49 protein-coding genes (2 of these 49 cut by a window edge) are annotated in these 57671 nt (G+C 70.9%); 25 read left to right on the forward strand and 24 right to left on the reverse strand.

Going from position 1 to position 57671, the window contains the following annotated elements; all coding sequences use genetic code 11:
• Positions 1-699: the 5' portion of a nuclease-related domain-containing protein gene (locus JEQ17_RS15940; protein ID WP_200395875.1), read on the reverse strand. Its footprint begins 105 nt before the window's first position; the window shows 699 of its 804 coding nt (coding positions 1-699); the start codon lies at positions 697-699; its stop codon lies beyond the left edge, outside the window.
• Between the two features lie 89 nt (positions 700-788).
• Here JEQ17_RS15940 and JEQ17_RS15945 point away from each other — a divergent pair, with 89 nt between their 5' ends.
• The 7 genes from JEQ17_RS15945 (at position 789) to JEQ17_RS15975 (ending at position 7737) form a co-directional block, all read left to right on the forward strand.
• On the forward strand, positions 789-1295 hold the full coding sequence (locus tag JEQ17_RS15945) for a protein-tyrosine phosphatase family protein (RefSeq protein ID WP_200395876.1): 507 nt from the start codon (positions 789-791) through the stop codon (positions 1293-1295).
• Positions 1296-1444: 149 nt separating this feature from the next.
• A complete protein-coding gene (locus JEQ17_RS15950) occupies positions 1445-2185 on the forward strand; it encodes a hypothetical protein (RefSeq protein WP_200395877.1) in 741 nt (246 codons plus the stop codon).
• Positions 2186-2217: 32 nt separating this feature from the next.
• The gene (locus JEQ17_RS15955) at positions 2218-3450 is read left to right on the forward strand and encodes a sensor histidine kinase (RefSeq protein WP_200401510.1); all 1233 of its coding nucleotides are present in this window, start codon (positions 2218-2220) and stop codon (positions 3448-3450) included.
• Positions 3451-3663: 213 nt separating this feature from the next.
• Entirely contained in the window at positions 3664-4026 is a 363-nt protein-coding gene (locus JEQ17_RS15960) for an SH3 domain-containing protein (RefSeq protein WP_200395878.1), read from the forward strand.
• Between the two features lie 99 nt (positions 4027-4125).
• Positions 4126-5562 (forward strand): FtsW/RodA/SpoVE family cell cycle protein, encoded by a 1437-nt coding sequence (locus tag JEQ17_RS15965; protein WP_200395879.1) that lies wholly within the window; start codon positions 4126-4128, stop codon positions 5560-5562.
• A 17-nt stretch (positions 5563-5579) separates the two neighbouring features.
• Positions 5580-7037, forward strand: a complete 1458-nt coding sequence (locus JEQ17_RS15970; RefSeq protein WP_200401511.1) for a peptidoglycan D,D-transpeptidase FtsI family protein — start codon at positions 5580-5582, stop codon at positions 7035-7037.
• Positions 7038-7221: 184 nt separating this feature from the next.
• Positions 7222-7737: a DUF3291 domain-containing protein gene (locus JEQ17_RS15975; RefSeq protein ID WP_200395880.1), complete on the forward strand. Its 516-nt coding sequence runs from the start codon at positions 7222-7224 to the stop codon at positions 7735-7737.
• A 21-nt stretch (positions 7738-7758) separates the two neighbouring features.
• On the opposite strand, the gene JEQ17_RS15980 is transcribed toward JEQ17_RS15975, so the two are convergent.
• Positions 7759-8865 carry a ferritin-like domain-containing protein gene (locus JEQ17_RS15980; RefSeq protein WP_200395881.1) on the reverse strand — a complete coding sequence of 369 codons (1107 nt, stop codon included), beginning with the start codon at positions 8863-8865 and terminating at the stop codon, positions 7759-7761.
• A 141-nt stretch (positions 8866-9006) separates the two neighbouring features.
• Here JEQ17_RS15980 and JEQ17_RS15985 point away from each other — a divergent pair, with 141 nt between their 5' ends.
• A complete protein-coding gene (locus tag JEQ17_RS15985) occupies positions 9007-9936 on the forward strand; it encodes an AurF N-oxygenase family protein (protein WP_200395882.1) in 930 nt (309 codons plus the stop codon).
• Positions 9937-10243: 307 nt separating this feature from the next.
• On the opposite strand, the gene JEQ17_RS15990 is transcribed toward JEQ17_RS15985, so the two are convergent.
• Positions 10244-10903 (reverse strand): response regulator transcription factor, encoded by a 660-nt coding sequence (locus tag JEQ17_RS15990; protein ID WP_200395883.1) that lies wholly within the window; start codon positions 10901-10903, stop codon positions 10244-10246.
• Entirely contained in the window at positions 10900-12078 is a 1179-nt protein-coding gene (locus tag JEQ17_RS15995; protein WP_200395884.1) for a sensor histidine kinase, read from the reverse strand. The genes JEQ17_RS15990 and JEQ17_RS15995 overlap by 4 nt, the downstream gene beginning before the upstream one ends.
• Before the next feature lie 210 nt (positions 12079-12288).
• Between JEQ17_RS15995 and JEQ17_RS16000 the strand changes: the two genes are divergently transcribed.
• The 4 genes from JEQ17_RS16000 (at position 12289) to JEQ17_RS16015 (ending at position 15584) form a co-directional block, all read left to right on the forward strand.
• Positions 12289-12879: a hypothetical protein gene (locus tag JEQ17_RS16000; protein WP_200395885.1), complete on the forward strand. Its 591-nt coding sequence runs from the start codon at positions 12289-12291 to the stop codon at positions 12877-12879.
• A gap of 310 nt (positions 12880-13189) precedes the next feature.
• On the forward strand, positions 13190-13915 hold the full coding sequence (locus JEQ17_RS16005; protein WP_200395886.1) for a TetR/AcrR family transcriptional regulator: 726 nt from the start codon (positions 13190-13192) through the stop codon (positions 13913-13915).
• A gap of 10 nt (positions 13916-13925) precedes the next feature.
• Complete coding sequence (locus tag JEQ17_RS16010; RefSeq protein WP_200395887.1) at positions 13926-14240, forward strand: hypothetical protein; 315 nt, start codon at positions 13926-13928, stop codon at positions 14238-14240.
• 108 nt (positions 14241-14348) lie between these two features.
• Positions 14349-15584 (forward strand): C40 family peptidase, encoded by a 1236-nt coding sequence (locus tag JEQ17_RS16015; protein WP_200395888.1) that lies wholly within the window; start codon positions 14349-14351, stop codon positions 15582-15584.
• Between the two features lie 14 nt (positions 15585-15598).
• Here JEQ17_RS16015 and JEQ17_RS16020 read toward each other — a convergent pair whose 3' ends face one another.
• Positions 15599-16207: a TetR/AcrR family transcriptional regulator gene (locus JEQ17_RS16020; protein WP_200395889.1), complete on the reverse strand. Its 609-nt coding sequence runs from the start codon at positions 16205-16207 to the stop codon at positions 15599-15601.
• Positions 16208-16301: 94 nt separating this feature from the next.
• Here JEQ17_RS16020 and JEQ17_RS16025 point away from each other — a divergent pair, with 94 nt between their 5' ends.
• Positions 16302-16694, forward strand: coding sequence for an ester cyclase (locus JEQ17_RS16025; RefSeq protein ID WP_200395890.1), 393 nt, complete (start codon positions 16302-16304; stop codon positions 16692-16694).
• A 98-nt stretch (positions 16695-16792) separates the two neighbouring features.
• The gene (locus JEQ17_RS16030) at positions 16793-17479 is read left to right on the forward strand and encodes an SDR family NAD(P)-dependent oxidoreductase (RefSeq protein ID WP_200395891.1); all 687 of its coding nucleotides are present in this window, start codon (positions 16793-16795) and stop codon (positions 17477-17479) included.
• A 43-nt stretch (positions 17480-17522) separates the two neighbouring features.
• On the opposite strand, the gene JEQ17_RS16035 is transcribed toward JEQ17_RS16030, so the two are convergent.
• The 5 genes from JEQ17_RS16035 to JEQ17_RS16055 all read right to left on the reverse strand — a co-directional run bounded on the left by JEQ17_RS16035 (position 17523) and on the right by JEQ17_RS16055 (position 23313).
• Positions 17523-18776 (reverse strand): styrene monooxygenase/indole monooxygenase family protein, encoded by a 1254-nt coding sequence (locus JEQ17_RS16035; protein ID WP_200395892.1) that lies wholly within the window; start codon positions 18774-18776, stop codon positions 17523-17525.
• A 68-nt stretch (positions 18777-18844) separates the two neighbouring features.
• Positions 18845-19507: a GTP-binding protein gene (locus tag JEQ17_RS16040; protein WP_383386094.1), complete on the reverse strand. Its 663-nt coding sequence runs from the start codon at positions 19505-19507 to the stop codon at positions 18845-18847.
• Positions 19488-19889: a DUF742 domain-containing protein gene (locus tag JEQ17_RS16045; RefSeq protein WP_189838446.1), complete on the reverse strand. Its 402-nt coding sequence runs from the start codon at positions 19887-19889 to the stop codon at positions 19488-19490. The genes JEQ17_RS16040 and JEQ17_RS16045 overlap by 20 nt, the downstream gene beginning before the upstream one ends.
• 5 nt (positions 19890-19894) lie before the next feature.
• Positions 19895-20395 carry a roadblock/LC7 domain-containing protein gene (locus JEQ17_RS16050; RefSeq protein WP_200395893.1) on the reverse strand — a complete coding sequence of 167 codons (501 nt, stop codon included), beginning with the start codon at positions 20393-20395 and terminating at the stop codon, positions 19895-19897.
• A complete protein-coding gene (locus tag JEQ17_RS16055) occupies positions 20392-23313 on the reverse strand; it encodes a sensor histidine kinase (RefSeq protein ID WP_407700054.1) in 2922 nt (973 codons plus the stop codon). Before JEQ17_RS16055 ends, JEQ17_RS16050 begins: the two co-directional genes overlap by 4 nt.
• A 377-nt stretch (positions 23314-23690) precedes the next feature.
• Between JEQ17_RS16055 and JEQ17_RS16060 the strand changes: the two genes are divergently transcribed.
• Positions 23691-24476, forward strand: coding sequence for a protein phosphatase 2C domain-containing protein (locus JEQ17_RS16060; protein ID WP_200395895.1), 786 nt, complete (start codon positions 23691-23693; stop codon positions 24474-24476).
• A 141-nt stretch (positions 24477-24617) separates the two neighbouring features.
• Here the strand turns inward: JEQ17_RS16060 and JEQ17_RS16065 are convergent, their stop codons facing one another.
• Entirely contained in the window at positions 24618-25124 is a 507-nt protein-coding gene (locus tag JEQ17_RS16065) for a MarR family winged helix-turn-helix transcriptional regulator (protein ID WP_200401513.1), read from the reverse strand.
• A gap of 285 nt (positions 25125-25409) precedes the next feature.
• On the opposite strand from JEQ17_RS16065, the gene JEQ17_RS16070 reads away from it, so the two are divergent.
• On the forward strand, positions 25410-26219 hold the full coding sequence (locus JEQ17_RS16070; RefSeq protein ID WP_200395896.1) for a lysozyme: 810 nt from the start codon (positions 25410-25412) through the stop codon (positions 26217-26219).
• 142 nt (positions 26220-26361) lie between these two features.
• Here JEQ17_RS16070 and lon read toward each other — a convergent pair whose 3' ends face one another.
• A complete protein-coding gene (lon, locus tag JEQ17_RS16075; RefSeq protein WP_200395897.1) occupies positions 26362-28779 on the reverse strand; it encodes an endopeptidase La in 2418 nt (805 codons plus the stop codon).
• Between the two features lie 155 nt (positions 28780-28934).
• Here lon and JEQ17_RS16080 point away from each other — a divergent pair, with 155 nt between their 5' ends.
• On the forward strand, positions 28935-29870 hold the full coding sequence (locus JEQ17_RS16080) for a hypothetical protein (protein WP_234048218.1): 936 nt from the start codon (positions 28935-28937) through the stop codon (positions 29868-29870).
• Here JEQ17_RS16080 and JEQ17_RS16085 read toward each other — a convergent pair.
• Positions 29809-30720, reverse strand: coding sequence for a rhomboid-like protein (locus tag JEQ17_RS16085; protein ID WP_234048219.1), 912 nt, complete (start codon positions 30718-30720; stop codon positions 29809-29811). The genes JEQ17_RS16080 and JEQ17_RS16085 overlap by 62 nt on opposite strands.
• Positions 30721-30879: 159 nt before the next feature.
• Between JEQ17_RS16085 and JEQ17_RS16090 the strand changes: the two genes are divergently transcribed.
• The 4 genes from JEQ17_RS16090 (at position 30880) to JEQ17_RS16105 (ending at position 37997) form a co-directional block, all read left to right on the forward strand.
• On the forward strand, positions 30880-31581 hold the full coding sequence (locus tag JEQ17_RS16090) for a spermidine synthase family protein (RefSeq protein ID WP_200395898.1): 702 nt from the start codon (positions 30880-30882) through the stop codon (positions 31579-31581).
• A gap of 112 nt (positions 31582-31693) precedes the next feature.
• Positions 31694-32431, forward strand: coding sequence for a response regulator transcription factor (locus JEQ17_RS16095; protein WP_055617694.1), 738 nt, complete (start codon positions 31694-31696; stop codon positions 32429-32431).
• Between the two features lie 404 nt (positions 32432-32835).
• Complete coding sequence (locus JEQ17_RS16100) at positions 32836-33900, forward strand: HAMP domain-containing sensor histidine kinase (RefSeq protein ID WP_200401516.1); 1065 nt, start codon at positions 32836-32838, stop codon at positions 33898-33900.
• A gap of 296 nt (positions 33901-34196) precedes the next feature.
• Positions 34197-37997 carry a multifunctional oxoglutarate decarboxylase/oxoglutarate dehydrogenase thiamine pyrophosphate-binding subunit/dihydrolipoyllysine-residue succinyltransferase subunit gene (locus JEQ17_RS16105; RefSeq protein ID WP_200395899.1) on the forward strand — a complete coding sequence of 1267 codons (3801 nt, stop codon included), beginning with the start codon at positions 34197-34199 and terminating at the stop codon, positions 37995-37997.
• Positions 37998-38112: 115 nt separating this feature from the next.
• Here the strand turns inward: JEQ17_RS16105 and fxsT are convergent, their stop codons facing one another.
• The 7 genes from fxsT to JEQ17_RS16140 all read right to left on the reverse strand — a co-directional run bounded on the left by fxsT (position 38113) and on the right by JEQ17_RS16140 (position 49629).
• Positions 38113-41115, reverse strand: a complete 3003-nt coding sequence (gene fxsT / locus JEQ17_RS16110; RefSeq protein ID WP_200395900.1) for an FxSxx-COOH system tetratricopeptide repeat protein — start codon at positions 41113-41115, stop codon at positions 38113-38115.
• A gap of 93 nt (positions 41116-41208) precedes the next feature.
• Positions 41209-42501 (reverse strand): aKG-HExxH-type peptide beta-hydroxylase, encoded by a 1293-nt coding sequence (locus JEQ17_RS16115; RefSeq protein WP_200395901.1) that lies wholly within the window; start codon positions 42499-42501, stop codon positions 41209-41211.
• Positions 42498-42692: a hypothetical protein gene (locus JEQ17_RS16120; RefSeq protein WP_200402114.1), complete on the reverse strand. Its 195-nt coding sequence runs from the start codon at positions 42690-42692 to the stop codon at positions 42498-42500. The genes JEQ17_RS16115 and JEQ17_RS16120 overlap by 4 nt, the downstream gene beginning before the upstream one ends.
• Positions 42693-42836: 144 nt before the next feature.
• Entirely contained in the window at positions 42837-45971 is a 3135-nt protein-coding gene (locus tag JEQ17_RS16125; RefSeq protein WP_200395902.1) for an SAV_2336 N-terminal domain-related protein, read from the reverse strand.
• 5 nt (positions 45972-45976) lie between these two features.
• On the reverse strand, positions 45977-46996 hold the full coding sequence (locus tag JEQ17_RS16130) for an AAA family ATPase (RefSeq protein ID WP_200401517.1): 1020 nt from the start codon (positions 46994-46996) through the stop codon (positions 45977-45979).
• 156 nt (positions 46997-47152) lie between these two features.
• A complete protein-coding gene (locus tag JEQ17_RS16135; RefSeq protein WP_234048220.1) occupies positions 47153-49222 on the reverse strand; it encodes a VMAP-C domain-containing protein in 2070 nt (689 codons plus the stop codon).
• On the reverse strand, positions 49219-49629 hold the full coding sequence (locus tag JEQ17_RS16140) for a CU044_2847 family protein (RefSeq protein ID WP_234048221.1): 411 nt from the start codon (positions 49627-49629) through the stop codon (positions 49219-49221). The genes JEQ17_RS16135 and JEQ17_RS16140 overlap by 4 nt, the downstream gene beginning before the upstream one ends.
• Positions 49630-49847: 218 nt before the next feature.
• Between JEQ17_RS16140 and JEQ17_RS16145 the strand changes: the two genes are divergently transcribed.
• The 3 genes from JEQ17_RS16145 to JEQ17_RS16155 all read left to right on the forward strand — a co-directional run bounded on the left by JEQ17_RS16145 (position 49848) and on the right by JEQ17_RS16155 (position 52746).
• Positions 49848-50027 (forward strand): DUF6104 family protein, encoded by a 180-nt coding sequence (locus JEQ17_RS16145; RefSeq protein ID WP_010476542.1) that lies wholly within the window; start codon positions 49848-49850, stop codon positions 50025-50027.
• Between the two features lie 492 nt (positions 50028-50519).
• Complete coding sequence (locus JEQ17_RS16150; RefSeq protein ID WP_200395903.1) at positions 50520-51626, forward strand: DUF4097 family beta strand repeat-containing protein; 1107 nt, start codon at positions 50520-50522, stop codon at positions 51624-51626.
• A gap of 1 nt (position 51627) precedes the next feature.
• Entirely contained in the window at positions 51628-52746 is a 1119-nt protein-coding gene (locus JEQ17_RS16155) for a PadR family transcriptional regulator (RefSeq protein ID WP_200395904.1), read from the forward strand.
• Between the two features lie 237 nt (positions 52747-52983).
• On the opposite strand, the gene JEQ17_RS16160 is transcribed toward JEQ17_RS16155, so the two are convergent.
• The 4 genes from JEQ17_RS16160 to JEQ17_RS16175 all read right to left on the reverse strand — a co-directional run bounded on the left by JEQ17_RS16160 (position 52984) and on the right by JEQ17_RS16175 (position 56391).
• Complete coding sequence (locus tag JEQ17_RS16160; RefSeq protein WP_200395905.1) at positions 52984-53574, reverse strand: Clp protease N-terminal domain-containing protein; 591 nt, start codon at positions 53572-53574, stop codon at positions 52984-52986.
• A complete protein-coding gene (locus tag JEQ17_RS16165; protein WP_010984411.1) occupies positions 53574-53783 on the reverse strand; it encodes a helix-turn-helix domain-containing protein in 210 nt (69 codons plus the stop codon). The genes JEQ17_RS16160 and JEQ17_RS16165 overlap by 1 nt, the downstream gene beginning before the upstream one ends.
• A gap of 89 nt (positions 53784-53872) precedes the next feature.
• On the reverse strand, positions 53873-54838 hold the full coding sequence (locus tag JEQ17_RS16170) for a zinc-binding dehydrogenase (protein ID WP_200395906.1): 966 nt from the start codon (positions 54836-54838) through the stop codon (positions 53873-53875).
• A 329-nt stretch (positions 54839-55167) separates the two neighbouring features.
• Entirely contained in the window at positions 55168-56391 is a 1224-nt protein-coding gene (locus JEQ17_RS16175; protein WP_200395907.1) for an NAD(P)-dependent malic enzyme, read from the reverse strand.
• Positions 56392-57060: 669 nt separating this feature from the next.
• Between JEQ17_RS16175 and JEQ17_RS16180 the strand changes: the two genes are divergently transcribed.
• On the forward strand, positions 57061-57671 hold the 5' portion of the coding sequence (locus JEQ17_RS16180) for an ABC transporter substrate-binding protein (protein WP_200395908.1). It continues 352 nt past the right edge of the window; 611 of the gene's 963 nt are visible here — the first part of the coding sequence; it begins with the start codon at positions 57061-57063; its stop codon lies off the right edge, out of view.

Here is a 57671-nt window from a genome sequence, read left to right on the forward strand (position 1 = left end):
GTCGGTGAGGACGCGGGCCTCCCGCAGAGGTGCGGTGATGTCGAGGGAGGACGGGGCGAAGACGACCAGGACCGGGCGGACCTCCGCCGTGAGGGCGTACGAGGCGCGGTCGGCGTCGGCTCGTACGGCCCGGAGCAGTGGGTGCGGCTCGCGGCGGCCCACCGTGACCATCGGATCGGCGACCAGGACCCGCTGTTTGCGGGCGTGGAGCGAGCGGACGGCGAAGAGACCGCCCGGGCCGATGACGAGGTGGTGGATACGGTCGCCGCCCGGGAGCGGGACCGAGTGCAGGGTGTGCCAGCCCGCCCCGTCCAGGCGGTCCAGGGCCTCCCCCACCGCCTGCTCCGCCATGAGCGCGCGCCGGCGTGGATCGGGGCGCATCCGGCGCGGGGCGGCCGGTTCGCGGTCGAGGGCGATCTGGAGCGCCTCGCCGGGCCGGTTCGGCGCGAGGTCGTCGTCCGGGTGGAGGGACAGCCGCGCGAGTTCCACGGGCGTGGGCACGGGGGGCGGACCCACCGTCACCTCGCCGGTCAGGAACGGCCCGAGCACGTCGAGCACGTCCTCGCGCCGCTCCTCGCTGAGCAGGTTGACCCTGGCCGCCTCCCTGTCGTACCAAGCGACGTTCCTGCCGTCGGTGAGACACACGTAGAGCCGCTCCTGGCCGTGGCGCCAGGTCGGTATGACGCGCAGTCCGCTCATGCACCATCACCCCACGACCATGGGAACAGGCGGGGTGCTCCAGGGGCAAGAAGCCGGTTACCTTTGGAGCAGTCGAGGGGGAGGCGCCGTTGCGGGATCGCGGGAAGCAGTCCAACGCACCGGCCCCGGACAGCCCGTGGAGCGAGATCGTGCCCGGCCTGTGGATGGGCGGGCACGAGTACGCGGGCCGGTCGGGACAACCGGAGTTCGCCGTCGTACGAGACGAGTTCGACCTGGTCCTGACCCTGCTGCGACTACCCGGCCACGGCCCCGACCCGGGCGTGGAGCACCATGTGTGGCCGATCCCCGACGGTCCGCTGGACGGCACCCAGCTGGCCGGTGTGATGCGGCTCGCGCGGACCGCGGACGAGGCGCGGGACGCCGGCCGGCGCGTCCTGGTGCGCTGCTACCACGGCTACAACCGCTCGGGCCTGGTCGTCGCCCACGCCCTGATCCGCGCGGGGAGCACCGCCGAGGACGCGATCCGCCTGATCCGCGCACGCCGTTCCCCGTGGGCGCTGCACAACGAGTTGTTCGTGGACTACCTGCACACCGGGCTCGACACGGCCCGGCTCCTCGAAGAGCTCGCCGAGTAGCTTGTTCCCACCGATGACCTGTGAACAAAAAGGACTTCCGTACGAATAGGGTGTACGGGCGGCGGTAATCGGCCACGGCCGGTGACCGCGGCACCATCCCGGTCCACGCCGATCTCGCACCGGGCGAGCGGCCCTGACGCAGGAGCGCAGTGATCCACAACCGCCCCGCGGGCTCCCGCCGCCTCGCGCGCGCGGCGCTCGCGCTGCCCGTCGCCGGCCTGTTGCTCGCGGGCTGCGGCGACCCGGGCGATCTGCGCGGATCGGGCCCGACGTCCACCGCCGTGGGCCCGACCCGGCTGTGGCCGGAGGTGCCGCCCGCCGCCTCGCCCGCCCTCGACTACGGCGAGGCGGACACCGAGACCGTCCAGGGCGTCACCGCGCCGGGCGACGACATCCACAAGGTGGACCCGGTCGCCGTCTTCCGCGCCGAGATCGCCCGCCACCCGGATCTCTACACCGACGACGGTGCCTCGTACGCGCAGACGGCCCAGCGGACCAAGGAGTGCGGCAAGAAGGGCGAGAGTGGCCGGAAATGCCCGGTGCTGCGCCCGTACTACCGCGACATCACCGGTGACGGCCGGGACGACATGGTGCTCGGCGTGCGGATGCCCGAGAACCAGCTGGGCGTGCGCGCGTACACCTTCATCGGCCACCGGCTGGTCGAGGTCATGGCCACGACGGACAGCACGCTCAGCGTCCAGATCGCGGGCCATGACGTGATCATCCGCTCGCCGTCGACGCTGGCGGGCTACGAGTACCGCACGGTGTGGTCCTGGGACCGCCGCCAGAAGGCGATGCTCGCGGCGAAGGACGAGATCCTGCGGGTGGGGTCGAGCGCCACGCCCAGCGGCCCCGCCCCCTCGCGTTCCCCGGCCGCGGACTCCCGGTGAGGCGCCCGCGGCCGACCGGGCCGCCCACCGGGATGCGGCGCCTGCGGCACTGGACCGCCACCCTCACCTGGAAGGCCGCCGCCTTCATCACCGTGATGTGCTGCGGCCTGGCCGCGCTCCTCGGCACCCTCGTGCATGTCTCGGTGACCAACCAGACCGTCGGCGAGGCCCGCGACCGCGCGCTCGACCGGCTCACGGAGGCGACGGAGGCGTTCGAGGCGGGCGACCGGCTGCCGCCCGGCGCGGGCGTCGACCTGGCGGGCCTGCCCGTCGAGTTGCGTACGCTCGCCGAGAGCGGGGACCGCGGCACGATGGTCGGCAGCGACGACCCGCACCCCACGATGTGGGCGGCCGGCCCCGCGAGCGGCGGACGCGCGCTCGCCGTGCGGGTCGACTACTCGCAGGGCGTCCGTACGATCGACGGCCTCGACCGGGCGATCCTCGGCTCCTCGGCGCTGGCGATCGGCGTGACGCTGCTCGGGGGCGCGTTCGCGGTGACCCGTGTGACGCGGCGGCTGCACGGAACGGCCCAGGTGGCACGGCGGATCAGCGCGGGCGACCTGGACGCGCGGGTGAACGACCCGCGGGCCGAGGACCCGACGCGCCCCCAGGACGAGGTGGCCGCGGTCGCGGGCGCGCTGGACACGATGGCGTCCTCGCTGCAGGGCAAGCTGCTGAGCGAGCAGCGCTTCACGGCGGACGTCGCCCACGAGCTGCGGACCCCGCTGACCGGGCTGCACGCGGCGGCCGAACTGCTGCCGCCCGGCCGCCCGACCGAGCTGGTCCGCGACCGGGTCGCCGCCCTGCGCACGCTCACCGAGGACCTGCTGGAGATCTCCCGGCTCGACACACGCAGCGAGCGGCTGGACGTGGACGCGGTGCGGCTCGCGGAAGTGGCCGAGCGGGTGGTCCGGGCGTCCGGCACGGACACCGAGGTCCTGGTCGTACGGGACGTGGTCGTGGAGACCGACCGGCGGCGCCTGGAGCGGGTGTTGGGCAATCTCGTCGCCAACGCGCACAGGCACGGGCGGGCGCCGGTGTCGCTGACGGTCGACGGGCCGCTCGTCACCGTGCGGGACCACGGTGACGGCTTTCCGGCGTACCTCGTCGAGCACGGGCCGCAGCGGTTCCGGACGGAGGGGGGCTCCAAGGGGCATGGGCTGGGGCTGACCATCGCGCTGGGGCAGGCGGGGGTGTTGGGGGCGCGGCTGGGGTTCGCGAACGCGGTGGACGGTGGGGCTGTCGCGTCGCTCTCGCTCCGCTGAGCCCCGGGGCGGGGACGGCGACGGAGCTCGGGTGGCGTGGGTGAGCCGGCCTCCGCGGGTGCGTTGTGGCTGGTCGCGCCGTTCCCCGCGCCTCTGACGGGGCTTGGGCTGAGCGGTTGCTTGTCTCTGATGGCTCAGTGTGACGGGCGCGTCGCGCGGGGCGCTCATAATGTGGCGATTAGTCAGCTCTGCCCCCTTCTGGAGGAGCCAGCAATGTCACTCCGTACCGCTCTCACCCGCATAGGCATAGCCGCCGCCGGCGGCGCCCTCGTCGTCGGAGCCGCAAGCCCCGCTCTCGCGAACGACGACTGGGGCCACCACAACAACGGCAGCCACCACAAGCTCTACAAGGGCGTCGTCACCGCGCCCGGCGGACTGAACCTCCGCGACAGGCCGACCCGCGGCAGCGCCGTCGTCGGCTTCGTCGGCTACAACCAGAAGGTCTCCATCTTCTGCAAGACGAGCGGCGAGAACGTCCAGGGCAACCACCTCTGGTACCTCCTGGCGGACGGCACCTGGGCCTGGGCGACGGCCCGCTTCATCGAGAACATCGGTCCGGCGCCCCGCTGGTGCTGAGCACCCCGCGCCCCTGAGGGGGCGGCCGAGGTGCACCCAAGAAGCCCGTTTGACCCTCTATAGCGGGACATGGACTGTTTCGCTTGCTACGTTCCGGACATGCTCTCGCCCGGAACGACAGCGCAGGCGGACCCGCCCGCTCCCGTTGTCCCCCTCCCCCGGCGCCGTGGCATCGAGTTCACCCTCATCGTCGTGGCCGTCCTGCTCTCCGTGTACGGCTACTGCGACGTGGGCATCGCCCGCACCGGATCGGTTCCGCCCGGCGCCGTCGGCTATGGCGCCGGGCTCGGCGTGCTCGCGCTCCTCGCGCATCTCGCGGTGCGCCTGCGGGCCCCGAACGCCGATCCGCTGCTGCTGCCGATCGGCGTCCTGCTCAACGGACTGGGCCTGGTGCTCATCTACCGGCTCGACCTGGAGACCCCGGACGACCCGGCCGCCCCGACACAGCTCGTCTGGTCGACGCTGGGCATGGGCCTGTTCATCGCGGTCGTGGTGCTGCTGCGCGACCACCGGGTGCTCCAGCGCTACACCTACGTGTCCGTCGTGAGCGCACTCGTCCTGCTCGTCCTGCCGATCTTCTTCCCCTCCGTGAACGGCGCCCGCATCTGGGTCAGGGTCGCCGGATTCTCCATCCAGCCGGGCGAGTTCGCGAAGGTCCTGCTCGCGGTGTTCTTCGCCGGCTACCTCGCCGCGAACCGCAACGCCCTCGCGTACACCGGCCGTCGGGTCTGGCGGCTCCAACTGCCCACCGGGCGCGTCCTCGGCCCGATCGTCGCGATCTGGCTGCTGAGCGTCGGGGTGCTGGTCCTGGAGCGGGACCTCGGCACCTCGCTGCTCTTCTTCGGCCTGTTCGTGATCCTGCTGTACGTCGCCACGGGCCGCACCGGCTGGATCGCGGTGGGCCTGCTGCTCGCGGCGTGCGGAGCCGTCGCCGTCGGCTGGCTCGAACCGCATGTGCACAGCAGGGTCGAGGACTGGCTGCACCCGTTCGCGTCGATCGAGGCGGGCCTGGGTCCGAACCAACTCGCCCAGTCGCTCTTCTCGTTCGCCGCGGGCGGGATGCTGGGCACGGGCCTCGGCCTCGGCCACTCCGTCCTCATCGGCTTCGCCGCCAAGTCGGACTTCATCCTGGCCACCGCGGGCGAGGAACTGGGCCTGGCCGGCCTCTCCGCGATCTTCCTCCTGTACGGGCTGCTGGTCGAGCGCGGCTACCGGGCGGGCCTCGCCCTGCGCGACCCCTTCGGCCGGCTGCTGGCCGTCGGACTCGCCTCGATCGTCGCCCTCCAGGTCTTCGTCATCGCGGGCGGCGTGACGGGGCTGATCCCGCTGACCGGAATGGCGATGCCCTTCCTCGCGCAGGGCGGTTCGTCGGTCGTCACCAACTGGATCATCGTGGCCCTGCTGATGCGCCTCAGCGACTCGGCACGCGGCCGGTCCGGGACGGCACAGGCCGAGGAGGCCGGAGGAAGCGAGAGAGCCAAGGGAATCGAGGGAATCGAGGGAATCCAGGGAGCCGAAGGAGGGGTCGCGCCATGACCGGGAACGGCCGCCCCATGACCCGGTACATCCGGCACGCCGCCGCCTTCTGCGCCCTGCTCCTGCTCGCCCTCCTCGTCAACGCCACCCGCATCCAGCTCGTCCAGGCCCGCTCGTACGACGAGAACCCGGCCAACCGCCGCCACACGATCGCCCGTTACGGCCAGCCGCGCGGCGACATCCTCGTCGGCGGCAAGCCCGTCACCGGCTCCAAGGACTCCGGCCAGCAGTTCCGCTACGAACGGACCTACAAGAACGGCCCGTTGTACGCGCCCGTCACCGGCTTCGCCTCGCAGGTGTACGGGACGAATCTGCTGGAGGGCGCCGAGGACGACATCCTGGCGGGCACCGACCCGCTGCTGTCGCCGCTCCCCCTGTGGAACGACCTCACCCGGGCCCGCAACCCCGGCGGTCACGTCGTCACGACCCTCGACCCGGCCGCGCAGCGGGCGGCGTACGAGGGACTCGGCGACCGGCGGGGCGCGGTGGCCGCGCTCGAACCGTCCACGGGACGGATCCTGGCGCTGGTCTCCACCCCCTCCTACAACCCCGAGGAGCTCTCCGGGACGGACTCGGCGGTGGCCCAGGCGTGGACGCGGCTGAACCAGGCGGCCGACAAGCCGATGCTCAACCGGGCCGTGCGGCAGACGTATCCGCCCGGCTCCACCTTCAAGGTGGTCACCGCGGCGGCGGCCCTCGACGCGGGCGTGGTGGAGGACGTCGACGAGCCCACGAAGTCCCCGGACCCGTACCGGCTGCCGGGCAGTTCGGTCCGGCTGACGAACGAGGTCGAGGGGTGCGCGGACGCGTCCCTGCGGTACGCCTTCGCGTGGTCGTGCAACACCGTGTTCGCCAAGCTGGGCGTGAACGTGGGGGTGGCCGGCATGCGGGCCGCGGCGGCCGGATTCGGCTTCAACGAGCGGCAGTTGAGGGTCCCCTTCCGGGTCTCCCCCAGCACCTTCGACACCCGGGTGGACCAGGCGCAGCTCGCGCTCTCCTCCATCGGCCAGTACAACACCCGGGCCACGCCGCTGCAGATGGCGATGGTCGCCGGGGCCGTCGCGAACAACGGCTCGGTGCGTACGCCGCATCTGGTCGAGCGGACGACCACCGACGACGGCGACACCGTGTCGGCCACCGGGCAGCGCACCCTCCGCCAGGCCATGAACCCCGCCACCGCCGTCCAGCTGCGCGGGCTGATGACGGACGTGGTGGAGCGGGGCACCGGCAAGAACGCCGCCATCCCGGGCGCCACGGTCGGTGGCAAGTCCGGCACCGCCCAGCACGGCGTCCACAACTCCGGTACGCCGTACGCCTGGTTCATCTCCTGGGCGAAGGCGGACGACGCGGTGGAGCCGGGCGTGGCCGTCGCGGTCGTCGTCGAGGACGCGGAGGCCGATCGGGGGGACATCAGCGGGGGCGGGGATGCGGCGCCGATCGCCCGGGATGTGATGGGGGCGGTGCTTGGGCGGTGAGGTTCGGCTTTGGGGGCGTGCGTTGCGGCTTGGGCCGTGAGGTTCGGCTTTGAGGGGGGAGTGCGTTGCGGCTTGGCTTTGGCGCTTGGCATTGGGGAGCGTGCGTTGTCGGGCTCGTGTTGGGGCGCGCTCGCGTTGTGAGACGGGGGTGTTGTCCGGTTCCGTACCGACCTACCGTTCGGTCATGACTCAGTCCGCGTACGAACTCGCCCAGGTCAATATCGCCCGGCTCAAAGCCCCTCTGGACTCCCCGCAGTTGAAGGACTTCGTCGACGCCCTCGACCCGGTGAACGCGGTCGCCGACGACTCCGACGGTTTCGTCTGGCGTCTGCAGAGCGACTCCGGCAACGCGACGGACGTGGCCGTCTTCGGCGACGAGTGGCTGATCGTCAACATGTCGGTGTGGCGTGACACCAACGCCCTCACCGCGTTCATGTACCAGGGACAGCACCGCGAGCTGCTCGCCCGGCGCCGGGAGTGGTTCGAGCGGATCCAGGAGGCCATGACCGTCCTGTGGTGGGTGCCGGCGGGGCACCGGCCGACGGTCGCCGAGGCGGAGGAGCGGCTGCTGCATCTGCGGGCGCAGGGGGCGACCGCTTACGCGTTCACGCTTCGGACTTCGTTTCCGGCCGGGGAGGCAGCGCCGACGGCCCTGTCGGAGGAAACTCGGGCCCTTCCCGATGTGGAGTGCCCTGTGTAGTCCCGACGTGGAGTGCCCGGTCTAGGTTTCCGCTCCGGCCTCGATGGCCTCTTCGACCTCCGCGACCCTCGCCTTTTCCTCCGCCGCGAACCGTTCCGCGTCCAGTTGTTCGGCCAGTTCCTCGTCCTGGGCCATGAGGAGGTCGAGGTTGGAGTTGCCCATGTCGAAGACACCCATGTCGACGTAGGCCTGCTGGAGGCGTTTGCCCCACAGGCCGATGTCCTTGACGCACGGGACGATCCGGGAGAACAGCAACTGGCGGAACAGCGCGAGGAATTCGGAGCGCTCGCTGTACTCCTCCGCCTCCGCCCTGGGGATGCCGAAGTTCTCCAGGACCTCCACGCCGCGCAGCCGGTCGCGCATCAGGTAGCAGCCCTCGATGACGAACTCCTCGCGTTCGCGGAGCTCGGCGTCTGTGAGCTGCTTGTAGTAGTCGCGCAGCGCCATGCGGCCGAACGCGACGTGGCGGGCCTCGTCCTGCATGACGTACGCGAGGATCTGCTTCGGCAGCGGCTTGTCCGTGGTGTCCCTGATCATGCCGAACGCGGCCAGCGCCAGGCCCTCGATGAGCACCTGCATGCCGAGGTAGGGCATGTCCCAGCGGGAGTCCCGGAGGGTGTCCCCCAGCAGCGACTGGAGGTTGTCGTTGACCGGGTACAGCATCCCGATCTTCTCGTGGAGGAACCGGGCGTAGATCTCCGCGTGACGGGCCTCGTCCATGGTCTGGGTGGCGGAGTAGAGCTTGGCGTCCAGGTCGGGGACCGATTCGACGATGCGGGCCGCGCAGACCATGGCTCCCTGCTCGCCGTGCAGGAACTGGCTGAACTGCCATGAGGCGAAGTGCTTGCGGAGTTCGCCCTTGTCGCGGTCGTTCATCCTCGCCCAGTAGGGCGTGCCGTAGATCGAGATCGACTCGTCGGGGGTGCCGAGCGGGTCGTACGGGTCCACCTCCAGGTCCCAGTCGATCCGTTTCTGGCCGTCCCACTGCTTGTCCTTGCCCTTCTGATAGAGGGCCAGCAGACGGTCGCGCCCTTCGTCGTACTCCCAGCTGAACCGTGCCGCGCCGGTTGCGGGCACCTGCCAGAGGGGGGCTCCGGGGTCCTTGGCGTACAGGTCGTAAGTGGGCATGTCTCGCAGGCTCCTCCTTGGTAGACGACGGGTCAACAAGTTGCGCGCGAGGGATTGACGGGCTTGCTGACAAGCAGTCTCATAAGGAGTGACCGGCGGTAACCCTGAGGTTTCTTCCCGTACGACGAGGTGGGCACAGCCATGACGACCGTGACGGAGGCCGAGGTGCTGCGCGATGCGCTCGGTCTGCTCAAGGACCGGGAGCAGGTGGCCGAGCGGCTGCTCGACTCCTCCGCGAAGCACTCCTTCGACCCGGACAAGGAGCTGGACTGGGACGCGCCCTTCGAGGACGGGAAGTGGTTCTGGCCGCCGGAGTTGGTGTCGTTGTACGACACGCCGCTGTGGAAGCGGATGAGTGAGGAGCAGCGGATTCTGCTCTCGCGGCACGAGGCCGCCGCGCTGGCCTCGCTGGGGATCTGGTTCGAGATCATCCTGATGCAGCTGCTGGTGCGGCACATCTATGACAAGGCGGCGACGAGTGCGCATGTGCGCTATGCGCTGACCGAGATCGAGGACGAGTGCCGGCACTCGAAGATGTTCGCGCGGCTGATCGCGTCGGGCGGGACGCCTTGGTACCCGGTGAGCCGGGCCCATCAGAACCTCGGGCGCTTCTTCAAGACGGTGTCGACTACGCCCGGGTCGTTCACGGCGACGTTGCTGGGTGAGGAGGTGCTCGACTGGATGCAGCGGCTTACGTTTCCGGACGAGCGGGTGCAGACGTTGGTCCGGGGGGTGACTCGGATCCACGTGGTGGAGGAGGCGCGGCATGTCCGGTACGCGCGGGAGGAACTGCGTCGGCAGATGGTGACCGCGCCGCGGTGGTCGCAGGAGTTCACGCGGGTGACGTCCGGGGAGTTCGCGCGGGTGTTCTCGGTGGCCTTCGTCAATCCGGATGTGTACGAGAACGTGGGGCTCGATCGGCGTGAGGCGATGGCTCAGGTGAAGGCGAGTGGGCATCGGCGGGAGGTCATGCAGACGGGGTCCAAGCGGTTGACCGACTTCCTGGACGACATTGGGGTGTTGCGGGGGGTTGGGCGGCGGCTTTGGAGGTCTTCGGGGTTGCTGGCGTGAGGTGTCGGGTGCGGGTTGTGTGGGGCTGATCGCGCCGTTCCCCGCGCCCCTGGGTGGGTGGGGGTGTGGTTCGGTTGCAGGCTGCGGGTTGTCGTTTTGCGTCCGTTGTCGAGGGGGCGGGGACGGGGCGGGGGTATCCGTCCTCGGTCTGGCGCGGAATCGGTCGCCTTCCAGGGCACCCGAGTCGACACGCCATCCGCTGCGGGCGGACACCCCCGCCCCGTCCCCTCCGGTACGACGGCGACCGCGGGCACGACCGGCCTCTCCCTGGTACGTGTCCACGGCGGCCACCCTCGTGGGGTTCCGCTCAGGGGTAGAGGCCGGCTCGGAAGGCGAACGAGACCAGTTGGGCTCGGTCGCGGGCGCCGACCTTTGTCATGGCCCGCACGGCATGGGTCTTCACGGTGAACGGCGACACGGACAGCTGGGCCGCGATCTCGTCATTGCCGAGGCCGCTCGCGACAAGGACGACCACGTCCCGTTCCCTGGGTGTCAGGGCGTCGAAGCGTCGCAGCAGTTCCTGGTCGATCAGCGGAGGCGGGCTGTCGGTCATGTGACCGATGAGCGCGGCTGTCGCGGCTGCCGACAGTGCGCCCCCACCGCCTACGACCTCGGTGATTCCGGCGACGAGTTCGGCGGGGCTCACGGTCTTGCTCAGGAAACCGTTGGCGCCCGCGCGGAGGGCGGCGAGAACGATGTCGTCCTGGTCGAAAGTGGTCAGCACGATCACCCGCAGCTTTTCGGGCGGGTGCTCCTTGCGGATCCGGCGGGTGGCCTCGACTCCGTCGATGCCGGGCATCCGGATGTCCATCAGGACGAGGTCGACGGGGTGGTCCCGGAGGTAGGGGACGACCTGGAGTCCGTCGGAGAGGTCGCCGATGACTACAAGACTCGGGTCGAGCCGGAGCATCGCCCTGATGCCGTCCCTGATCTCTTCCTGGTCGTCGACGATCAAAATCCGTGTCATCGGACGGTGGCTCCCAAGGGGCTGAACTCCGCGTGGACCCGGAATCGGCCGTCGTCACTGTCGATCGTCAGGCGCCCGCTGGAGGACTCGACGCGTTCGCGCATGCCGACGAGTCCGAGTCCGCCGCCCGGGCCGCTCGGTGAGTGGCCGACGTGGTTCTCCACGGTGACGCAGATTCTTCCGTCGCGCTCCCGCACCTCCACCGTTGCCGCTCCCTCTCCGTGCCGGTAGGCATTCGTGAGCGCTTCCTGGACGACCCGGTAGACCGTCACGCCGACGCTGGGCTCCACGAAACCGGTGGGAAGGTCGAGGGAGGGACGGACGTCGAGGCCGATGCTCTCGAACGAGGCGATGAGGCCTTCCAGGCCGCTGAGCGCCGGGGTCGGCCGGAGCGCCTCGTCGTCGGGGATGTCGTCGCCGAGGCGCAGCAGCGCGAGGATCCGTTGCGTTTCGACGACGACGGTACGGGCGCTGGACCTGGCCGAGACGAGGGACTGCCGGGCGGACTCGGCCTCTTCGGGCAGCCCGATCTCCGCGGCACCGAGATGCATGCTCAGCATCGCGACCTGGTGGCCGATGACGTCGTGGAGGTCCCGGGCGATACGGAGTCGTTCCTCGGTCACCCGTCGGGTGGCTTCGATCTCGCGGGTGGCGATGGCGCTCTCGGCCCGTTCCTCCAGGGTGAGCCAGTGCTCGCGATGGATGCGCAGCGCGGCCCCTGTCGCGCCTCCCGCGATGGCCGAGAAGAGTGCGGCGGCTCCCACGATCGCGCCGCCGCGGAATCCTCCCAGCGTCATGAACGCCCCCAGGAAGAACGCCGCCACGATGCCGGTCCCGACCAGCGGCTGCTTTCCCCTGACGGTGACCGAGAACAGTACGAGCACCGCCATCATCCACACCGACAGGGGGTCGTGGCCCACCGCTGTGACGGCGAAGGAGGCCGCGCTCGTCACGACCAGTCCTGCCCACGGCCACCGCCATGAGAGGGCGACACCGCCACCGGCGAGGAGCACGGAGAGGGCCGTCGGCCAGTCCGACCCTCGAAGGATCACTGCCACGATCTGGCCGGTGAAGACCAGCGCGGCCATTGCGTAGGCGATGAGGTGCGGCGCATCGGGGCGGCGGACCCACAGGGGTGCCACGGGCCCGTCCTGGTTGCTCTGCGCCTTGGCCATGACCTGATTCTCGTCCACGTGTGCGGCGGCCGCGTACTTCGAACGAAGTAGACGGCGGGCCAGGTCCGGGCGATGGGACGGCAGAACTCATTCGCTTGGAAGCGGATGGCGGAACTACTTCGTTCGAAGTACGCGGTCCTGCCCGAGGCCGCTGAGACTCCTCGTCGAGGCGACCGTCTCACACCGTCACGATCACAAACGGGACACCTGATGACTCAGACCGCAGTGACTCCGAGCACGACCACGACGACGCATTCCGGGCTCCGATCGCTCTACCTGATCCGAGTCGCCTTCTCCCTGGTCTGGGTGGCACTCGTCGTCGCGACCTCCGCCTCGCTCGTTTCGACGGACAAGCCCACGGTGATCGCGGCCGTGCTGCTGGTGGTCTACCCCCTGTGGGACGCCGTCGCCACGCTCCTGGAGCGCCGCATGACAGGCACCGGCTCCGCGGACCGCGTAGGTACGACCAACATGGCTCTCGGCCTGGCCGCCGGCGCGGGGATGGCCATCGCCGTCTTCTCCACCATCGGGAAGGCCCTGCTCGTGTTCGGCATCTGGGCCCTCCTCTCCGGAGCGATCCAGCTCTTCGTGGCGATCCGGCGCCGGCGCACCGTCGGTGCCCAGTGGCCCATGGTCATCAGCGGCGGCCTGTCCGTCCTCGCCGGCACCTCCTTCGCCGCCATGTCCTCCTCGCCGACGAGCGACCTGTCCACCATCTCCGGCTACTCGGCCTTCGGCGCCTTCTGGTACCTCGTCTCCGCCATCACCCTGACCATCCGCACGCGACGCGAACTCCGCTGACCACCACCATCGAACCCACCTCAGGGGCAGCACCGCTCCCAGCCACTTGTCACAGCCGACTGCCCCGCCCACCCCCGGTCACCCATGCACCCCCGCCAGCCCTCACCCAGCCCGTCCGGCGTTTGAGGACGAGGCCGTTCAGGCCGACTCCCCACCCACCCCGGTCACCCACCCACCCCCGCCAGCCCCCACCCAGCCCGTCCGGCGTGTGAGGACGAGCGCGGCAGCGCGATGCGGGGGTCTGGGGGCGGAGCCCCCAGGGATGGGACGGGTAGGGGCGGCGGGGGCGAGAAAGGTTACGCTGCGGAGCATGACCTCGGAGGTTCCCACACGCGCGTATCGGCGGCTCAGTGTCGAGGAGCGGCGGAGCCAACTACTGGACGCGGCGTTGTCGTTGTTCGCGGCCCGGGCCCCCGAAGAGGTCTCCCTGGACGACGTGGCGGAGGCGGCCGGCGTCTCACGCCCACTGGTGTACCGCTACTTCCCCGGCGGCAAGCAGCAACTGTACGAAGCCGCACTGAGATCCGCCGCCGAAGAGCTGGAGCACTGCTTCGCCGAACCCCCGCAGGGCCCCCTCACCCAGCGTCTCTCCAACGCCCTCGACCGCTACCTGGCCTTCGTGGACGAGCACGACGCCGGATTCAGCGCCCTGCTGCAGGGCGGAAGCGTCGTCGAGACGTCACGGACCACGGCCATCGTGGACGGGGTGCGGCGCGCAGCCGCCGAGCACATCCTGGTTCATCTGGAGGTCGAGGAACCGGCACCCCGGCTGCGGATGACCGTCCGGATGTGGATCACGGCGGTCGAGGCCGCCTCCCTGATCTGGCTGGACGAGGAGAAGGAACCCCCGCTGGACGAACTGCGGGACTGGCTCGTGGAGCAGTTCGTCGCGTGCCTGGTGGCGACCGCGACACGCGACGCCCAGACGGCCGGAGCCGTACGGGCCGCGCTGGCGATGGAGCCCGCGGACGGCCCGATGGGCACGTTCGCACGGGCGGTGCTGCCCGTGGTGGGCGACGCGGCCCACCTGCTGTGACACTGGCTGCGTGAAGAGCGAAGACACCCCCTTCGAAGGCGGCCCCCTGGACGGCCGGGTGCTGCCGGTCCTGCTCGGTCCGACCGGACACCCGCCGAAGGTGTACCGGGTCCCGGTCCCGGACAACGCCGGTGGCCCGCCGACCGTGCTCGTCTACCGGCGGGTGCAGGCGGGCACCAGCAGGCGGCTCGCGCTGCATCAGGGGTGGAAGTACGAGTACGACCCCACGGACACGAGCGGCGGCAGGCTCAGGTGGCCGTGGTCGAAGCCGGTCATCAAGCCAGACGCCACGCCGGACGGCAAGTCGGACGACACCGACGAGTGACCTCGTTGGGCCGGATCGCCCACGCTCGCCGCGCGGAGCTCGCGCGCGCGTCTGACGCTCGTGGTGCGGAGGAGCGGAAGGGCCGCGCCCCGCACCGGAGGTGATGACGTGTCAGGAAGGCTTCTGCGGCTGGTCTGTACGGCGGCGATCACGGCCGGCGCCGTCCTCGCACCCGGCCCGGCGGCAGCGGTGCCCGAGCCCGGTGAGAGTCCGGTGGCCGAGCCCGGCGAGAGCTTCGCACCGGATTCCGTACCGGAGGGCGAGCCGTCCGTCGCCGAGTTGCTGACCGACCTCCAGCGGCTGTACCGGGAGGCCGAGGCGGCGACGGAGACGTACAACGCGACCGAGGAGAAGCTGAAGCGGCAGCGGACCGAGGTCGCGAAGCTCAACGGGCGCCTCTCCGCGGCCCGGCTCTCGCTCCAGGGCAGTCGCGGCGCCGCGGGACGGCTCGCCCGGCAGCAGTACCAGGGCACGAGCGAGATCTCCTCGTACGTACGGCTGCTGCTCGCCCGGGATCCTCAGCACGCGCTCGACCAGGGCCAGGTGATCCGGCAGGTCTCGCTGGAGCGCGCCGGAACGGTCGACCGGCTGGCGGTGGACGAGCGGAGGGCCGACGGGCTGGCGCGGGAGGCGCGGCGCGCGCTCGACGAGCAACTCACCCTCGCCGAACGGCAGAAGAAGGACCGTGACCTCGTCGGGGAGCGGCTGAAGGACGTCGAGGAGCTGCTCGTCTCGCTGTCCGCCGAACAGCTGGCCCGGGTGGCCGAGTTGGAGAAGTCGGGCGTGGCCGAGGCTCAGGACGAGCTCGTCGCCTCGGGAGCGCTGAGCAGTGCGCGGCCGCCCTCCCTCGAAGGGGACCGGGCACTGCGCCATGCCGTGGACCAGATCGGCAAGCCGTACGAGTGGGGCGCCGAGGGACCGGACACGTACGACTGCTCCGGTCTCACCTCGGAGGCCTGGGGCAGCGCGGGCCGCGCCATCCCCCGTACCAGCCAGGAGCAGTGGGCCCAACTGCCTCGCGTGGAGCTGAACGAGCTGCGCCCGGGGGACCTGGTCGTCTACTTCCCCGAGGCCACCCACGTCGCCATGTACCTCGGCGACGGCATGGTCGTCCAGGCCCCGAGGCCGGGGGCGACGGTCAAGGTCTCCCCCATCGCCGCCAATCCCGTACTGGGTGCCGTACGGCCGGACCCGGGAGGAGAACCCCTGCAGAGCTATGTCCCGCCGGAGCTCCCCGAGGGCGCGACGGACGGTTCGGACGACGGCTACAGCGCGCCTGCGAGCGACCCCGAAGGGGTGCCGGGAACTGCGCGATCAGCCACGACCGACCCGCACCCGGGGTGAAGGCCCAGGCGTTCTCAGGAGAGCGGCCAGTTGCGCAGCGCGGCGTCGGCCATCTCCTGGAGTTCGTCGCGGCCCACACCGCTCGCGGCCTGCACGGCGATGCCGTACCCCAGGGCGGTGAGGTGGCGGGCCAGTAGCCCCGGATCGGTCTCCGGGGGCAGGTCGCCTTCGTCGACGGCCTGCTGGAACCGCTCTCGGATGAGGGTGTAGCCGTTGTCGCGCCAGACGACGAGAAGGTCACGGACCTCCTGCCCGGAGTCGCTGACGCTCAGGGCGCTCTGGACGCCCAGGCAGCCGTTGGGCTGGGCCGGGCGGGTGGTGGTTCGAACGGTTCCGGCCAGGATCGCGGTGGCGACGCCGAGGGCGGTCGGCTCCTCCAGGGCCCGGGGCAGATAGGCGCTCGGGCCTTCGGTGTAGCGCTCCAGGGCCCTGCGGAACAGCGCCTCCTTGTTGCCGAAGGCCGCGTACATGCTGGTGGTGGAGATGCCCATCGCGTTCGTCAGGGAGGCCAGGCTGGCGCCCTCGTAGCCGTGCTCCCAGAAGACCAGCATGGCCCGTTCGAGAGCCTCGTCGGCGTCGAACCCTCGCGGTCGGCCGATGGGGCCGCTCTGTTTCGTCTCCACCCCCGCAGTCTACCTCTTCCGCATCGATCGATGCGGAAGTGCTATCGTTCGACTTCTGCATCGACCGATGCAGAAGTCGAAGGAGGCTGTTCACGTGTCCGACAGCGATCTGCGCGCTTTCTACCGCCGCTATGTCGAGCAGCTCAACGCCCACAAGTTCGACGGCATGGACGAGTTCATCAACGACCGGACCACGCTGAACGGTGAGCCGGCCACCCGGGACGACCTTCTCGCGGTTCAGAGGCGAGACGTGGAGGCGGTTCCGGACCTCCACTGGGAGCTCAAGGAACTGCTCTTCGACGGAGACCGTCTGGCCGCGCGCCTGATCAACACGGGCACTCCGGTGAAGGAGTGGCTCGGCGTGGCCCCCACCGGCGCCTCGTTCGAAATCGTCGAATACGCCATCTACCAAGTCCGCGACGGGCGGTTCGTGCATATGACGGCCCTGCACGACGCCGGCGAGATGCGCCGTCAGCTGACCGGCTGACCTGTCCGATCAGCAACGGCAACAGCGACAGCGACAGCAAGAAATAGGCCGGATACCGCCAACCGCCCACTCGGGGCACCTAGTTCTGGAGGAAAGGCATGACCGTCACACTGATCACCGGAGCCAACAAGGGCATCGGTTTCGAGACAGCCAAGCAGCTTCTGGAGTTGGGCCACACGGTTTACATCGGTGCGCGTGACGTCGAGCGAGGCGAGAAGGCCGCGGCAGAGCTCGACGCGCGGTTTGTACAGCTCGACGTCACCGATGACGCATCTGTGAGCAGCGCGCTTGCGACGATCGGTTCGGCCGAGGGCCGGCTCGACGTCCTCGTGCACAACGCGGGCATCCTCGGGAGCCAAGTCAGCGACGGTCCCACGGCTCTGCGAATGTTCGACACCAACGCGGTGGGAATCGTGCGCGTCACGGAGGCGGCACTTCCGCTGTTGCACAAGTCCTCGAACCCGACCGTGGTCACCGTTTCGAGCAGCCTCGGGTCGTTCTGGGCAGTGAACAACCCGGACCGGCCGGAGTTCAACGTGCCGTTCGCGCTCTACTCCGCGTCCAAGTCGGCGGCGACCATGCTCACGGTCCAGTACGCCAAGTCCCAGCCGGGCATCAAGTTCAACGCTCTTGAGCCCGGCACCACGGCCACCGACATGACCGCGTCCCTCGGAATCGGAAGGCCGGTGGAGGAGAGCGCCAGAACTGTCGTACGCCTGGCGACCCTCGACGCGGACGGCCCTACCGGAACCCTCCAGGACGAGAACGGGGAGTTGCGCTGGTGAGTGGGCGGGGACGAGTGCGTCGAGGGGCTGCGCGACCGGCCCGTCAGGCTCCGGCGACCGAAGCCAGGTACGCGCCCGTCTTCTCCGGCTCATAGAAGAAGTTCTCGAAGTCCGACGGGTCGTTGAAGCCGTTTGCGAAGCGGTTGGCCACCGGGGGGAGTTGGCCGGCCGCGCCGATCAGGTTGAGGACGTGCTCCGGCGGGGCGCCGAGCATCGCGTTCGTCCACTTGGTCACGTGCTGGGCCGTGTCCCAGTACCGCTCGAAGGTGTCCCGCATCCACGTCTCGTCGAACTCCTTCTCGCCGTGCGAGAGGATCGAGTCGAGGTATGAAGCGGCGCACTTCGAGGCCGAGTTGGAGCCCTGTCCGGTGATCGGGTCGTTGGCGACGACCACGTCGGCGACGCCGAGGACCAGGCCGCCGCCGGGCAGCCGGCCGATGGGGTTGCGGACCATGGGCGCGTAGCGTCCGGACAACGTGCCGCCTGCGTCGGTGAGTTCGACCTTGGTGGCCCGCGCGTACTCCCACGGCGTGAACCGCTCCATGAGTTCCAGGGTCAGGGAGAGGTGTTCGGCCGGGTCCTTGACGCCCTGGAAGGCGTCCAGCGGGCCGCCGGGTATGCCCTCCCAGAAGAGGATGTCCGCCCGGCCGGAGGTGGTGAAGGTGGGCATGACGAAGAGTTCGCCCACGCCGGGCACGAGGTTGCAGCGCACCGCGTCGTAGTCCGGGTGCTCCGGGCGCGGGCCCAGGCCGTGGACGTACGCGACGGCCAGCGCGCGCTGCGGCTCCGTGTACGGGGAGCGGGAGGCGTCGCGCCCGAACATCGACACCAGCTCGCCCTTGCCGGCCGAGACGAGGACCAGGTCGTACGTACGGGAGAAGTAGTCGAGGTCGCCGACCGCCGCGCCGTGGATGACCAGTTGGCCGCCGCGCTGGGCGAACGTCTCCATCCAGCCGGCCATCTTGACGCGCTGGTCGACGGACTGGGCGTAGCCGTCGAGCCTGCCGACCCAGTCGATCGCGCGCTGGGTCGGGCCCGGGTCGTGCGAGCCGGGGGCGGCGACCGAGACGCCGAGTCCTTCGATCTTCGGGGCCTGGGACTCCCAGAAGTTCACCTGGAGATCGCGCTCGTGCTGCAACGCCGTGTGGAACATGCACTGCGTCGACATGACGCGGCCCGTACGGATCTCGTCCGCCGTGCGGTTGGACATCAGGGTGACCTCGTACCCGTTCGACTGGAGTCCGAGGGCGAGCTGGAGTCCGGACTGGCCGGCTCCGACGACGAGTATCTTCCGCATGCCTGTCCTTCTCTGCGTACGACTTGTTCCGGTGTCTGGATCCGGTTGGCTCCGGCGTCCGATTCCGGTTATTCCGGGCTGACTTCGAGTGCGTGGCCGACGAGGGCCAGGAGGGTCTCGATCGCCGAGAACCTGCTGCGCGCGTCCATGATCATGACAGGTATGTGCGGGGGAATCGTGAGGGCCTCGCGTACGTCCTCCGGCTCGTACTTCTCGCTGCCGTCGAAGTGGTTGACGGCGACGACGTACGGCAGCCCGCAGCTCTCGAAGTAGTCGAGCGCCGGGAAGCAGTCCTTGAGGCGGCGGGTGTCGGCGAGGACCACCGCGCCGATCGCCCCGCGCACCAGGTCGTCCCACATGAACCAGAACCGCTGCTGCCCCGGCGTGCCGAACAGGTACAGGACCAGGTCGTCGTCGAGCGTGATGCGGCCGAAGTCCATGGCCACGGTGGTGGTCAGCTTCTCCGGGGTCGAGCTGAGGTCGTCGGTGTCCTCGCTCGCCTCGGTCATCAGCGCCTCCGTCTGGAGGGGCGTGATCTCCGAGACGGCGGTGACGAGGGTGGTCTTGCCGACGCCGAAGCCGCCGGCCACCACTATCTTCGTGGCGATCGGGGCGCGCGTACGGTCCTTCTGCCAGGCCTTCAACTCATCGTCGGACTCGATGAGTTGCGGAGACCCGGGGTATCGCGAGGCATCTGCGACGCGGGAGGCGTCAGAGACGACGGAGTCCACTCAGCACCCTTTCCAGCAGAGCGCGGTCCGGCTGTCCCGGGCCGTGACCTGTTCCGTACACACGGATCTTTCCCTGGTCCGCCAGGTCGCTGAGGAGCACCCGGACCACACCGAGCGGCATCTTCAGCAGGGCGGCGACCTCGGCCACCGTACGCATCCGGCGGCAGAGTTCGACGATGGCCCGCATCTCCGGCATCACCCGGGTGGAGAGTGAACCATTCTCCAGTTCCGGGCGCTCCGGGGAGGCTTCGAGCGCCGCCACGAACGTCTCGACGAGCAGGACGTGCCCAAAGCGCGTACGACCGCCGGTGAGCGAGTACGGGCGTACGCGGGCGGGTTTGCGGTCGCCGCCGCGGACCGGGAGCCTGGGCGTGCCGCTCACGTCGTTCACTTGGCCGCCTCCATCGTCGTGGCCTCGATCGACTGCCGCAGCTCGCTGCGGAGTTCGGGGGTCAGGACATGTCCGGCGCGGCCGACGAAGAGCGCCATGTGGTACGCGACGACGCTCATGTCGCAGTCCGGGGCGCCGTGCACACCGAGCAGCGAGCCGTCGCTGATCGACATGATGAACAGGCCGCCGTCCTCCATCGCGACCATCGTCTGCTTGACGCCGCCGCCGTCCATCAGCTTGGCGGCGCCGATGGCGAGGCTGCCGATGCCGGACACGATGGTCGCGAGGTCCGCCGCGGAGCCTTTGGGGCTCGTGCGCTTCTCCGTGCCGCGACGGGCCTGGGCGTTCCTCCCGGGGTCGGAGGAGAGCAGCAACAAGCCGTCGGAGGAGACCACCGCGACGGACAGGAGCCCCGGCACCTCCTCGACGAGGTTCGTCAGCAGCCAGTGCAGATTGCGGGCTTCACTGCTCAGTCCGAAGGTACTGGGCGCGGTCAACTGCTTGCCTCCTCGACTGTGTCCCCCTTGGTTTCTACGGCATGTGCGGCGGGCTGCTGCAGCCCCGACGTCTGTTCGGCGATCTCCGCTTCGACCTCACGGCGGCCGTGGTTCGCGCCCCGGTGGAATCCGCCGAGCCTGCGGCGCAGGGCCTCGGCGTCCACGGACGCGTTGCGCGGCCTCGCCACCGGGGCGGGCGCGGAGATCCTGGGGGTCCGCTTGGGCAGCCCCTTGTCGGTGACCGGCTCGTCCGGTTCCTGCGGTGCGTGCGATTCCTGCGGTGCGTGCGGCGTCTGCGGTTCGTACGTCGGCTGCGGCTGCTGCTGGTGCGGCGCGTCCGGGACGCGTTCGTGGGCGTCCGGGCCGATGGCGTACGGATCGGTGCTCGTCTGGGCGGGGAGCGTGACGGGCGGGGTGGTGGCTTCGGGCTCGCGGACCTGAGGTTCGCGGGCCTCGGGTCCGGCGGGCTCGGAGGGGTCCTCGGCCGGGGGTACCGGCGCCATGAGCACCATGGTCGTCTCGGGGCCGGTGGCTCCGGGCGGGATGGTGGAGTCGGTCGTGTCCGCGGGCCGGGGGGACTGGGCGGGCCGGGAGGACGGCTCCTCCTCGGTGCCGCCCTGCGGGCTCGCGTCCTCGTGGGTTTCGCCCGTGTCCCGCAGGGATTCCTCCGCGGCCGCGATCAGCGGGTCGCGGTCCGAACGGGCGTACAGGACATTGGAGTTGACCTCGGCGTCCGCGCCCGGGAGGGAGAGCGCGGGGGCGCCGCCCGCCGTGCGGGCGGTGGTCGCCGAGGGGACGGCGACGGCGGGCGCGGCGGCGAGCAGGGACTTGGGCAGGACGACGACCGCCGTGACACCGCCCTGCTTCTGCTCGCGCAACTGCACCCGTACGCCGTGCCGGTGGGCGAGCCGGGCCACCACGTACAGGCCGAGCCCGAGGCCCTCGCCGCTCTCCTGGTCGTACGCGTCCTCGGGGTCGAAGTCCGAGAGGCGGGCGTTGAGCTGGTTGAGCCGGTCACCGGTCATGCCGATGCCCTCGTCCTGGACGGAGAGCATGACCTCGCCGCTCTCCAGGAGCCAGCCGGAGACCTCGACGGGCATGTCGGGCGGCGAGAACGACGAGGCGTTCTCCAGGAGTTCGGCCACCAGGTGGCTGATGTCGTCCGCGGCGAACCCGGCGAGGTGCGCGTGCGGCGGCAGCGCGGCGATCCGTACCCGCTCGTACCGCTCGATCTCGCTGACGGCGGCGCGTACGACGTCGACGAGCGGGACCGGGCCGGGGTGCTGGTGGCCGTGGTCGGCGCCCGCGAGGACCAGCAGGTTCTCGCTGTGGCGGCGCATGACGGTGGCGAAGTGGTCGAGGCGGAAGAGGGTGGCGAGGCGGTCGGGGTCCTGCTCGCGCTCCTCCAGGCCCTCGATGACGCCGAGTTGGCGCTCGACGAGGCCGAGGGTGCGCAGGGCGAGGTTGACGAAGGTGCCGTGGATGCTGCTGCGGACCTGCTCCAGGTGGGCGACGGAGTCCGCGAGTTCGGAGCGGAGCCGGTCGCGCTCGTCGGCCATCTTCTGGCGCTTGCCGATGAGGTGCTTGCGGTCGTCCTCCAGGGTCGCCAGCCGCTCGTGGGCCGCGAGGGCGTGCGCGTGGAGCGCGTTGACGGAGCGTACGACCTGGGCGAACTCGTCGTTGCGGCCGGTGAACCTGACCGGTTCCTCGGTGGCGGGTGCGCCGGCCACACGGGCCGAGCCGCGGCGCAGGACGGCGAGCGGGCGGGTGAGCGAGCGGGCCATGCCCGTGGCGACGCCGACGGCGAGCAGCATCAGGGCGCCGAGGATGGCGATCCGGATCTCCAGCGCGGTGACGTCGTCGTCCCTCAACTGGGCGAGTTCCTTGGCCCGTTGGGTGTTGAGGGAGGCCTCGACACCGCGCATCTGCTCGACGCGGGCGGAGAGCGCGGCGTCCAGCTTCTTTGTGTCGGTGTCGAGTTGGGAGTCGGAGAGGGTGGGCCGGGTCGCCAGGCTCGCGAGGTACTTGTCGGCGGTGTTGACCTCGGCACCGGTCACCGTGGAGTCGTACGAGGCGCGGTCGGTCTTCGGCGCGGTCTCGCGGAAGCCGGTGATCGCCGCCTGCTCACGGACGTTGGACTGCATGGCGGCGGCCGTGAGCGCGTTGCGCTGCTTGGTGTCCGCGGCCGTCGACGTGGTGCTCGTCGTGGGCAGGCCCGTGATCGGGTCGGTGCCGGTCTGCGTGGAGGTGGGGACGTTGAGGGCCGCGAGGAGGAGACCGCGGGTCGCGGCGGCCTGCTGGACCGCGGTGTCGAGCTCGGCGAGGGCGTGCGCGCCGGCGCCCGCGCGGGGCGGGAGCCGCTCGGCCAGTTCCTCGGCGAGACCGTGGAGGTCGGTGAGGGCGGCGGAGTACGCCTGATGCGCTTCGAGAGCGGTGCTCTTGCCGGTGAGTGCCGCTCGGCGCACGGTGGCGATGCCGTCGAGCGTCTCGCGGAACGCAGCGGGGGCATCGGCCTCGACGGCTTCCGCGCGGAGTTCGTCGACCTGCCGGTCGACGCGGGCGCTGCGGCGCTCGGAGGGGCCCTTGCCGTCGGGGCGGCCGGCCGCGATGTAGGAGGTGACCTCGTCGCGCTCGTCGGAGAGCGAGTGGGCGAGGGCCAGCGCGTCCTGGGTGCGTCCGGCGAGCGTCACCAGGTTCTGCGAGTCGTTCAGCTCGCTCGACGCGGCGATCACGGACGGGGTACCGGCTCCGGCGATCGCGGCGGCCACGACGGCGACGGCGATGATCAGCCGACTGCGTACGTGTGCCGGGCGACCGCGGCCCGCGGGGTCCTGGATGTTCTGTGCGGTAGGCGAGTTCGGCGTGTGCCCGGAGGCTTCACCCGAGGCCGACTGCCTGCCTTTGCGCCGAGGCCGCATTTTCTGCACCGGTGCTCGCATTCTTGACTCGTGTCCCCATGGGCCCGGGTGACTGTCCGTCAACTCGCGTGTCGTCCCGGTACGGCTCCCGACCCTCCCAGTGCCGGTGGGCAGTGGTCGCGCATCGCCTGACCCGCCACACGAAGGAGTGAACATCCCCGAGGAGCGGACCGGCAAGTTCCCGTGGCGCGTGCGACACCCTTGCGCGGCGGGCCGGTTGGACGTCCACGGCGACCGGTGGCAGGATGCGCCACCACGCTTCTGTGGAGTCGGTGATTCCACCTCAAAACAGGCGCCTGACCTGCCGGGCAGGGGCGATTCGAGGACGGTTGCCAGCCTTTGGCGAAGCTTGTGAAGGCCTCGTGCAGACTGGCCGAATGCGCTCGGAACTGATCTCGGTCCCCGGTGACCCCGCCCGCCCCGACGAGGACTACGCGTCGCTCGGACTTCCCGCCTCCGGACAGGGCGGTTCGCTCGTCGTCCTGGACGGTGTGACGCCGCCGTCCACCGACTACGCCTGTCTGCATTCCGTCCCTTGGTTCACGGCCCGCCTCGGCGGATCCCTGCACGAACTGTCCGTTTCACGGCGGGATCTGACTCTGCCCGAGGTGCTCGCGCAAGCCATCCTGCGTACCGCCGACGCCCATCGAACCACCTGTGACCTTTCTCACCCACGGACCCCACAGGCAACCGTCGTACTGGCCCGCTGGTCCCCGGAATCCGTCGAGTACCTGGTCCTCTCGGACTCGGCCCTTCTCGTGGAATCCCCCTCGGGCGAGGTCACCCCGCTCCTCGACGACCGCCTCTCGCGGGTCCCCCGCGCCGCCCTGACCTCCCACACCGCCACCGACGCCACCCTTCGGAACAAGGAGGGCGGCTTCTTCACGGCGGCTGCGGATCCCTCCGTGGCGTCACGAGCGGTGACGGGCACGCTGCCCCGCCCCGACGTCCGCGCCCTGGCCGCCCTCACGGACGGCGCGACCCGCTGGACGGACAAGTTCCACGAGGGCGACTGGACGGACCTGTTCACCCTGATCCGCAAGGAGGGCGGCCAGTCCCTGATCGACCGCGTACGGGCCCTGGAACTGGCGGATACGGACCGCGAGTTCCTGGGCCGCTCAAAGCAACACGACGACGCGACGGTGGCGTACGTGGAGTTGTGAGCGAGGGGGTGCCCCGTCAGGGGCGCGGGGAACTGCGCGTCTTTAGGGGCGCGGGGAACTGCGCGTCTTTAGGGGCGCGGGGAACTGCGCGACCAGCCACAACCGGCCGGCAGCCGACGACCAACCCCCGGGAGGCCCCTCTCAGCCCTCCACACCACGATTCAGCCGGTGCAACAACCGCGCCAGCTCAGCCACTTCCTTCCGGTCCCAGCTGGCAAGCTCCCGCACATACCGCGCCCGCCGAGCATCCCGCACGGCACGAAACCGCACCCGCCCCTCCTCCGTGAGATGAACGAGCCAGGCCCGCCCGTCCGCGGGATCCGGCTCCCGGGCGACGACGCCCATCTCCTCCAGCGCCCGCAGCTGCCGCGACATCGTGGCCTTGCCCACCCCGATGTACGCGGCAAGCTCCGTGGCCCGCTGCCGGCCGAGTTCCTCCAGCCGCACGAGAAGGCCGTACGCGGAGGACTCCAGGTCGGGATGGACCTCCCGGACCATCTCACCGGAGGAGGCACGGGCGCGCCGCAGCAGAACGGTCAGCTCACGTTCCAGGGCAAGGAACTCCTGGTCCACCCCGCCCTGGTCCACACCACTCGCCGGGGCGCCGGATTTCGTCCGGTGCCCCTCGCCGTTTCCGCCCTCGTGCACGTCAGCACCCATGACCCGGTTTCCCGATCGTGAAAGTTTCCGCCAAAGACCGCCATTGCCGCAGCTGGGCCAGTATTTCGCAGGAATAGACCAACGGCAGCCTCCGGCCCCTCTTTCCGGCCGGTCGCAGCGGCGCGTAGCTTCGTTTGAGGGCACTCAGTGGCATGCCCACGCCACTACCCACATCGAGCACTCTTCGAGCACTTCCGGCACCTTCAAGCACGTTCCGGCACCTTCGCGCACGTTCCCGCACCCTCGACCACGTCGAGCCTCCGGAGGCACGCAATGCCCGTGCACAGATCCCGATTACTGCTCGCAGCCTTCTTCTCCCTCGCCTCTCTCCTCCTCGCCCTCACCCTCCCGTTCCCGGCCCAGGCGGCCGACGTCCCGCCCCGGGGCTCCGCCCACATGGGCATGGGCGTCATCCCGCACGACGGCCAGGGAGGTCTGCCCACCCCCGGTGACGCCACGCAGACGGAGGGCGTGGACGTCAGCAGCCACCAGGGCAACGTCGCCTGGTCGACCCTGTGGACCAGCGGGGTCAAGTGGGCCTACGTCAAGGCCACCGAGGGGACGTACTACACGAACCCCTACTTCGCCCAGCAGTACAACGGCTCGTACAACGTCGGCATGATCCGTGGCGCATACCACTTCGCGACCCCCGACACGACGGGCGGAGCCGCCCAGGCCAACTACTTCGTCGACCACGGCGGCGGCTGGTCCAAGGACGGCAGGACCCTGCCGGGCGCCCTCGACATCGAGTGGAACCCGTACGGCGCGGCCTGCTTCGGCAAGACGCAGAGCGCGATGGTCACCTGGATCCGTGACTTCCTGAACCAGTACAAGGCCCGTACCGGCCGCGACGCCGTCATCTACACGGCCACCAGCTGGTGGACCGAGTGCACCGGAAACTACGCCGGCTTCGCCTCCGCCAACCCGCTCTGGATCGCGCGCTACGCCTCGGCGGTGGGCACGCTGCCGGCGGGCTGGAGCTACTACACGATGTGGCAGTACACCTCGTCAGGCCCGACGGTCGGCGACCACAACAAGTTCAACGGGGCCCTGGACAGGGTGGTGGCCCTGGCCAACGGCTGACCCGCACCCATCGACGACCACGTCCACCGACGGCACCCACCCACGACCCACGCGTACAACCGATGACCCGCGCGTAGATACGCGGAAGGCCCGAGCCCCTCGCGAAGAGGGACCCGGGCCTTGCGTTACCGGTGGACGTCCGTCACGCCGCCACCGGAACCTCCGTCGCCGCGCCGTTCGTCGCCGGAGCGAGGGCCAGTTCGAGGACCTGGCGGACGTCCGTGACCGCGTGGACGTCGAGCTTCTCCAGGACCTCGGCCGGGACGTCGTCCAGGTCGGCCTCGTTGCGCTTCGGGATGATCACGGTCGTGACCCCGGCCCGGTGCGCGGCGAGCAGCTTCTGCTTCACGCCGCCGATCGGGAGCACCCGACCGGTGAGCGAGACCTCGCCCGTCATGGCCACGTCCGTGCGGACCAGGCGGCCGGACAGGAGCGAGGCGAGAGCCGTCGTCATGGTGACGCCTGCGCTCGGGCCGTCCTTGGGGACCGCGCCGGCCGGGAAGTGGATGTGCGCACCCCGGTCCTTCAGGTCGCCCACCGGCAGTTCGAGCTCGGCTCCGTGACTCCTCAGGAAGGAGAGCGCGATCTGTGCCGACTCCTTCATGACGTCACCGAGCTGTCCCGTGAGGGTCAGACCCGACGCTCCCGTCTCCGGGTCGGCAAGGGACGCCTCCACGAAGAGGACGTCACCGCCCGCGCCCGTGACCGCGAGGCCCGTCGCCACGCCCGGCACCGCGGTGCGGCGCTCGGCCGGGTCCGTGGCCGACTCGGGCACGTGGTGGGGCCGGCCGATCAGCGCGCGCAGATCGTCGGCGCCGACCGTGAACGGCAGTTCCCGCTCGCCGAGTTCGTGCTGCGCGGCGACCTTGCGGAGCAGCCGTGCGACGGACCGCTCCAGGTTGCGGACGCCCGCCTCCCGTGTGTACTCGCCGGCCAGCTTGCGCAGCGCGCTCTCGTCCAGGGTGACCTCGGCCTTCTCCAGACCGGCCCGCTCCAGCTGTCGCGGCAGCAGGTGGTCCCGGGCGATGACGACCTTCTCGTCCTCGGTGTAGCCGTCCAGCCGCACCAGCTCCATACGGTCGAGCAGTGCCTCCGGGATGGCTTCGAGCACGTTGGCCGTGGCGAGGAACACCACGTCGCTCAGGTCGAGTTCGACCTCCAGGTAGTGGTCCCGGAAGGTGTGGTTCTGCGCCGGGTCGAGGACTTCGAGCAGGGCCGCGGCCGGGTCGCCGCGGAAGTCGGAGCCCACCTTGTCGATCTCGTCCAGCAGAACCACCGGGTTCATGGACCCGGCCTCCTTGATGGCCCGCACGACCCGGCCGGGCAGCGCGCCGACGTACGTACGCCGGTGGCCGCGGATCTCCGCCTCGTCCCGTACGCCGCCCAGGGCGACCCGGACGAACTTGCGGCCCATGGCGTGCGCGACGGACTCGCCGAGGCTGGTCTTGCCGACGCCGGGAGGTCCGACGAGCGCGAGCACGGCACCGCCGCGGCGGCCGCCCACGACACCGAGACCGCGGTCGTTGCGCCGCTTGCGCACGGCCAGGTACTCGGTGATCCGCTCCTTCACGTCGTCGAGGCCGGCGTGCTCGGCGTCCAGGATCGTCTTGGCGCCCTGGATGTCGTACTCGTCCTCGGTGCGCTCGTTCCAGGGGAGCTCCAGGACGGTGTCGAGCCAGGTGCGGATCCAGGAGCCCTCGGGCGACTGGTCGCTGGAGCGCTCCAGCTTCTCGACCTCCTTGAGCGCGGCCTCACGGACCTTCTCGGGGAGGTCGGCGGCCTCGACGCGGGTCCGGTAGTCGTCGGACTCCTCGCCCTCCGCCTCGCCGTTCAGCTCGCGCAGCTCCTTGCGGACGGCCTCCAGCTGGCGCCGCAGCAGGAACTCCCGCTGCTGCTTGTCCACGCCTTCCTGCACGTCCTTGGCGATGGACTCGGCGACATCCTGCTCGGCGAGGTGCTCGCGCAGCTGCTCGGTGGCGAGCTTCAGCCGGGCCACCGGGTCGGCGGTCTCCAGGAGCTCGACCTTCTGGGCGGTCGTGAGGAACGGTGAGTATCCGGAGTTGTCGGCGAGCGCGGAGACGTCGTCAATGGCCTGGACGCGGTCCACGACCTGCCAGGCGGCGCGCTTCTTCAGCCAGTTGGTGGCCAGCGCCTTGTACTCCTTGACCAGCTCGGTCACGGCGCCGGGCAGCGGATCGGGCACGGTCTCCTCGACCTGGACGCCCTCCACCCACAGAGCCGCTCCGGGGCCGGTCGTGCCGGCGCCCACACGCACCCGGCCGCGCCCGCGGATCAGGGCGCCCGGGTCGCCGTCGGCGAGACGTCCGACCTGCTCGACCGTGCCGAGCACGCCCGTGTTCGCGTACGTCCCGTCGATCCGCGGAACAAGCAGCACCCTCGGCTTGCTTCCTCCACTGGAGCGCGCGGCGGCCTGTGCGGCCTCCACCGCGGCGCGTACGTCGGCGTCGTTGAGGTCCAGGGGCACCACCATGCCGGGCAGCACGACCTCGTCGTCGAGCGGCAGCACGGGCAGAGTGAGCGGTTCGGACGTCAAAGTCATGATCTCCCCTTCGGCATTCAAGTTGAGCTATGCCGACTCAATGCATATGAGCCCCCGATTGTTCCCCGGGCGCTGTTCGCTGTGAGCGATCGTCTGGGTGAATGCCGGTGAACGTCTCGCCCGTCCGGTGCGTCACAGGTGCAGCGTCGGATTGCTTGTCCGTTCCAGTCGTCTGCCTCGGGGGCATCATGTGGACCGCTCGGCTGCGTAGGTTTCTCGTCGTCACAGGCCTGTTCGTCACCGCGGCCGTCGGAGTCTCCGGATGCGGGGACAAATACGGCGATGCCAGTGCGCACGACCCGGCCCGTACCGCGGAACGCGCGCGTCAGGTCTCCGAGGCCTGGACGGGCTCGGAGGCCGCCCGGGTGTGGCGTGAGGGGTACTTCCCGCTCGGGGACCCGGTCCGGCTGCCCGAGGGCGCGTTCCACAACGACGCCGACAAGCAGGCGTACCAGCGTCAGAACTTCGAGGTCCGCGCTTCCCTTCCAGGCGCCCCGCCGAAGAAGGGGGAGATCCGCTGGCGCGGCGGTGGCTCGCTGGCCGTTCCGGTCGTCTCCGCGCGGGCGGCGTACGAGAAGGTCGGCGGGGGTTCCGTTCCCGGGCCCCGGCTCGTCCTGACCGGTGCGCGGCTCGGGGAGATGACGATCCACACCAGCCGGGGTTCGGCGACGGTCCCCGCCTGGCATTTCACGATCAAGGGCTACGACACCCCGCTCAAGCGGGTCGCGGTCGTCGCCTCGAAGCTTCCCAGGCCCCCGGTCAAGCCCGTCCGGGACCTGACGTCCGACCTGTGGGAGCTCGCCGGGCTGGACTCGGTGTCGCGGGACGGCCGGACCGTCGTCCTGCGCGCCCACCACGGGTCCTGTGACGACGGCCCCGGCGTCGCCGTGCTGGAGAGCGAGGACAACGTGGTGTTCTCCGCCTGGTTCCGCAACCCCTCCGACGGTCCCTGCACGTCGGACCTGCGCGCGAAGAAGGTGACGGTGAAACTGGACCGGCCGGTCGGCGACCGCATGCTCCTCGACGCGTTCACGGGCAGGCCCGTGCCGTACGAGGGGTCTCCGTGGACCCGGTCCTCGTCCTGGAGCTGACCCGTCGCAGCAGCGGCCAGGTGGCGACCCCTATGGCCAGTGCCATCAGGTGTCCCCAGTTCGTCATCGGATCCGTGAAGGCGATCAGGTCGCCGACGACCAGCCGGCCGAACACCGCGAGCACGGTCAGGCGCAGCCAGGGCCTGAGCAGCCCGGCCAGCGCGCCGACGCTCGCGGCGACGCCGAAGCTGATGCCGTAGTCGTAGCGGTGGAGCGAGCTCTCGGGGAGGTGCCCGGCGAGGACGGAGAGGCCGACGGGTATCTCGGTGGCCAGCGTCGCCAGGCCGTGGCCCAGCAGGAAGACGCCCGCCGTGCGCCACCCGCCGATCCGCCGCTCCAACGCGGTGAGCACCAGCACAAAGGCGATCACGTACGCCGAGGTGAGGCCGCCCGCGATCCACAGCGCGCTGGCGACCAGCACACGCACCGGCGACTGCGCCAGATGCGCCACATCGGTACTGGACGCCTGGAGCACCCGGTCCACCAGGTCCGGATCCGCGTACTCGGCCACGAGAGACGTCACCGCGAGGACGACCGCGTACCCGAAGGTGAAGGGGGTTCCGGTGGGCGTGGGGAGCAGCCGCCACGGCCGTACACGGCGAAGGGGCACGGGCAGGGGCCGGGCGCTCCCGGCAGCGGCGGGCGCGCTCCCGGCGACGGCGGACGCATCGACGGCGACAGCGACGTGCGCGCTCTCGACGGCGAGAGGCCGCTGCCGCGGGATGCCGTCGAGCCCCGCGGCGGGAGCGGCGTACGGATCGGTGGCGCCAACGGCGTCCGGATCGGTGGTGGAGGCGGAGGGTGCGGCGGGGTTCGTCGTCTCCGCGCCGCTCGTCACAGGCCTTTTCACCGTGGAGGCTCCTTCCGTCACCCCCACCCTCAGCTTCGCACGGCCGGGCTGTCTGTGACGGGCGCCACCGAAGGGCCGATTCACAGCCGTCTCTCATGGTCGGACGCGGCCCGGCGCAATTCAGCTGCTCGTGCTGGGGGAAGTTGCCAGGATGGCCGCATGACCACCTCGCACGACACCTCTTACGACGCCTCCCACGGCGCTCCTGAAGTCATCGACCGTCGCGAGGGGCCGTACGGCGAGGTCGTGCTCCGCCGCCACGGCGGGCTGCTGCAGATCATCGTCAACGGCTGTTTCCTCATGGACACCTCCGACGGGCGCTCGGAGAGACGGCTGGTCGAGGCATCGCTCGGGGCGCTGGACGGGCGGCCGGGGCCCGACGTGCTGATCGGCGGCCTGGGCGTCGGCTTCTCGCTCGCACACGCGGCCGCCGAGCCGCGCTGGGGCCGGATCGCCGTGGTGGAACGTGAGCGGGCCATCATCGACTGGCACCGGGCCGGGCCGCTCGCCGGGCTCTCGTCGCGGGCGCTCGCGGATCCGCGCACGGAGATCATCGAGGCGGATCTCGTCGCATACGTCAATGAGACGTCCGACACGTACGACGCGCTGTGCCTCGACATCGACAACGGACCCGAGTGGACCGTCACAGAGGGCAACGAAAACCTCTATTCGGCGGCCGGACTCGCCGCGTGCGCAAGGGTGTTGAGGCCCGGCGGGGTACTGGCCGTGTGGTCGGCCCAGCCCTCGTCTGATTTCGCAAGAACCTTGGGGAATGCCGGGTTCCGACAGGTGCGTACCGAAGAGATCCCGGTTGCCCGGGGCGTTCCGGACGTCGTGCATCTCGCGATCGGGCCTGGATAGCCGAGCGGCGGTCACTGCCCGTACCCTGCTGACCTGACGCCGATCATTCAAGCGTCAAGCGCAGTCATGGAATCACCCCACTGGTTCCGGAAAGCACACTCAGGGGCGGGCGATGGAGCAGACACACACCTCCCAGAACGGCACGGCGGCCACTCCGGGCGCTCAGCGCCGGGTGCTGGTGATCGAGGACGATCCGACGATCGTGGACGCCATCGCCGCCCGCCTGCGCGCCGAGGGATTCCTCGTGCAAACGGCGGGTGACGGGCCGGCCGCCGTCGACACGGCCGAGGCATGGCAGCCCGACCTGCTGATTCTCGACATCATGCTGCCCGGCTTCGACGGCCTGGAGGTCTGCCGCAGGGTGCAGGCGGCCCGTCCGGTGCCGGTACTGATGCTCACCGCGCGCGACGACGAGACGGACATGCTGGTCGGGCTCGGCGTGGGCGCCGACGACTACATGACGAAGCCGTTCTCGATGCGCGAGCTGGCCGCGCGCGTGCACGTACTGCTACGACGCGTGGAGCGCGCCGCGCTGGCCGCGTCGACGCCGCGCTCGGGCATCCTGCGGCTCGGCGAGCTGGAGATCGACCACGCGCAGCGCAGGGTCCGGGTGCGCTCCGAGGACGTGCATCTCACGCCCACGGAGTTCGACCTGCTGGTCTGTCTGGCGAACACACCGCGCGCGGTGCTCTCGCGCGAGCAGCTGCTGGCCGAGGTGTGGGACTGGGCCGACGCGTCCGGCACCCGCACGGTGGACAGCCACATCAAGGCGCTGCGCCGGAAGATCGGCGCCGAGCGCATCCGTACGGTTCATGGCGTGGGCTACGCGCTGGAGACCCCGACGCCCTAGAGTCGGGCACCCTGGTTGAGGGGGCGGAAGTGATGAGCAGTATCGGTGCGTGGCGCAGGAGCGTGCTGGCGGGTGCGGGTTCCCGTTCGCTTTTCGGCAGGCGCCCGGGCCCGGGCAGACGTTCGGCCGCGGGGTCGCACACCGGCTCAGACGCGGGACCTCTCGCCGACCCGGGTACGGGTGCGTTCGTCGGCCCCGGTTCGGATTCACCGCCCCGTACCGGTGGTGGTACCGGTATCAATTCCGGTACCGGTTCGGGCTCGGTGTCCGGACTGAGTCCGGCGCCCGATTCGAGTGCGGCGTCCGGAGCGGCGCCGGCTCCCGGGACGGCCCCCGCCTCCGCGATGACGTCGGCCGCCGGTACCGCTTCCGCGGTGGGATCGGCGACGGACACCTGGGGCGAGATGCGGCCCTTCTCGATCAAGACGAAGCTCGGCGCGCTGGTCGTCGTCTCGGTCTTCATCACCACCGGTCTGCTGATGATCGCGGTGCGCACCGAGACGGAGCTGCGCTTCATCACGGTCTTCTCGGTGATCGCGACGCTGCTGATCACCCAGTTCGTGGCGCACTCGCTGACCTCCCCGCTTGACGAGATGAACACCGTGGCGCGGGGCATCTCGCACGGCGACTACACCCGCCGGGTCAGGGGCGCCGACCGCCGCGACGAGCTGGGCGACCTGGCCCAGACGATCAACCGCATGGCCGACGACCTGGAGGCCCAGGAGCGTCAGCGCAAGGAGCTCGTGGCGAACGTCTCCCATGAGCTGCGCACCCCCATCGCCGGTCTGCGCGCGGTCCTGGAGAACGTGGTGGACGGTGTCTCCGCCGCCGACCCCGAGACGATGCGTACGGCTCTGAAGCAGACGGAGCGGCTGGGGCGGCTCGTGGAGACGCTCCTGGACCTCTCCCGCCTGGACAACGGCGTCGTACCGCTGCGCAAGCGCCGCTTCGAGGTGTGGCCGTACCTGTCCGGCGTACTGAAGGAGGCCAACATGGTGGCCTCCGCGCGCGCGGGCATCGCCTCGGGCTCCGGCAGTCACACGCGTACGGACGTCCATCTGCACCTGGACGTCTCGCCGCCCGAGCTGACCGCGCACGCGGACCCGGAGCGGATACACCAGGTCGTCGCCAACCTCATCGACAACGCGGTCAAGCACAGCCCGCCGCACGGCCGCGTCACGGTGAAGGCCAGGCGCGGCGAGGGACACGAGTCGCTGGACCTGGAGGTCCTGGACGAGGGTCCGGGCATCCCGCGCTCGGAGTGGCACCGGGTCTTCGAGCGGTTCAACCGCGGCGGCGTGGCCGCCCCGCACGGCCCCGGCAGCGACGGCGGTACGGGCCTCGGGCTCGCGATCGCCCGCTGGGCGGTGGATCTGCACGGCGGCCGGATCGGTGTGGCCGAATCCCCGCGTGGTTGCCGGATCCAGGTCACTCTTCCGGGAGTGCCTTCCCTTGACAGGTTGACGTAGGGTTCAAATCGAGAGCCCAAGATCCATGTGTGAAACGTGTGATCGGGCAGCAGGACACGTGTCATCGCGCGGTCCTCGTACGGAGGCTCGGCCTTTCGGGGCCGCAGTCCTGACCCGACGTGTCGGTTCCGCATCGGAACCTCGCTTGTTTCCCGCCATTTCCACCACCGAAACACGCTTTTCGATGTGACTTACGCGACGATGACCAGGCCCGGCCTGACCTACGCGGTCCGGGAGGCGTAGCCTTTATTCCCGCTGTCCATCACCTTGTGAAGCGGAAGAGGGCGGTTGCCGCCGTGTCGCCACAGTCCCCCAGTAACTCGAGCACCTCGACCGAGGACCAAGCCGGGAAGAACCCCGCTGCTGCGTTCGGTCCCAATGAGTGGCTCGTCGACGAGATCTATCAGCAGTACCTCCAGGACCCGAATTCGGTAGACCGAGCCTGGTGGGACTTCTTCGCCGACTACAAGCCGGGCGGCGTCGCCGCCTCGGCTCCGTCGGGTGCCGCGGCCGCGGGGGCCGCGGGTACCACCACGGTCCCGCCGGCCGCCCCTGCCGCACCCGCGGCTCCGGCTCAGGCCGCTCCGGCCCCGGCCGCACCCGCGGCGCCGCAGCCCGCGGCCGCCGCACCGGCGAAGCCTGCCGCCGCCGCTCCCGCAGCGGCTCCGGCGAAGCCCGCCGCGGCCAAGCCGGCCGCCGCCAAGGCCGCACCGGCGTCGGAGGCTCCCGCGGGCCCGGAGTACGTGACGCTGCGCGGACCGAGCGCCGCGGTCGCGAAGAACATGAACGCCTCGCTGGAGCTGCCCACGGCCACGTCCGTGCGCGCGGTCCCGGTGAAGCTGCTCTTCGACAACCGCATCGTCATCAACAACCACCTGAAGCGTGCCCGGGGCGGGAAGATCTCCTTCACCCACCTCATCGGCTACGCGATGGTGCAGGCCATCAAGGCCATGCCGTCCATGAACTACTCCTTCGTGGAGAAGGACGGCAAGCCGACCCTGGTCAAGCCGGAGCACATCAACTTCGGCCTCGCCATCGACCTGGTGAAGCCCAACGGCGACCGCCAGCTCGTCGTCGCGGGCATCAAGAAGGCCGAGACGCTGAACTTCTTCGAGTTCTGGCAGGCCTACGAGGACATCGTCCGCCGCGCCCGTGACGGCAAGCTGACGATGGACGACTTCACCGGTGTCACGGTCTCGCTGACCAACCCCGGCGGCCTCGGCACCGTCCACTCCGTCCCGCGTCTGATGCCCGGTCAGTCGGTCATCATGGGCGTCGGCTCGATGGACTACCCGGCGGAGTTCCAGGGCACGTCCCAGGACACCCTGAACAAGCTCGGCATCTCGAAGGTCATGACGCTCACGTCGACCTACGACCACCGGGTGATCCAGGGCGCCGCGTCGGGCGAGTTCCTGCGCATCGTCGCGAACTACCTCCTCGGCGAGAACGGCTTCTACGACGAGATCTTCGAGGCCCTGCGCATTCCGTACGAGCCGGTCCGCTGGCTCAAGGACATCGACGCCTCGCACGACGACGACGTCACGAAGGCCGCCCGCGTCTTCGAGCTGATCCACTCCTACCGGGTCCGCGGCCACGTCATGGCCGACACCGACCCGCTGGAGTACAAGCAGCGCAAGCACCCCGACCTGGACATCACCGAGCACGGGCTCACCCTGTGGGACCTGGAGCGCGAGTTCGCGGTCGGCGGTTTCGCCGGCAAGTCGATGATGAAGCTGCGCGACATCCTCGGTGTCCTGCGCGACTCGTACTGCCGCACCACCGGCGTCGAGTTCATGCACATCCAGGACCCGAAGCAGCGCAAGTGGATCCAGGACCGCATCGAGCGCTCCAACACCAAGCCGGAGCGCGAGGAGCAGCTGCGCATCCTGCGCCGGCTGAACGCCGCGGAGGCCTTCGAGACCTTCCTGCAGACGAAGTACGTCGGCCAGAAGCGGTTCTCCCTGGAGGGCGGCGAGTCCGTCATCCCGCTGCTCGACGCGGTGCTCGACAGCGCGGCGGAGTCCCGCCTCGACGAGGTCGTCATCGGCATGGCCCACCGCGGCCGCCTGAACGTCCTGGCGAACATCGTCGGCAAGTCGTACGCGCAGATCTTCCGGGAGTTCGAGGGCAACCTCGACCCGAAGTCGATGCACGGCTCCGGCGACGTGAAGTACCACCTGGGCGCCGAGGGCGTGTTCACCGGTCTGGACGGCGAGCAGATCAAGGTCTCGCTGGCCGCCAACCCCTCGCACCTGGAGGCGGTCGACCCGGTCCTGGAGGGTGTGGTCCGCGCCAAGCAGGACGTCATCAACAAGGGCGGCACGGACTTCACGGTCCTGCCGGTGGCTCTGCACGGCGACGCGGCCTTCGCGGGCCAAGGCGTGGTCGCGGAGACCCTGAACATGTCGCAGCTGCGGGGCTACCGCACCGGCGGCACGGTCCACGTGGTCATCAACAACCAGGTCGGCTTCACGGCGGCGCCCGAGTCCTCGCGCTCCTCCATGTACTCGACCGACGTGGCCCGCATGATCGAGGCCCCGATCTTCCACGTGAACGGCGACGACCCGGAGGCGGTGGTGCGCGTCGCGCGCCTGGCCTTCGAGTTCCGTCAGGCGTTCAACAAGGACGTGGTGATCGACCTCATCTGCTACCGCCGCCGCGGTCACAACGAGTCGGACAACCCGGCCTTCACCCAGCCGCTGATGTACGACCTGATCGACAAGAAGCGCTCGGTGCGCAAGCTCTACACCGAGTCGCTCATCGGTCGTGGCGACATCACGCTGGAAGAGGCCGAGCAGGCGCTGCAGGACTACCAGGGCCAGCTGGAGAAGGTCTTCACGGAGGTCCGTGAGGCGACCAACGCGCCGGCCGAGGCCCATGTCCCGGACGCGCAGCCCGAGTTCCCGGTGACCGTCACCACGGCGGTCTCCCAGGAGGTCGTCAAGCGGATCGCCGAGTCCCAGGTCAACATCCCCGAGCGCGTTACGGTCCACCCGCGTCTGCTGCCCCAGCTGCAGCGCCGCGCGGCCATGGTCGAGGACGGCACGATCGACTGGGGCATGGGCGAGACGCTGGCCATCGGCTCCCTGCTCCTTGAGGGCACCCCGGTGCGCCTCTCGGGCCAGGACTCCCGCCGCGGCACGTTCGGCCAGCGCCACGCGGTGCTGATCGACCGTGAGACGGGCGAGGACTTCACCCCGCTCCAGTACATGTCCGAGGACCAGGCCCGTTACAACATCTACGACTCGCTCCTGAGCGAGTACGCGGCGATGGGCTTCGAGTACGGCTACTCGCTCGCGAGGCCCGAGTCCCTGGTCATGTGGGAGGCGCAGTTCGGCGACTTCGTCAACGGCGCCCAGACGGTCGTGGACGAGTTCATCTCGTCGGCGGAGCAGAAGTGGGGCCAGACGAGCGGCGTCACGCTTCTCCTCCCCCACGGCTACGAGGGCCAGGGCCCGGACCACTCGTCCGCGCGTCCCGAGCGCTTCCTGCAGATCTGCGCGCAGAACAACATGACGGTCGCGATGCCGACCCTCCCGTCGAACTACTTCCACCTCCTGCGGTGGCAGGTGCACAACCCGCACCACAAGCCGCTGGTGGTCTTCACCCCGAAGTCGATGCTCCGCCTCAAGGCGGCCGCGTCGAAGGCGGAGGAGTTCACGACGGGCGGCTTCCGTCCGGTCATCGGCGACGCGTCCGTGGACCCGTCCGCGGTCCGCAAGGTCGTCTTCACCGCGGGCAAGGTCTACTACGACCTCGACGCGGAGCGCACCAAGCGCGGCTCGACGGACACGGCCATCATCCGCATCGAGCGCCTGTACCCGCTCCCGGGTGCCGAGCTCCAGGCGGAGATCGCCAAGTACCCGAACGCCGAGAAGTACCTGTGGGCCCAGGAGGAGCCGGCGAACCAGGGTGCCTGGCCGTTCATCGCGCTCAACCTGATCGACCACCTGGACCTGGCGGTCGGCGCGGACGTTCCCCACGGGGAGCGGCTGCGGCGGATCTCCCGTCCGGCGTCCTCTTCACCGGCCGTGGGCTCGGCGAAGCGGCACCAGGCCGAGCAGGAGCAGTTGGTGCGTGAGGTGTTCGAGGCCTGACGGCTTCGAACGCGTGGTTCAGTACGTACGCGAACAAGGGCCCGGCCCCGAGTCTCAGACTCGGGGCCGGGCCCTTTCGGCTGTCCGTCGACCGCTGGGCTTCTGGGCTCTGCCCTCAGCCGAGATAGGGCTCGAAGTCCCAGTAGGGCCGGGTGCGCTGGCGGGCCGAGATGGTGTGCGGGTGCTGGGCGCCCAGGGTGCGGGTGAGTGAGAGAAGACCGTCCTCCTCCAGCTTCCCCGCCTCCTCCTGCTCCCGTGCCGCACGCAGGTCCGCGGAGAGCGCCACCTGGCAGGAGAGGGTGAGCGGGTGCTCCTCCCCCAGCGAGTGCCGGGCCCGGCGCAGGGTGTCGCGGCTCAGCTCGACGGCGTCGGAGATACGGCCGTTGAAGTTGCGCGCGCTCGCGGCGTTCAGCGCACAGCCCAGCACCCAGGGGTGGTCGGGGCCGAGCGTGGCGGTGAGTCCGGCGAGCGCGGACTCGAACATCGACATGGCCTCGGCACGTTCGCCCGCGGCCTGCATGACGAGACCGGTGTTGGTGAGCATGCCGGTCGCGACGGGGTGCGCGGGGCCGAGGAGGGCCCGGTAGCCGGCCTCCGCCTCCGCGATCAGATCGCGTGCCTGGCTCAGGTCGCCGTGCTCCCGCAGGAAGTTGCCGTAGTTCGTGAGGAAGGAGAGCGTGCGGTAGTGCTCCCGGCCGTGCAGCTGGACCAGCTGTTCCAGGAGACTGGCCATGGAGGGGCCCACGTCCTGGGTGTAGCCGCCCTCGCGACGGCGGCACAGGGCCAGCTGGACGCGTGCCTCCAGGGTCTGCGGATGCAGTGGACCGAGCACCTGCACATGGAGCCGGACGACAGGCTCCTGGCGGGACAGCGCGTCGCGGTAGCGCCCGAGGAGCCGCAGGTCGTGAACGACCGCGCTGCCCGAGTTGAGCGTGCTGATGTGCCGGGCGCGCAGCACGCTCTCCCGCAGTGAGAGCGTCTCCAGGTCCAGTTCGTACGCTTCCGCGTAGCGGCCGAGGAGACGCAGGCCGACGCCGAGGTTGTGCCGGGCGATCAGGGTGGCGGCCTCGTTCGGGCCGAGCAGGCGGCCGTTGCCGTCGAGCACCTCCCGCTGCAGCCCGTGTGCCTCCTCGTACCGCCCGAGGTGACGCAGGCTGTTGGCCATGGCGCTCTTGGTGCGCAGTTCCCCGAGCTCGTGGCGCTGCGAGTCTGCCTGCAGCCTCTCCAGGACGCCCTTGTCGAGTTCGTACGCGTCCCGGAACCGGCCGCTGGCCCGCAGGATGTTGCTCTCCTGGGTGGTCAGGTCGAGCATGGGCCGGGCGAGCGGCTCCAGATTCCGGGACCAGCGGTCACGGATCTGCTGCGCGAGTTCCAGACCGCCCTTGTACTCCCCGCTGCGGAAGCAGTACCGCAGGCAGTTCAGGACCGCTCCCTGGACGCGTGACCGGGTGCTGTCCAGCGCGCCGGAGGGTTCCAGGTGCGGGAGCAGTTCGGCGTATCGCGGCCAGTTCCTGGTGTCCACGGGGTTGCCGGGGTCGGCCTCCGCGAGGAGGCTGCGGACGGCCTTGCGGTGGGTGGTGCGGCTCTCCTCGCTGGTCAGCTTGGAGACGATGTCGTGCACCAGCCGGTGCATGTGCACGGACTCCTGGTGCGGGCCCATCTCCGCGCCCGCGGGGCCGCGGGTCTCGCGGGTGAGCACCGAGTAGTTGACGAGCGTGTCCAGGGCCCGGGTCCAGGCGGGCAGGTCGCTGGACATCCACCGCAGTTCCTCGGGGAGTTCCGCCTGCGGATAGGCGCGGATGAGGCCGAGCGGGATGCGTCCGGGTGCGAAGGACGTACTCAGGCTGAGGACGTCGATGGCCTGCGGCTGCGAGCGGCGGAGCCGGTTGAGCAGTATCGACCAGGACGTCATGGACGACTGGGGGAAGCCCTCGCCCGTGGTGGGTTCGTCGACGGTCGTGAGCTTGCGCTCGCGCACCATACGCAGGTATTCGGGAACCTCCATTCCTGACTCACCGAGCCAGGAGGCGGCCTGTACGAGCGGCAGGGGTACGTCGCCGAACTCGACGGCGACCTCGTCGGCCTGGTCCGCGGTGATGTGCGGGGCCCGGCGCATCAGATAGGCGGTGGACTCCGCGCGCAGGAAGGCGGGGATCTCCAGGACCTCCGTGTGCTCGCTCCAGCCGCGGTTGCGGGAGGTCACCAGGACATGTCCCGGGCCCTGCGGGAGCAGTACGTCGATGCCCTCGGTGTCGTCCCAGCCGTCGAAGATCAGCAGCCAGCGGGAGTGCGGGTCTCCGCGACGCAGGGCGTCCTGCACGGCTCGGATGCGCTCGCCGGGCTCGCTGCCGCTGCGCAGGTCGAGTTCCACGGCGAGTTCGCCGAAGCGGTCGCGCTGGATGTTGCGGTCGTCGGAGTTGATCCACCAGACCATGTCGTAGTCGGGGCTGAAGCGGTGGGCGTACTCGGCGGCGAGCTGGGTCTTGCCGATGCCGGACATGCCGAGCAGGGTGCAGGCGGCGGCGCCTCGCTCCGCGTCGGAAAGACGCTGGTGGAGGTCGGTGAGCAGGTCGTCCCGGCCGGTGAACCGCGGGTTGCGGCGCGGGATCTCGCCCCAGATCTCGGCACGGGTCTCGGGGTAGCGGAGTTTGGTGGGGAGTGTCCTCGGGGTGCGGCGGCGCTCCAGGCCGAGCCTGCTCAGCAGGCGTTCCTCCGCGCCCTCCTCGCTGAGGCCCCACAGACTGGCCGGTTCGAGGACCGCGGTGGCGGGCAGCAGCGGCCGGTTGGTGAGGTTGACGGCGGCGAAGCGGTCGGCGTGAGCGGCGACGAAACCGCGCAGGGCGTCGTTCCACTCACCCGCGGGGCGCGGGCCCAGCTCGAAGAACCAGTCGTTGAGAACGAGCAGTACGCGCCCGCTGGACAGCAGGAGGTCGCCGAGCGAGTCCTCCAGCGGGACCTCGCGGGGCGGGTCCCAGCGCTGCTGGGTGGCGCGGTGGCCGTGCCGCTCCAGGCACTGGGCGATCCATGCCGCCCACGAACGGTGGTACCCGGGGAAGACCACGAGGAAATGCTCGGGTGCCGCCGCACTGTCACGGCCCGTCCCCCGTTGTTCCGCCATCACACGCTCCCTGCTCCCACGTCCGTCACGCCTGCCCGCCGGATGCGAACGCTCATCCGCCCGCACACGACGCAACTGATCTTGCACCCAGTGTCACCCAGGATTTCGGGTCGCCACGCCGAGACTCTCGTGGTGCCTGCTCATCTCCTGGACGAACTCCCTTCCGGCAAAGGTCAGTTCATCGGATTCGAGGAGAATGGACAAGGCTTCCCCGACCTGTTCCCGGTACGTCTCGAACTGCTGCGTGGCCTTGCGCCGCCAGGCGTCGGGGGTGGTCGGCCCGGCCCGTGCCCGCCACCAGAGGTCGGTGAGCGCCAGATGCGCGTACGCCCCTTGGAGCACGCCCGACAGGGGGCGCGGGTCGGGCCGCCACGCCACGCGGTGCAGGGTGCCGCCGCCCGGTCGGTACAGGGGCTCGAACTCGTGCAGGGCGGCCAGCTTGGTGTGGTGGGACTCGTGCACCAGGGACTCCGCCAGTTCCCTCGCGTCTGCGGGCAGTTGGGACAGCACGGCGCCCGGGGCGGACCGGAGGGTGGCGCTCATCGTGGTGCCTCCGTCGCCCACCAGCGGCATGAGCGGGACCACGGCACGCAGCACCGCGCCCGTCTCCGCCCCGCGCCCGGCGTCGGTCGCCGACAGGAGCGCCTGCGCCTCACCCCACGACCGGGCCCACAGCCGGTGGGCGGAGTGCGGGCGCCGGGCCGCCGGCAGGGCCTTGGGACCGATCCCGCGCCGCGGCACCCGGTAGGGGTCGAGGTCGTCGAGGACGACCGTGGTGCCGGGCAGGGTGCGCAGGGCGGCCCAGCCGGTCCCGCTGCCGACCGGACGCCGTGTGCCGGGATCCGCCCGGGCCAGGGGGCGGGTCAGCACCACATCGCTAGCGCCGGCACCGTCCGTGAGGCGTACCAGTCCTGCTCCGCCGCTCAGCCGGACGCTGCCCGACGGGCAGTACAGCGCGCCGAGTCCGGGCAGTACCAAGGTGCCCGACGGCTGGGTGAGCGTCCCGTCGACCTGGCAGCCCGCGCGGACGGCGGCGGCGACGGCCACGCCGCCCAGGTGCGCCAGATGTCTCTCGAAGACAGGGCCTTCGGGCGCGGCGAGCGTCTCGGTGAGCCAGGCGCCGGTCATCGGGTAGTCGACGACGTCACGGACGGCGGCGGGGTCCGTCCGCTCCGCCCGCTCCAGCAGTACCCAGTCCCGCTCGAAGCTCCGGCGCACCTCGGGTGCCAGCCCGGCCCGGCGCTGTTCGACCAGGACGAGGAGGGATTTGAGAAGCAGCATGCGACGCGCGTGGAGTACGGCACCCAGTGCCGCGGTGGCCGCAGGGTGGGGCCTGGTCCGCGCGAGTTCCGTGAAGACCTCGAAGGGGACGGCTGCCAGGGTCATCCCCGGTCTTCCTCGCCGGGTAAGGCGCCAGTGACCGGAAACGTATGCTTCTCGCCCTCGCCGCCCACGTACCAGACCTGTCCGAACTCGCGGGAACTCTTCAGCACTTGATCGACAGCCGCGATGAGCCCCGGATCATCCATGGCACGCAATGTCCGCAGGTCGACGTCGGTGAGGTCGGGCAGGGCCACCGTCCGTCCGGTGTCCCGGCCAGGGTCGGCCGCCCGATTCCTCTGCTCCCCCACCCTCGGCTCCTCCCTGCCGACGCCCGCCCCGCACGGCCGCAACGGCTGCCCAGTTCTTCCCGACGCTTGGGAATCAGAAACCCTTACCGATCAACTCCGGTCATGCTCCGCGTGGTTGAGCCGCTCCTCGGACCAGGGGTACCAGGGCGGCGAGGCGCGGCTCCACTCGTCGTCCGGCAGTGGCCGCCGCCCGCTCGGCGGAGCCTGTCGCGCGGCGAGTTCCTCCGCCGCCGCGCGGGTCGACTCGACGTCGTCCCAGTCGACTTCGGTGAGCACTCCGACGAGCCGCTGCCACTGGTCGCGGGCCGCCCGGTAGGCCTCGCCCGCCGCGACGGGGCGTCCCATGAGGGCGAGGACCGCGGCGCGGCCGTGCAGCGCGCGGGCGGCCGTCACCGAGCCGGGGTCGTCGCCGTGGGCCCGGTGGGCCTCGCGCCGCGCGGCCTCGTACGCCTGGAGCGCGTCGGCCAGGACGGGCGCCCCGGCGCGGTGCCACAGTTCCAGGCGCACCCGCCCCAACTGGAGCCAGGACTCGGCCTGTACGCCGTCGCCGGCGGCGGACCGGACCGCCTGGCCCAGCAGGTGCCGGCTCTCGTACAGGTCGGGCAGGAAGCCCAGATGCCGGAACCGCTGTGCGAGCGCGCTCCCGATGAGCCCCTGGAGTCTGCCGCGCTGGGCGGACCGGGCGGGCAGGGCCTTGAGTGCCTCCCGCAGGACGTTCTCGGCCCGGTCGACGATGCCGGCGCCGTCCGGCCGGGAGGCGCGCCGGAGCAGTGACTCGCCCCAGACGGTGAGGAGTTCGCAGCGCCGGACACTGTCCGGCGGGGCGAGCATGGCTGCCGTCTCGTACGCCTCGTCGGCCGCCGGGTGGTCGCCCGCGGCGTCGTGGAATGCGGCCCGGGCGGCCAGGCAGGACAGGCGCAGGGCCGGGTCGTCGGCCGCGGCGCGTTCGGCGCGCACGAGGGCGTCGTGGGCCTCGGATCCGTCGGTCCCGGCGGCGTGCAGGGCGCGGGCGAGATCCAGCAGGGCCGGGCCGCGTACGGCGTCGGGGGCGCCCTCGCTGTCCAACAGGCCGCATCCTTCGCGGAGTTCGGGGACCGCCTCGCCGGGCCGGTCCAGGTCGAGCAGCAGTCGTCCGCGGCGCAGCAGCCGCGCCCGGCGCAGGGGTGCGGGCCAGGGGCCGTCCGGGTCCGGCGGGACGTCGGGGCCGCCGAGAACGCCGAGTGCGGCGGTGAGGTGTGCGGTGTCCGCGGTGAGGCGCCACAACTCGTGCCGGGACGCGGCGAGTTCCAGTGCGGCCTCGCCGCGATGGGGGCTGTCCGCCGGTGCCGTGCGGTGTGCGTGGGTGAACTCGGCGACGGCGGCGTTCAGGAGTTCCACGCGGCGGTCGCCGGTGCGCGCGGCCGCGGTGCCGGCCTCCGCCCGCAGGATCCGGCCGAGGAGCAGATGGGCACGTACGGCGTCGGGGAGGCCGGTGCCACCCTGGCGTACGGCCGCTTCGGCCTGTTCCTTCGCGCGGCGCAAGACGGTCGGGTCGGCCAGGGCCTGCCACTGGCCGAGGAGCCGCTCGGCCTCGGCGAGGGGTACGGGCGTCTCCAGGTCGGGCAGGTAGAAGCGCAGGACCCGGGCGGGGATGCGGGCGAAGAGTTCGGCCTCCACATCGCCCTGGTCGTCCTGGGGTCCCTCGCCGTCGGTGACGCCGGTAGCTGTGACGGTCGTGGCGTGGTCGGCGAGGCGGGCGGCGGCGAACGCGGCGAAGTTGCGGGTGCCCTTGCCGAAGTGGCGTTCCACGTAGGCGGAGCAGTGTTTGAGGACGAGTCCGGCCGTGTCCTGGTCGAGCGAGCCGAGGAGCAGGTCCTGGACGCGGCCCGGGTAGACGAAGCACGGCTGGCGTTCGGTGCCGGGCAGTTGCCTGAGGAGGCCGCCCAGGAGGACCTCGGCCAGTTCCATGGGCCCGGTGTCCGGGAGCATGGCCCGCTGGACGAGTTGCATGACGGGCAGGGTGAGCGGGGCCGCGGCGAGGTACACGGCCAGGCGGACCGCGCCGGGCGAGGCGCCGGCGCGGAAGGCGCGCAGGAGTTCGTCGTCGCCGCGTGGGGCGGGGGGCTGCGCGGGCACGTTCTCCGCCGGGGCGGGGGCGGGGGTGGTCCAGGCGGCCCAGGCCCGTTCGCTGGTGGGGCCGGTGCCGGACAGGAGGCGGGAGAAGGCCTCGAAGGCCTCGGGGGTCGGCTGGAGCACCGGCACGGGGCGGGCTCCGGCGGCGGGCTCGTCCCAGGGTTCCTCGTCGGGCAGGAACGTGGTGCGTCCGCCGGTCTCCGCCTGCCTGACCAGCAGGCCCGGTTCGGCGGGCAGTGCGGTGCGGCCCCAGAGCCGGGGCGGCAGCGGCTGGACGACGGCGAGCGGCGAGGTGCGGGGCCAGCCGTGCAGGAGCCGCTGGGCGCTGCCGTTCTGCCACAGGGGGCCCACGCAGTCGCTGATCACGAGGGTGAGCCAGCGGCCCGTGGGGTCGTGGAACTCGTCGGCCGAGCGCAGCCGGGTGTGGTGGCTCGGCCCGGCGGTGGTGCCGATGAGCGGGATGCCGCCGTCGCCCGCGTACAGATGGTGGACCCGGACGCTGCCGAAGGCGCCGGACTGCTGGCAGGCCTGGCGCAGTTCCTCGACCAGCTGCCCCCAGACGGCCATCGCCGGGCCGGTGTCCATCAGGAGCTGGATGTCGCAGCGCCGGCGGCGGCCCGGGCGGCGGACGGGCACCAGGACTCCGCTGGCGGCCGCGTGGTCGGCGGTCGCCTCCTCGTCGATCGCTCCGTCCCGGGGCGGGGCGGCGGGCCCCCGGTAGCGGCCCAGGGCGCGCAGCGCCTGTTCGAGGCCCAGCAGGCCCGGCAGCGCGGTGGCCGCCGGGGCGCGCACCGGGAAGACCTGCCGGGCGCCGTCGGTCCCCGGACCTGCACCGCCGCCCGTCGTGTGCAGGGGGACGGCGCCGAGCGAGGTGTCCGTGCCGGGTTCCCGGCCGGTCCCGGGGGTGTGCTCCGCCGGTGAGCGGATCGTCGGCCCCGTCCCGCTCTCCGGCGGGGCCGACGGGTCGGCCGGCCCCCGGTCCTGCCCGGCGCGGGGCTGCGCCGGGTCGAGCCACCGGGACAGCCAGACGGCGTCGGCCACCTCTTCGGCGGTGGGGTCGAGACCGCCCCGGCGCAGCCGGCCGATCAGGTCCTCCAGATGCATCCCGTGCATCCGGCTCACCGCGAGCGGTCGAGTGGGTGCATGAGCAGGTCCGCGATCCGCTCGCGGGTGAGGCGCTCCGCGTGGGGGGTGTGCTGGGTGAGGAAGAGGGCGTTGAGCAGTTGGTCGGCGGCGACGACCTCGCCGGGTTCCCGGTCGAGGAACCGGTCGATGAGGTCGCGTCCCTGGTCGACGCTCTCGCCGCCGAGGTGTGCCTCGACCATGGCGGTGAGCTGTTCCTCGCCGGGCGGTTCGAGCTCCAGCTGGATGCAGCGCCGCAGCAGGGGCGCGGGGAAGTCCCTCTCCCCGTTGGAGGTCAGGATGATGAGCGGGAAGGCGGTGCAGGCGATGCGTCCGCCGTGCACGGGCACGCGGCGGCCGTCGTGGGTGAGCACCTCGACGACGGGTTCGCGGTCGGCCACGCGCTCCAGCTCGGGGACGGCGAACTCGCCTTCCTCCAGCGTGTTCAGCAGGTCGTTGGGCAGATCGAGGTCGCTCTTGTCGAGTTCGTCGATCAGCAGCACGCGGGGCACCTCGGCGGGCAGCAGCGCGGTGCCGAGGGGGCCGAGTCGTACGTACGATCCGATGCCGGCCGGGGCCGCCGCGGGGGCGGCGGTGGCGCCCTGGGCCCGCTCCAGCTGGACGTCCTGGAGGCGGCCGATGGCGTCGTAGCGGTACAGGCCGTCCTGGAGTGTGGTGCGGCTGACGACGGGCCAGCGCAGTACCCGGCCGAGGCCCAGCTCGTGGGCCACCGCGTAGGCGAGGGTGGACTTGCCGGTGCCTGGGTTGCCGGTGACCAGCAGCGGGCGGCGCAGATAGAGGGCCGCGTTGACGGCGTCGACCTCGGCCGGCCGGGGCGCGTAGTTCTCCACGAGGCGCCGCCGTACGCCGAGCCGGCGGGCGCTGCTGGGGTCGTCCGGGCCGGACTCGGGTCGGTCGGGTGCCGCCGCGAAGTCCCGCCAAGGGGGCGGCGGGGGTAACTGCCGCACACCGTCGTGCGGCTGACCCACCCCGCGGTAGATCCGCCAGTCGTTCACCATGGGCTCCTCCCGGCTCTGGTGATCATGCAGCGGGTCCGGCTGTTCGATGTACGACGTTACCGCCGGTGTGCCGGGCCTGCCGAGCTTCCTGTTCGTCCGGCATCGAATCCGGTCAGCGAACATCCGTGCGAGGCAAGGGAGTTGGGAGTCGATTCACGTGTCGGGAGCTGCCATGAGGGGCGGTTGCATGGGTTCCGTTCCGTGCGGCGGACGATCCGGCGGATCGAACAGTACAGCGATGTCGCCCACGAGACCCTCCGCCGTGTCGGGATCCGACACCCGGATCCTGAGCTCGCGCACCTGCCGGTGCAGACCCTCGGCCCCGCCCGCCAGACCCAGCAGCTGCCCGGCCCGCAGATGGAACTCCCGGCACTCGTCGTGGTCGTGGCCGTCCCTGCGCCACAGCACCAGGGGGTGCCCGGCGGCGAGCGCCGCGGCCATCGCGTCGAGGCCGGGACCGCTCCCGACCGGGCCGCAGTGGACGGGAACGCACGCGTCGTCCATGCCCGAGAGCCGGCCGTACGCCGCCATCCTGCCCTCCGGGCGCCCCGTCTCCGGATGCCCCTGCGCCGTCGCCTCACCTCTGAGCGGCCCGGCGGACAGCGGCCGGTTCGCCACGCCCGCCCATCTGCGGCGCCATTCGGGGCTGGGCGGCCGGGCGCCCCGCCTGCGGTCGCGGATGACGACGACCCTGCGCAGCCCGAGCGGCATGGACTGTTCGTCGAACAGGTCGGCGTCGTCCCAGCCGTCGTCGGGGCCGAGCCGCCAGTCGTCCAGCGGTACGTCGAACAGCCGGCGCGGCAGGAAGGCCTCGACCGCGGCCAGGTGTTCGCCCCGGTCGCCCAGGCGCAGCGCCTCCGCCAGCGGCTCCCTGAGGTACCGGTGCAGTTCGTCGCGGTGCACCCCGTGGTCGTTGCTGTAGAGCGGGGTGACGTCCTGGCCGTCGTAGAGGAGCTTGACGCTCAGGGGATACCGCTCTCCGTAGACGGGCTCCCCGACGTCGACGAGGACGTCGGCCCGGGCCCGGGACGGTGTCCGGGCGACCGTGGCGACGGTCGTCGGTGTCCGGAGGGTCTCCTCGGAGAGGCGGTCCAGGAGGGCGTCGATGTCCTCCCGGATGGCCTGCCGTGCGTAGAGGGTCGCCTGCTCGGTGATCCAGGCGGTGAAGGCGCGCAGCCGGTCGCGGTCCACGTCGGCGGGGTGGTCGAGGGCGGCCTGCCCGGCCACCTTCGCCGCGTACAACAGGACGGCGTCGAGGGCCAGTTCGGGTCTGCCGCCGTGGTCGCCCGGGTCCCGCAGTCCGTGCAGGAGTCCGGCGCCCTCGCGCCAGGTGCGTGGGTCGTGCTCGATGGGCGAGCGGTAGTCCTCCTGCACCACACGGGACTTGACCTCGTGGACGAGGTGCATCACCTCGCCCGGGCCGCCGGGCGGCGGGAGTTGGGCGAAGTGGCCGTAGAGACGGACGCGCAGTCCGGGGTCGAGCCCGTGGGCACCGGGGCCGCGCAGCCGGGTCTGGGCCCTGGTCCAGTCGGCGCCCGCCAGCGGGTCGTTGAAGCGGCCGAGGTGGTGGAGGTCGTGCTCCCTCATGACGGTGTGCAGGAGCTCGCCGCCCCGCACGTCGTACAGCTCGCGCAGCGCGGTGATGGGGACGGCGGCTCCCTCGTGCCGGCCGCGCCCCTTGTTCATGCCGATGACGGCGCCGTACCGCAGATCGACCACGGGCCCGCCCGAGACTCCCTCGACCGGCGTCTGGCCGGTGAGGAGCAGCGCCTTGCCGTCCAGGGCCGACGCCTCTCCGATGCCGTGCCGCATACCGAGGTCGCCGGTCTGCCGTGACCAGCCGTGCAGACTGACCGGAGCGGGGATGGTCGGCTCCCGGTCGCTCAGCCAGACGCACGGCGCGTCGTCGGCGCCGCGCACCCTGACGAGCGCGATGTCCGGGAACCGCCAACTGCCGCGGGCCCCGTCGGGTTCCTCGGGCCGCGGTTTGGCGAGCACCACCTCGCCGGTGGTCTTGCCGCCCTGCCAGGTCACGCCGACGGCGTTGCCACTTCGCCACACGGCCGCTCCCCCCTTTCCCACGACATGGGCGCAGGTCAGCAGCCAGCCGGGTGCTATGAAGAAACCGCTGCCCCAGTACTCCTCACGGTCCGGTGCATACCCGTCACCCGGTGCCACGATGCGCGCGAGCGAGGGGCGCACCATCTCCTCAAGGGCGCTCATCCGGTGCCGGAGGCCGAGGGTCCGGGCTGCCCGTCGCCGCCGTCTCCCTGCCCCGCACCCGCCGCTCCCGGCTGCCCCGCGGGCTCGGTCCAGGTCAGGGACACGGAAAGGGAAGCCTGGCCACCGCCTCCCGCGATGGCTCCTACGATCCTGCCCGCCTGCGCCGACAGTTCGATGCCGAAGGTCACGGCCACCTCGACGGGTGCCGGGGTGTCCAGACCGGCGCGCAGGGAGCGCACGACGCCACCCACCGCGTCGGCCAGTCCGCCCGCCATGTCGACGATCCGGTCCCCGACCCCGGTGTCCTGGTATCCGTCCCGCTCCAGCGCGGCCTCGTCCGCCGCACTGACCCTCGCCCATACGACGGTCCCGTCGTCGAGCCGTATCCGTTCGATCCCTCCACCCACGGCGCCCCCGTCCGTTCGCTGCCGGTTTCCCTTTGCCAACTGTGAAGCTCCCCCTACCGCAGGGAAGGAGAAGGCTAACTCCCGACCTGGGACATGTGCGAGGGGCACCTGCGCGGGGGCACCCGTCGGTGACGGCTCCCGGAGACCGGATCCGGTGGGCAGTACATAGGCTGTGACCGGAAGCGGAACACGGACGCACGCACGCAGGAGAACACCCCATGTACTTCACCGACCGCGGCATCGAGGAACTGGAGAAGCGGCGCGGCCAGGAAGAGGTCACCTTCGAGTGGCTCGCCGAACAGCTGCGTACGTTCGTCGACCTCAACCCGGACTTCGAGGTCCCGGTGGAACGACTCGCAACCTGGCTGGCCCGCCTGGACGACGAGGACGACGAGTGACGAGTAGGGCCTGGTCGGGGTTGGGGTAAGCCCCGTTCGGGGCTGGAGTGGGGCCCGTCGGGGGCTGGAGCAGGGCCCGTTCGGGGTTCGGGCCGGGTGCTTCCGGCGCCCGCCGCGGGGCCGTCGCGCGGGCGCATGAGGTTGTACGCCGGCCCGAGCGCCCCGTGCGCCACCAGGAGCGCCCCCGCCGTGCGCCCCAGCAGGTGAGAGGCAGGCCGGCCCCACCTGGGCGAGTGCCAGGACGCGGGCCCTGGGGTATCGGGCCGGGGCAGCCAGGAGCCGAGTGATCCCCCTCTCGACGACGTCGAGTTCAGCGCGGAGGGCGGCATTGGCACGGGCACCACGCGCCCGAATTATTAGATTTTGTGCCGACTAATCCACCCCGGATCACCAGAACGAGTGCCTTGACTTCACGGATCCGCGATATATCGTGTCTATTGGAAGACGCGATATGGCGTGTCGTGTCCCGCCCCGGCCGAGGAGGTCAGCACCATGTCCGAGTGGTCCGTCACAGAGCCCGACAAGCTCACGTTCGACGAACCGGTGACGTCCCTCCATGTGCGCATCGCCAATGGAACGGTGAACGTCGTGGGGGTCGACGGGGGTTCCACCCGACTCGAAGTGTCCTCGATAGAGGGACCACCTCTGGTGGTGACCCACGAGAACGGCACGCTCACGGTCGCGTACGAGGACCTGCCCTGGAAGGGCTTCCTCAAGTGGCTCGACCGCAAGGGCTGGCGCCGCAGCGCGGTGGTCTCCCTGGCGGTCCCGTCACGTACGCGCGTCGAGGTCGGCGTGGTCGGCGCCACGGCCGTGATCTCCGGTGTCGACGGGCGCGCGGTGGTGAAGGGCATCTCCGGCGACACGACACTCGTGGGACTCTCCGGCCCGGTGCGCGCGGACACGGTGTCGGGGAACGTGGAGGCACAGGCCCTCACCGGCGACCTCCGGATCAACTCCGTCTCCGGCGACCTGACCGTCATCGAGGGCTCCAGCCCTTCCGTGCGGGTCGAGTCGGTCAGCGGCTCCGTGATCGTCGACCTCGACCCCGCGGGGCGGCCCAGCGACATCAGCCTGACCAGCATCTCGGGCGAGATCGCGATCCGACTGCCGCATCCGGCCGACGCGGAGGTCCAGGTCGACTCGGCGAGCGGCACGGTCTCCAGCGCCTTCGAGGACCTCAGGGTCGGCGGCCAGTGGGGCGCCAAGAAGATCACGGGCAGGCTGGGCGCGGGGAACGGCCGGTTGAAGGCGACCACCGTCTCGGGCTCCATCGCCCTACTGCGACGGCCCCCTTCGGAGGACGAACCATGGGACGACGGAGTGGATTTCGAGAAGGGGACGGACTTCGGGGAGGATGAGCCGGAGGACGCGGTTCCTGTTGGGGCCGCGTCCGAGCACGGCAAGGGGCACAGCGCGGTGCCCGAGGACACGGTGCCCGGCTCTCACGTCGGCGCCGGACCGGGCGCCTCACCGACGGACGGCCCCGCCGAGTCCCCCACTTCGGGCGCGACCCCCGCCGCGGCCCCCGACTCCGGCCCCACCGAGCATTCCGACGCCGGCGTCACCGACGACCCGACCCACGAGAAGGGGCTCTGACATGGCTCCCGTCTTTGCCCATGGCCGCCTGCGGCTCTACCTGCTGAAGCTCCTGGACGAGGCACCGCGCCACGGTTACGAGGTGATCCGCCTCCTGGAGGAGCGCTTCCAGGGGCTGTACGCGCCGTCGGCCGGCACCGTCTACCCCCGGCTGTCCAAGCTGGAGGCCGAGGGCCTGGTCACCCACACCACCGAGGGCGGCCGCAAGGTGTACGCGATCACGGACGCGGGCCGGGCCGAGCTGGCCGACCGCAGCGGTGAACTGGTCGATCTGGAGCTGGAGATCCGCGAGTCGGTCGCCGAGCTCGCCGCGGAGATCCGTGCCGATGTGCGCGGAGCGGCGGGTGATCTGCGCCGGGAGATGCGGGCGGCGGCGAGCGAGGCACGGCGGAGCTCCACGGGAGCGGGCGCCAAGGGGGAGCGCGCCGAACACGAGGGCGCCCACGGGGACTTCACGGACTACGGCGACAAGGAGGCGTGGCGCGTCGCGAAGGAGGAGATGCGCCGCGTCAAGCAGGAGTGGAAGGAGCAGGCCCGGCGCGCCAAGGACGAGAGCAGGCGGGCCCGCGAGGATGCCCAGCGGGCACGCCACCAGGCCAAGGAGGCGCAGGAGCGGGCGCGGGCCCAGGCCCAGGAGGAGCTCCAGCGCATCGCCAAGCGCGTCCAGGACCAGGTGCAGGACCACTTCACCCGGGGCGACTGGCCTACGGGCGTGCGCGAGGGCATCACCGAACTGGCCAAGGAGTTCGGCGAGTTCGGAAAGGACTTCGGCAAGGAGTTCGGGAAGGACTTCGGCTTCGGCCGACCGGGAGCAGGAAAGGGGGCGGGGACGGGAGCAGGCGCTGGGGCGGGGGCTGGGACGGGTGCCGGCACAGGGGAGCCCGACTACACGGTCACCCCTGAGGACTTCCCCGCCGACTACGAACCCTCCTGGGCCCACGAGGACTCCACGGGCGACCCCGCCCGCGACCTCGACCGCCTCCTGGACCGCTTCCGCGACGACATCCGCGACGCGGCCCGCGACCACGGGGTGACGGAGGAGCAACTGCGCGACGCCCGACGCCACTTGTCGACGGCGGCGGCACACATAGGGGCGGCGCTGCGGACGCCCAAGGGCTGAGCGGAGGCCGGTGGGCCGGTAGGCCCACCGCCGCCGCCGGACCGACGGCCGACCGGCTTACCGGCCTACCGGCCCACCGGCCCACCGGCCCACCGGCCCACCGGCCCACCGGCCCACCGGCCCACCGGCCCACCGGCCCACCGGCCCACCGGCCCACCGGCCATGGTCGCCCTGCGCCGGACCCACCATGGTCGGCTCCGGCGCCGGACCCACCGGGCCCGGCCGGCGGCCGCGCCGTCAGCCCGCCTTCGCCTCTCCCCCGCCGTACAGCACCCGCCGCAGCGACTCGTACGTCACCCCGTGGTCGGCCAGGACCTCCGCGGGGACGCCGGGGCGGGCGGCGAGGGCGAGGAGAAGGTGCTCGTCGCCGATGTACCGGTCCCGCTGGGCGAGAGCCATCCGCAGGGACTCCGTGAGAAGGTCCTTGGCCCCCTGGGCGAAGGGGCGATGCCCGCCGACGAGTCCGGACAGCCAGCCCCGGCCCCGCCCGGTGCCCGTCCCGCCGCGGGAGCGCAGCGCGCCCTCGCCATGGGCTTCCTCGACCCGGGAGACGATCTCCGAGACGTCGATGCCCAGCCCCGAGAGTGCGTCCGCGTCGGCGCGGGAGAGCCCGCCGCGACGCCGTGCCTCGGCGAGTGCCTGCTCGACGGACTCCTTGCGCTCCGCGAGCCCCAGCGACATGAGGGCGAACGACGCGCGGCTGGCCTCACGGTCGAGCAGCGCCAGCAGTACGTGCTGCTCCTCGACCGTCTCCGCGCGCAGTCGCTCGGCGTGCTCGACCGCGCCGAGCACCACCGCCCGGGCGTCCTTGGTGAAGCGTTCGAACATCACTGCCTCCCGTACTTCTTGTGCACGGCCTGCCTGCTGACACCCAGTTCCGCGGCGATCTCCTGCCACGACCAACCCTGATTGCGCGCACTGCGCACCTGAACCGCTTCGAGCTGCTCCAGCAGCCGCCGCAACGCGGAGACGGCCCGCAGCCCGATCCGCGGATCGCGGTCGCCCGCGCGCTCGGCGAGATCCGTTGCTTCGGTCATGATGTCAACTTAGATTGACAGACCCTCGAATGTCAACCGTGGTTGACATTCGAGGGTGTGCAGGACCCGCACCAAGACCCGGAACGGCGTCAGGGGGTGTTCAGAACGACCTTGCCGAAGAGCTCGCCGGACTCCATCCGCTCGAAGCCCTCGCGGGCGCGGTCCAGCGGAAGGACCTCGTCGATGACGGGCCGGACACCGGTGGCGGCGCAGAAGGAGAGCAGGTCCTCCAGCTCGTCCTTCGTGCCCATCGTGGAGCCGACAACCTTGAGTTCGAGGAAGAAGATGCGGGTCAGTTCGGCGTGCGAGGGACGGTCGCCGCTGGTGGCACCCGAGATGACCAGGGTGCCGCCGGGCTTCAGGGACTTGACCGAGTGGGACCAGGTGGCGGCGCCGACCGTCTCGATGACGGCGTCCACGCGCTGCGGCAGCCGCGCCCCGGACTCCACGGCCTCCACGGCGCCCAGCTCCAGGGCCCGCTTGCGCTTGGCCTCGTCACGGCTGGTCGCGAAGACCCGCAGCCCCGCCGCCTTGCCGAGCGCGATCGCGGCGGTGGCGACACCGCCTCCGGCGCCCTGCACGAGAACCGAGTCGCCGGGGCGTACACCGGCGTTGGTGAAGAGCATGCGGTACGCCGTCAGCCACGCGGTGGGCAGACAGGCCGCCTCTTCGAAGGAGAGCTCCTTGGGCTTGGGCAGGACGTTCCACGCCGGCACGGAGACCTGCTCGGCGAAGGTGCCCTGGTACCGCTCGGTGAGGATGGAGCGCGGCTCCTTGGGGCCGACCCCGTGTCCCGTCTGCCCGATGACGGAGTGCAGCACGACCTCGTTGCCGTCCTCGTCGACGCCGGCGGCATCGCATCCGAGGATCATCGGCAGCTTGTCCTCGGCGAGCCCCACGCCGCGCAGCGACCAGAGGTCGTGGTGGTTCAGGGAGGCGGCCCTGACGTTCACGGTCGTCCAGCCGTCCCGGGCCGCGGGAGCGGGCCGCTCCCCCAACTCGAGGCCGTTCAACGGCTGGTCCCGGTCAATACGAGCAGCGTAGGCAGCGAACATGTCCTCGACCCTAGGCTCCACCGCCCTCCTGACGGAACCAGGTCCACCTGTGACGCGTGTCCCGCCGGGTGGGTGGGTTTGGGCCGAATGTGTGAGTGCGGGTTCGGTGGGGGCTGAGCGCGCAGTTCCCCGCGCCCCTAAAAGCGGGGCTGCGCCCCAGGCTTTTGCCCTTCAGGGGCGCGGGGAACTGCGCGACCAGCCCCCACCGGCCCGCACCCACCCATCCAGCCGAACCCCCAAGTAAAAAATCTCCCCGCACAAAAAAATCCGGGCCCCGCCCACCAGGACGGGACCCGAACCTCAAGCACGAACGACAGGCGACGAACGACCTACCGCCGAGCCACACCCTCAGCCCGAGCAGCCGCGGCCACCGCTGCCGTCACCGCGGGAGCAACCCGCTCGTCGAACGGCGACGGAATCACGTAGTCCGCGGCAAGGTCGTCCCCGACGACAGAAGCCAACGCCTCCGCAGCGGCGATCTTCATCCCCTCGGTGATCCGAGAGGCCCGCACCTGAAGCGCCCCCGCGAAGATCCCGGGAAACGCCAGCACGTTGTTGATCTGGTTCGGATAGTCCGAACGCCCGGTGGCGACGACCGCCGCGTACTTGTGGGCGACATCGGGGTGCACCTCGGGATTCGGGTTCGCCATGGCGAAAACGAACGCGCCCTCGGCCATGGACGCCACGGCCGGCTCCGGCACCGTACCGCCGGAAACGCCGATGAAGACGTCGGCCCCGGCGAGCGCGGACTCCAGCGAGCCGGACAGCCCCGCCTTGTTGGTCATGGCGGCCAGTTCCCGCTTGACCGGCGTCAGGTCGTCCCGGTCCGTCGACACGATGCCCTTGCGGTCGGCGACCGCCACATCCCCGAGCCCCGCCTCCAGCAGGAACTTGGCGATGGCGACCCCGGCCGCACCCGCGCCCGAGATGACGGCCCGCAGCTGGCCGAGGCTCCGCCCGGTCAGCCGCGCGGCGTTCCGCAGGGCCGCCAGCGTGACGACGGCCGTGCCGTGCTGGTCGTCGTGGAAGACGGGGATGTCGAGCCGCTCCTGCAGCCGCCGCTCGATCTCGAAGCACCGGGGCGCCGAGATGTCCTCCAGGTTCACGCCACCGAAGGACGGCGCGAGCCGCACCACGGTCTCGACGATCTCGTCGACGCCGGTGCAGTCGAGCGCGATCGGCACGGCATCGACCCCGCCGAACTGCTTGAACAGGATCGCCTTGCCCTCCATCACGGGGAGGGAGGCCTCGGGCCCGATGTCACCGAGCCCGAGCACGGCGGTGCCGTCGGTCACGACGGCGACCACGGACGACTTCCACGTGTAGTCGTGGACGAGTTCCGGCTTCTCCGCGATGGCCATGCAGACCTTCGCGACGCCGGGCGTGTACGCCAGGGACAGGTCGTCCTTGTCACGGACGGGCACCGTGGCCTGCACGGCCATCTTGCCGCCGCGGTGCAGCGCGAATGCCGGGTCGAAGGAATCGAGGGGCTCGGCCCCGCCTTCCTGGTCCGTACTGCTGTCGCTGCGAGGATTGACGATCTCCGCTGCCACTTTGTTTTACCCCTTAAGTCTTAATGGTTGAGGGTTCCGCTCCGGGTGAGGGGCGGGCGGGCACCGCGTATGTCCCAGATGACGGTTACGTACGTGTACGTACGGGTCATACGCGACGGGCGCGCCGCACACGCGCCCTGAGCCCCGGATGAGGGGTGTAAGGAACCTTCTTACCCGACGGACCGCATCGCAGACGAGTCCATAACGCGAAGGTCACACGTCGACGGTGGAAGGTCACATACCGGAGGACCGCGAGCCGGACAGAGGCCGAATACCGGCCGGATACCGGAGAGCGAAGGTCACATACCGGTGACAGGACTCATGGTCGAATGTGCCGAACGCGCCCATTTCGCGAACAAGTCACCGATACGCCCCGAAGCACCGCATGTGCGGAGAAGCGGTCGCCCGTTTCGCCCAGTGCACCGAAGATCTTCCGGCCGTGACGGGGGGTTTTCCGCACAAGATCCGGCTTCGACGGACCGTCTCGGTCCGGTTCGGGGGTCACCCGTTATCCGATTTTGACATGGCGGGCACCCTGAAGGCGCGAGTCCGAATGGCAAGATGCCGTAATCACACGAGGTCGCGACACCCGAAGGTGTGTGTTCTCGTCGACCCATCGGCTACTGCCGACCCATCGGCAACTCCACCCACCCGCCGGAGGAACCCACCATGACCGCAAGCTCCACCCGTCGTACCACCGCCGCGCAGTCCCGGATAGCCGCGGTCGGTGCGATCGCGGTCGCAGGCGCCCTGCTGCTGACCGGCTGCGGTGACCAGACCAAGGACAAGGACAGCGGCAGCTCGGAGACCGCTGACTCCAGCGCCGCTCCGCTCGCCGACCAGCTGCCCGCGGCCATCCGCGACAAGGGCGTCATCAAGGTCGGCTCGGACATCGCGTACGCGCCCGTCGAGTTCAAGGACGACTCCGGCAAGACCGTGGGCATCGACCCCGATCTCGCCGACGCCATGGGCAAGCAGCTCGGCGTGAAGTTCGAGTTCGAGAACGGCACGTTCGACACCCTGCTCACCGGCCTGCGCTCCAAGCGGTACGACATCGCGATGTCGGCGATGACCGACACCAAGGACCGCCAGGAGGGCATCGACGCCGACACCGGCAAGAAGGTCGGCGAGGGCGTCGACTTCCTCGACTACTTCACCGCGGGCGTCTCGATCTACACCAAGCAGGGCGACGACCAGGGCATCAAGACCTGGGACGACCTCTGCGGCAAGAAGATCGTGGTGCAGCGCAACACCGTCTCGAACGACCTTGCCAAGGACCA

The sequence above is a fragment of the Streptomyces liliifuscus genome (assembly GCF_016598615.1).
GTDB classification, from domain to species: domain Bacteria; phylum Actinomycetota; class Actinomycetes; order Streptomycetales; family Streptomycetaceae; genus Streptomyces; species Streptomyces liliifuscus.

What these genes read in the sequence shown, in the direction of transcription:
- JEQ17_RS15955 (WP_200401510.1), top strand. Translation starts at nt 2,218, where the DNA reads ATGCGGCGCCTGCGGCACTGGACCGCCACCCTCACCTGGAAGGCCGCC.
- JEQ17_RS15960 (WP_200395878.1), top strand. Translation starts at nt 3,664, where the DNA reads ATGTCACTCCGTACCGCTCTCACCCGCATAGGCATAGCCGCCGCCGGC.
- JEQ17_RS15965 (WP_200395879.1), top strand. Translation starts at nt 4,126, where the DNA reads ATGCTCTCGCCCGGAACGACAGCGCAGGCGGACCCGCCCGCTCCCGTT.
- JEQ17_RS15970 (WP_200401511.1), top strand. Translation starts at nt 5,580, where the DNA reads ATGACCCGGTACATCCGGCACGCCGCCGCCTTCTGCGCCCTGCTCCTG.
- JEQ17_RS15975 (WP_200395880.1), top strand. Translation starts at nt 7,222, where the DNA reads ATGACTCAGTCCGCGTACGAACTCGCCCAGGTCAATATCGCCCGGCTC.
- JEQ17_RS15980 (WP_200395881.1), bottom strand. Translation starts at nt 8,865, where the DNA reads ATGCCCACTTACGACCTGTACGCCAAGGACCCCGGAGCCCCCCTCTGG.
- JEQ17_RS15985 (WP_200395882.1), top strand. Translation starts at nt 9,007, where the DNA reads ATGACGACCGTGACGGAGGCCGAGGTGCTGCGCGATGCGCTCGGTCTG.
- JEQ17_RS15990 (WP_200395883.1), bottom strand. Translation starts at nt 10,903, where the DNA reads ATGACACGGATTTTGATCGTCGACGACCAGGAAGAGATCAGGGACGGC.
- JEQ17_RS15995 (WP_200395884.1), bottom strand. Translation starts at nt 12,078, where the DNA reads ATGGCCAAGGCGCAGAGCAACCAGGACGGGCCCGTGGCACCCCTGTGG.
- JEQ17_RS16000 (WP_200395885.1), top strand. Translation starts at nt 12,289, where the DNA reads ATGACTCAGACCGCAGTGACTCCGAGCACGACCACGACGACGCATTCC.
- JEQ17_RS16005 (WP_200395886.1), top strand. Translation starts at nt 13,190, where the DNA reads ATGACCTCGGAGGTTCCCACACGCGCGTATCGGCGGCTCAGTGTCGAG.
- JEQ17_RS16030 (WP_200395891.1), top strand. Translation starts at nt 16,793, where the DNA reads ATGACCGTCACACTGATCACCGGAGCCAACAAGGGCATCGGTTTCGAG.
- JEQ17_RS16035 (WP_200395892.1), bottom strand. Translation starts at nt 18,776, where the DNA reads ATGCGGAAGATACTCGTCGTCGGAGCCGGCCAGTCCGGACTCCAGCTC.
- JEQ17_RS16055 (WP_407700054.1), bottom strand. Translation starts at nt 23,313, where the DNA reads ATGCGGCCTCGGCGCAAAGGCAGGCAGTCGGCCTCGGGTGAAGCCTCC.
- JEQ17_RS16060 (WP_200395895.1), top strand. Translation starts at nt 23,691, where the DNA reads ATGCGCTCGGAACTGATCTCGGTCCCCGGTGACCCCGCCCGCCCCGAC.
- JEQ17_RS16070 (WP_200395896.1), top strand. Translation starts at nt 25,410, where the DNA reads ATGCCCGTGCACAGATCCCGATTACTGCTCGCAGCCTTCTTCTCCCTC.
- lon (WP_200395897.1), bottom strand. Translation starts at nt 28,779, where the DNA reads ATGACTTTGACGTCCGAACCGCTCACTCTGCCCGTGCTGCCGCTCGAC.
- JEQ17_RS16090 (WP_200395898.1), top strand. Translation starts at nt 30,880, where the DNA reads ATGACCACCTCGCACGACACCTCTTACGACGCCTCCCACGGCGCTCCT.
- JEQ17_RS16095 (WP_055617694.1), top strand. Translation starts at nt 31,694, where the DNA reads ATGGAGCAGACACACACCTCCCAGAACGGCACGGCGGCCACTCCGGGC.
- JEQ17_RS16100 (WP_200401516.1), top strand. Translation starts at nt 32,836, where the DNA reads ATGCGGCCCTTCTCGATCAAGACGAAGCTCGGCGCGCTGGTCGTCGTC.
- fxsT (WP_200395900.1), bottom strand. Translation starts at nt 41,115, where the DNA reads ATGGCGGAACAACGGGGGACGGGCCGTGACAGTGCGGCGGCACCCGAG.
- JEQ17_RS16115 (WP_200395901.1), bottom strand. Translation starts at nt 42,501, where the DNA reads ATGACCCTGGCAGCCGTCCCCTTCGAGGTCTTCACGGAACTCGCGCGG.
- JEQ17_RS16125 (WP_200395902.1), bottom strand. Translation starts at nt 45,971, where the DNA reads ATGCACGGGATGCATCTGGAGGACCTGATCGGCCGGCTGCGCCGGGGC.
- JEQ17_RS16135 (WP_234048220.1), bottom strand. Translation starts at nt 49,222, where the DNA reads ATGAGCGCCCTTGAGGAGATGGTGCGCCCCTCGCTCGCGCGCATCGTG.
- JEQ17_RS16145 (WP_010476542.1), top strand. Translation starts at nt 49,848, where the DNA reads ATGTACTTCACCGACCGCGGCATCGAGGAACTGGAGAAGCGGCGCGGC.
- JEQ17_RS16150 (WP_200395903.1), top strand. Translation starts at nt 50,520, where the DNA reads ATGTCCGAGTGGTCCGTCACAGAGCCCGACAAGCTCACGTTCGACGAA.
- JEQ17_RS16155 (WP_200395904.1), top strand. Translation starts at nt 51,628, where the DNA reads ATGGCTCCCGTCTTTGCCCATGGCCGCCTGCGGCTCTACCTGCTGAAG.
- JEQ17_RS16160 (WP_200395905.1), bottom strand. Translation starts at nt 53,574, where the DNA reads ATGTTCGAACGCTTCACCAAGGACGCCCGGGCGGTGGTGCTCGGCGCG.
- JEQ17_RS16165 (WP_010984411.1), bottom strand. Translation starts at nt 53,783, where the DNA reads ATGACCGAAGCAACGGATCTCGCCGAGCGCGCGGGCGACCGCGATCCG.
- JEQ17_RS16170 (WP_200395906.1), bottom strand. Translation starts at nt 54,838, where the DNA reads ATGTTCGCTGCCTACGCTGCTCGTATTGACCGGGACCAGCCGTTGAAC.